This is a genomic window from Cupriavidus basilensis (genome assembly GCF_000876015.1).
In the GTDB taxonomy this organism is placed as follows: Bacteria; Pseudomonadota; Gammaproteobacteria; order Burkholderiales; family Burkholderiaceae; genus Cupriavidus; species Cupriavidus basilensis_B.
The window spans coordinates 1-55,926 of sequence record NZ_BBQM01000030.1 but is presented as its reverse complement, the minus strand read 5'-3'; the positions used below and the strand labels follow the sequence as shown (position 1 = coordinate 55,926).

Here is a 55,926-nt window from a genome sequence, read left to right as displayed (position 1 = left end):
CCGCCGTTTCCCCTGCCTGCACCGAGCCGCGTCCTCGCGCGCCCCGCGCACGTTTGCGCGCTCGCCTCGTGCTGGCGAGCCTGTCCGCCTGGGGCCTCGCTGCGCTGGCCTGGGCGTCCTTCGTGCATCCGCTGCCGCGCCTGATCTACAACCCGTCCGACAGCGTGGCGGTCGGCTGGTATCGCGTCGATCCGCTGGGCCGTAAGCCCGGCTCGCTGCCACGCCCCTTGTCCGTGGGCAGCATCGTCCTGACCACGCTGCCGCCAGACGCTGCCGCGCTGGCCGCGCAGCGCGGCTACCTGCCGGCGCGCGTCCCGCTGCTCAAGCGCGTGGGCGCCATCGCGCCGCAGGAGGTGTGCATCACTGGCCGCATCGTCCGCATCGACGGCGTGCCTTCGGCCGCCGCGCTGCCCGCCGACCGCTGGGGCCGGCCGCTGCCATCCTGGCAGCAGTGCCGTCGCCTTGAAGCTGGCGAACTGTTCCTGCTCAGTGTGACCAACCCGGCGTCGTTCGACAGCCGGTATTTCGGGCCGGTCAGCGCATCCGCCGTGATCGGCGTCGCGCATCCGGTCTGGCTGGAGTCTCGCCCATGATGGCCGCCGACTCGCTGCACGTTGCCGTGCATTTCATCGTGCCATCGGGCGTGTCGTTCTGCTGTCCGTCGCCATGCTGTCGCGCGTGCAGTGCGAGCGCATCCGCGCCGCACTTCGCGCTGCCTTCGGCGCAGCCGTCCCACGTGCAGGCGTCTTGCCTCGAACGCGCCCGGCCTGCGGCCCTCACCGCGCTGGTTCGCGCGTTCGCCGGCGCGCTGGCTGCTCGCGCAGCAGCGCCGCCGGGCCGCCGCGGCCCGGAGCGCCAGCGAGGGGCAAAGGCGGAAGGCAAGACAAAAGGACGCGGCACCGGGCCGCGTCGAAAGCCTGTCTGCACGTGGGGGTGGCGCGGCACGGAGCGGCTTTGCCGCCGTGCCGCTTGGGGCGCGAAGCCCGCGCCGATGCAGTCATGTCCACGTGCTTCGCACGCCCGGACACGCCAGAGCTTGCAGGGAGCCCAGCCATGACCAACCGCCGCGATGACGATTTCCGCATCCGCCCCAGCGCCCCGAAGAACCGGGGCCAGGGCTTCGTTTCCAAGGTACTCAAGCAGGCGGGCAAGGCCAGCAGCGGCAAGTCCACGGTGCGCCGTCCGGGATCGGCGCGGAGCACTGGCCAGCGCCCCGGCTCGCGCCTGGGGCGCGGCCACACGGCGGCGCGCTTCGCGGGCGCGAAGCTGACGCCCATGTCGCGGCGCGTGACCATCAAGACGCTGCTGGTGAATCACCAGCGGGCCAGCCCGCAGTCGCTCGCCAAGCACCTGCGCTACATCGAGCGAGATGGCGTGGGCCGCGACGGCGAGCCGGGCCAAGCCTACGGGCCGCAGACCGACACCGCCGACCTCGACGCCTTCAAGGAACGCTGCGCCGACGACCGGCACCATTTCCGCTTCATCCTTTCGCCCGAGGATGGCGCGGAGCTGGAAGACCTGCGCAACTATACCCGGCATCTGGTGAACCGCATGGAAGCCGACCTGGGCACGCGGCTGGATTGGGTGGCGGTGGATCACTGGAACACCGACAACCCGCATACCCACCTGATCGTGCGCGGGCGCGACGACACAGGCAAAGACCTCATCATCGCGGGCGACTACATCGCCGATGGCTTCCGCCACCGCGCCGCCGAGCTGGCGACCGAATGGCTTGGGCCGCGCACCGAGCTGGAGATCCAGCAGACCTTGCAGCGCGAGGTGGAGCAAGAGCGGTGGACGAGCCTGGATCGCACCTTGAAGCGCGAGGCCGGCGACGATGGCCTGGTGCATGTCGAACGGCTCAACGAACCCCGCTTGCAGCGCCAGCGCCTGCTGCTGATCGGCCGCCTGCAACGCTTGCAGCGCCTGGGCCTGGTCGACGAGACGCAGCCCGGCACCTGGGCTATCCACGCCGATGCCGACAAGACCCTGCGCGCCCTGGGCGAGCGCGGCGACGTCATCCGCACCATGCAGCGGGCCATGCGCGGCGAGCCGCGTGAACTGGCGGTGTTCGAGCCGGGCGACGATGGCCGAACCATCCTGGGGCGCGTGGCCGCGAAGGGGCTGGCCGACGAGCTGCGCGACCGGAGCTATCTGGTCATCGACGGGGTGGACGGCAAGGCCCACTACGTCGCGCTCAACGCCCGCGACGAGCTAGCGAACTATCCGACCTGCGCCGTGGTGGAGGTGAAGGGATCGGCCGACGTGCGTGCGGCCGACAGGAACATCGCCGCGCTGGCGAGCGATGGCCTGTACCGCACCGACCATCACTTGGCCGTGGCACAGGGTCAGGCCGTGCCCGGACGCGATCCGCAGGAGGTCGTGGCGGCCCATGTCCGCCGGCTGGAAGCCCTGCGCCGGGCGGGCATCGTGGAGCGCGTGGCCGAGGGACTATGGAAGGTGCCGGGCGACCTGGCCGAGCGTGGCCGCCAGTGCGACGCGCAGCGGCTGGGCGGCGTGGCCGTGGAGCTGAAATCGCACCTTCCAATTGAGCGGCAGGCCCGCGTGATCGGGGCCACCTGGCTTGACCAGCAACTGATCGGCGGCGGCCGCGGGCTGGGCGACATGGGCTTTGGCGGCGACGCCAAGCAGGCCATGCAGCAGCGCGCCGACTTCCTCGAAGGACAGGGGCTGGCGCAGCGGCGCGGGCAGCGCGTGATCCTCGCCCGCAACCTGCTGGGTACGCTGCGAAGCCGGGAACTGGTGCAGGCCGCGAAGGACATTACCGCCGAAACCGGCCTGGAGCATCGGCCCGTGTCCGACGGCCAGCGCGTGACTGGCATCTACCGGCGCTCCGTCATGCTCGCCAGCGGACGCTACGCCATGGTCGATGATGGCATGGGTTTCAGCCTGGTGCCCTGGAAGCCGGTGATCGAACAGCGGCTGGGGCAGCAAGTCGCGGCCACAGTGCGCGGTGGCGGGGTGTCTTGGGATATTGGGCGTACACGCGGGCCAGCTATCAGTTGAGGCGGTGACCTCCAGCGTCGCGAGTTGCTGAACCAGCTTTGGGTCCACCACCGAGGCGGTGAAGTCGAAGCCCATTAGGTCCCGGTGCATGGGGAAACGGGTCGAGGTCAGACCTTCCTCAGCAATCCATTTGCTCGAATCACATTCGCGGAGCGGCGAATATGCTGCGAGAGGGCCGAAACCGCCCGATCTACATCACGGGCCATCGCCGCGTCGAAGATTGTCTTGTGCTCCTCGTGCACTTCGGCAGGAAGTGGGCCTTGCGTGCCGGACAACCTGCGGTAGCGCTCAGAGTTTCGAAGCAGGATTTCTCTGAAGTTCGCGAGCCATTTGGACGGAGAGGCGGCCATGAGTGCGTTGTGGAACTCCAAGTTCCTCGCTTCCCACGCGTCGAAGGCCTCTGCCGGATTGGCCTCGACTCGTTCCTGCGCCCTCGTCAGTCGACGGAAACTGGTGACGAGTTGGTCTTCCCAGCCGTCCCCACCGAGGTTGATGCTTTCGACGAGGGCGGCGCTTTCCAACATGATGCGCGCACTCGTCAGGTCATCAAGATCGCAAAGCGACATTGGGGCCACCCTGAACCCCTTCTGTCCTTCAGCGACGACCAGACGGTCTCCAATCAGGCGCGTCAATGCTTCCCGCAGAGTGCTGCCGCTGACGCCCAGCGATGACTTGAGCGTCTCGAGGTGGAGCCTAGAGCTCTGTGGGTAGCTTCCCCTCAAGATTGCGTCACGGAGGGTTGCATAGGTGGATTCGATGGCGGTTACGGCTTTCTTCTCTTTCGGCCCGACATTGAATTCTGCCAGTGCCCCTTCGGGCAGTCTTGCTGACTCAATCAATCGAGGCAGAACTGCTTGATCTTGCTTTGTCATGGTCTTCGGTTTCATTGTTTGGTTGTAGACAGCATTGTGCGATCAAGGACTGACGTGACAGCCCGGTCCGCGTGACGCCGCTGGCCGCAGGCCCGCTCCACGTGCTCACCATAGTGTTGCATGCTCGTGCTGCAGGGCCAACGTAGCCCGCACCGGTGCGGAGCCGCGGCAACCGTCACACATCGTTGCACATCTAAGGATGGTGTTCAAAACACGTTTGGCCCCAGCCGATAGCGGGCGGGTTGCCACGACATGAAACAGCGCGGCCTGGAATCGGCGAATTCGACCCAGTTTCTGCGTTTTCACAGGCCATTTTCCGTTCGGCGGCGGCCCTTCGGCTGCTTGCGGACGCACTCACGCCTGCAGCCCTTGCAACAGTCGGCGTCGCACCATCCAAAGATTGCTCAGTGCAAACAGCGTGTGCAACTGTGCCGTGTTTTTGGCCAGTCCCCGATAGCGCACTTTCATGTGGCCGAACTGCCGTTTGATGACCCGAAACGGGTGTTCCACCTTGGCCCGGATTCGGGCCTTGACGTGTTCAAGCTGGTCGAGCACGGCGCCCATGGGACTGTTCTTGTCCATCGCGCGGCGCTTGCCCGGACGCATGGCCACATGCCAGTTGGCATCGATGCCTTGGACTTCTTCGCGCTTGGTCACGCCCTGGTAGCCGGCGTCAGCGAACACATCCGTTTCTTCGCCATGGACCAACGCACTGGCCTGTGTCACGTCGTTGACGTTGGCTGCTGTACCGACCACGGTGTGCACCAGTCCCGAGTCAGCGTCCACGCCGATGTGCGCTTTCATGCCGAAATGCCACTGGTTGCCCTTCTTGGTCTGGTGCATCTCGGGATCACGCTTGCCATCCTGGTTCTTGGTCGAACTGGGCGCAGCAATCAAGGTGGCGTCCACCACCGTGCCTTGTCTGAGCATCAAGCCTTTGTCGGCCAGGGTGGCGTTGACCACGGCCAGCATCTGCGGGGCCAACTGGTGTTCTTCGAGCAGGTGGCGAAAGCGCAGGATGCTGACCCGGTCAGGGATGCGCTCGGCGCTGGAGAGTCCCGCGAACTCGCGGTACAGCGTGGTCTCGAACAAGGCTTCTTCCATGGCCAGGTCACTCAGGCCGAACCACTGTTGCAAGAAATGAATGCGCAACATCGTCACCAGCTCAAACGGCGGGCGTCCGGTCTTGGCGCGAGGTACATGCGGCGCAATCAACGACAGCAACTCCGTCCACGGCACCACCAGGTTCATCTCGTCGAGGAACACGGTTTTGCGAGTACGCCGCGTGCTCAGGTTCAGGCCGAGGTCTTGTTGGGTCATGACGCCATTGTTCGTGTCGTAACTCGCTCACGCCATCCGGGCTTGACCGGAGTTTTGAACACCATCCCTAACGCGGTCGTCGTTGAGAGGTGCATCAATGTGTCAGCCCGGCGCAAGTGCGCGGAGTGAAGTGAGTGAAACATAGGGTTTTCACGAGTGTTTAAAAATTATGGCATGCATATAATCTATTTTATATAAAAATAACGTTATTTAAAATCAATGGCAACAATATGTTCAAAAAAAGATTGTTCGCGCAGGGGCAATCATGCGCCTTCGGTGCTCATCCATGCAATCACTTGGCGGTGTTCGGCAACAGTCCCTTTTCCCTGATGCGGTCGTGCGCAACGACCGCATCAGTATCTGGGGACACAAGTTTTTGGGTGCCTGCATGAGCGATCAGCCAAGCAGGGGCCAGGCTGACCTTCGCTTGCACACGCATATGCATGCGATCACAACCGACGGGCAGTGCGCACGGAAATCGCAGAAACCATGAACCAAGGAGAAATCTCGAATGAGCAAACCAGATACGGTTTCGACCAGCGCGGCAAGTAAAGCTGCCGACTTGTTGTATGAGGCCGCCCACACCAGGGTGGCCGTGGCGCCGGTACGTAACCTGATCGGCGAGAAGGATCTTGATGTGGCCTACGCGGTGCAGGAGATAAATACCGTGCGGGCGCTGACGGCGGGACGACGCCTGTCGGGCCGCAAGATCGGGCTGACCTCCGTGACCGTCCAAAAGCAGCTCGGGGTTGGGCAGCCGGACTACGGCATGCTGTTCGCTGACATGGCACGTACCGAGGGTGAAGAGGTCTCCCTCAAGGATGTGCTTCAGCCCAAGGTCGAGGCCGAGATAGCCTTTGTATTCGGCCGTGACCTTGAAGGCGATCAATTGACGGTGGCAGATCTCTTTCGCGCCATCGAGTTCGCGGTTCCCGCGATCGAGATCGTGGGATCGCGGATAGCCAACTGGGATATCCATATCACCGACACCATTGCCGATAACGCCTCGTCGGGCCTGTACGTGCTGGGCTCCACGCCGAAACGGCTGTGCGATTTCGATGCGCGTCAGGCGGGCATGGTGATGGAGCGGCAAGGTGTGCCGGTGTCTTCCGGCGTGGGTTCGGCCTGCCTGGGTTCGCCGCTCAACGCAACGCTCTGGCTGGCGAAGGTCATGGCTCGGGCCGGTCGTCCGCTGCGTGCTGGCGACACTGTGCTCTCCGGTGCGCTGGGGCCAATGGTGCCCGTGGCTGGAGGCGACGTATTCGATGTGCGCATCGCCGGACTTGGTTCGGTAACCGCAGTCTTCGCGAAGGAATGACAATGACCCGCAAACTCAAGGCTGCCATCATCGGTAGCGGCAACATCGGTACCGACCTGATGATCAAGATCATCAGGCACGGCCGATTCATCGAAATGGGCGCCATGGTCGGAATCGACCCAGCCTCCGACGGCCTAGCGCGCGCGCAGCGCTTGGGCGTCGCCACCACCCACGAGGGTGCTGAAGGCCTGACGCGACTGCCGGTATTCGCCGACATTGACATCGTGTTCGACGCCACCAGTGCGGGCGCGCACGTAAAGAATGATGCCCTGCTGCGCCATCACAAACCCGCGATGCGCGTGATCGACCTCACGCCCGCGGCCATCGGCCCCTACTGTATCCCGGTGGTCAACGGCGAAGACCACCTGGACGCGCTGAACGTGAACATGGTCACCTGCGGTGGCCAGGCCACCATTCCCATGGTGGCGGCCGTCTCGCGCGTGGCCAAGGTGCAGTACGGCGAAATCGTCGCCAGCATCTCCAGCAAGAGCGCCGGCCCGGGCACGCGCGCCAACATCGACGAGTTCACCGAAACCACCTCCAAGGCCATCGAAGTGGTGGGCGGCGCCGCCAAGGGCAAGGCCATCATCGTCCTGAACCCGGCCGAGCCGCCGCTGATCATGCGTGACACGGTCTACACCCTGAGCGATTTCGCCGACACCGCCAAGATCGAGGACTCGGTGCAGCGCATGGCCGCCGCAGTGCAGGCTTATGTGCCCGGCTACCGCCTGAAGCAGCGTGTGCAGTTTGACCGCATCGAGGCCGACCGGCCGATCCGCATCCCTGGCGTGGGCGATCGGCTCACCGGGCTGAAGACCTCGGTCTTCCTGGAGGTCGAGGGTGCCGCCCACTACCTGCCAGCCTACGCCGGCAACTTGGACATCATGACCAGCGCCGCGCTGCGCACCGCCGAGAAGATGGCCGAGCGCCTGCTCGCTACCCTGACCGCCTGAGGATGCCCCCATGACGACAAAGAAAATCTACATTTCTGATGTGACGCTGCGCGACGGCAGCCACGCCATCCGCCACCAGTACAGCGTGGAACAGGTCAGGACCATCGCGAAAGAGTTGGACGAAGCCAAGGTCGATTCCATTGAGGTCGCCCATGGCGACGGCCTGCAGGGCTCCAGCTTCAACTACGGCTTCGGCGCCCACACCGACTTGGAGTGGATCGAGGCGGTGGCCAGCGTGGTCAAGCACGCGAAGATCGCCACCCTGCTGCTGCCGGGCATAGGCACCATCCACGACCTGAAGGCGGCCTACGACGCCGGCGCGCGCATCGTGCGCGTGGCCACGCACTGCACCGAGGCGGACATCTCCAAACAGCACATCGAATACGCCCGCCACCTGGGCATGGAGGCGGTCGGCTTTCTGATGATGAGCCACATGAGCACGCCGCAAGGCCTGGCCCAGCAGGCCAAGCTGATGGAAAGCTACGGAGCCACCTGCTGCTACGTGGTAGATTCCGGCGGCGCCTTGAGCATGGATGACGTGCGGATGCGGTTTCGAGCCTTCAAGGACGTGCTCAAGCCCGAAACCGAAACCGGCATCCACGCCCACCACAACCTCAGCCTTGGCGTGGCCAACAGCATCGTGGCAATCGAGGAAGGCTGTGACCGCGTCGACGCCAGCTTGGCTGGCATGGGCGCTGGTGCAGGCAACGCGCCGCTGGAGGTGTTCATCGCCGCAGCCGAGCGCATGGGCTGGCACCACGGCACCGAGTTGTACAAGCTGATGGATGCGGCCGATGACATCGTGCGGCCGTTGCAGGATCGCCCCGTGCGCGTGGACCGCGAGACGCTGGCGCTGGGCTACGCCGGCGTGTACAGCAGCTTCCTGCGCCATTCGGAGGCGGCGGCACAGAAGTACGGACTGAAGACCATGGACATCTTGGTCGAACTGGGGAGACGCCGCATGGTCGGCGGCCAGGAAGACATGATCGTCGATGTCGCTCTTGACCTGCTCAAGTCGCTGGAACATGAGCGCATCCATGCCCAGCCGGTTTCCAGCGAAGCGGGATGACATCCTCAAGGAGCACGCATGAAGCAAGGACGCATCTTTCTGTGGGCGCTGGGTCTTTTTTACCTGGCGAACCTGCTGGGCACGCTGCCGTTTGCCTCGGCCTCGCTGTTCAGCCAGATGTACCCAGGCTTCGTGCCTGACGCGGCCACGCCCGGCTTTCGGTTGCTCAGCGACGCCTGGGCCGTTGTGGGCCTGCAGCTGGGCGCCATCGGCATCGTGGCCTTGTGGGGTGCGCGCGATCCGCTGCGCTACCTGGCGGTGTTCGACATCGTCATTGCCACCGAGGTGGTTGATGGCTTGTGGGACTTTTACAGCATCACCTGGAGCCACCTGGCCACGGCATTCGGGTTGACGACTTTGGTGATCCACCCTGTGTGGATCGTTTGGGCGCTGTACGCCAGGCGTGCAGTGTTGAAGTCGGCTCGGTGAGTACGCGCACTCGCCGGGCCTTTTAATGTTGGCAGTTTGGGTACTAGGAGACATGCATCATGGGTATATATTCGGAACGCGAAGTGCAAGCCGTGCCAATGACGTTCAAGCGTCGCTGGACGGATGAAGCCATCCGCGCACTGGTCGATCAAGACAAGGGTTTGATCGACCCGCGCATCTACGCAGACCAGGATCTCTACGAGATCGAACTCGAGCGCATCTTTGCACGCTCCTGGCTGCTGCTGGGGCATGAAGCCCACATCCCCAAGACCGGGGACTACCTGACCACCTACATGGGCGAAGACCCTGTGATCATGGTGCGCCAGAAAGACGGCAGCATCAAAGTCTTCCTGAACCAGTGCCGCCACCGTGGCATGCGCATTTGCCGATCCGATGCGGGCAATGCCAAGGCCTTCACCTGCACTTACCACGGCTGGGCGTATGACATTGCCGGTAACCTGGTCAATGTGCCCTACGAAAAAGAGGCTTTCTGTGACAAAAAAGAAGGCGATTGCGGCTTCGACAAGGCCGACTGGGGACCGCTGCAGGCGCGCGTGGAAACCTACAAGGGTCTGATCTTCGCGAACTGGGACGCCGAGGCCCCTGATCTCAAGACTTACCTGAGCGACGCCATGCCCTACATGGACGTGATGCTCGACCGCACCGAAGCCGGCACCACCGTCGTCGGCGGCATGCAAAAGTGGGTCATCCCCTGCAACTGGAAGTTCGCCGCCGAGCAGTTCTGCAGCGACATGTACCACGCAGGCACGATGGCGCACCTGTCGGGCGTTTTGTCCAGCCTGCCGCCCGAGATGGACCTGACGCAAGTGCAAATGTCCAAAAATGGCTCGCAGTTCCGGGCGGCCTGGGGTGGCCATGGCAGTGGCTGGTTCATCAACGACGCAGCTATCCTGATGGCCGTGATGGGCCCCAAGATCACGCAATACTGGACGCAGGGGCCCGCTGCCGAGAAGGCCGCCAAGCGCCTGAACCAGATGCCGACGCAAACCATGTTCGGCCAGCACATGACGGTGTTTCCGACCTGCTCCTTCCTGCCGGGCATCAACACCATTCGCAGCTGGCACCCGCGTGGCCCCAATGAGGTGGAAGTGTGGGCCTTCGTGGTCGTCGATGCCGATGCGCCCGAGGACATCAAGGAAGAGTTCCGCCGCCAGAACATCCGCACCTTCAACGCCGGCGGCACTTTCGAGCAGGACGACGGCGAGAACTGGGTCGAAATCCAGCGCGGGCTGCGCGGCCACAAGGCCAAGAGCGCGCCCCTGTGCGCACAAATGGGCCTGAACGTACCCAACAAGAGCAACCCGGATTTCCCCGGCAAGACCGCCTATGTCTATGCCGAAGAAGCCGCGCGGGGCATGTACCACCACTGGGCGCGCATGATGTCGGAGCCGAACTGGGAGACGCTCAAGCCCTGAGTTCTCATGGCTTCGAGACCAACTCTCAGCCTTTTCACGCTGTTTGGCCAAAAACAAGCAGCATCGTTTTGACTCCCCGCAGGCGCCCCTGCGCTCCAGGCATTCATCATCCAGATTGCATGGATGCCTTGAGCAGCGCCTGCACCCCAATCCATTCAAGGAGATATGGCATGACCGCTGTCGCCATGGCCCAGAAAACGGCCGAATTGATCCAGGAATTTGCCTGGCCCGCCCAGCCCGTGAGCCCGCAACTGCAACACGAAGTCGAGCAGTTTTATTACCGCGAAGCCCAGTTGCTGGACCACCACAACTACAACGCCTGGTTCGACCTACTCGAACAGGACATCCACTACTGGATGCCCATCCGCACCACGCGCATCAAGCGTGAAAACGACAAGGAATACATCCCAGCGGGCGCCAACGCCCACTTCGACGAAAACCATGAAACCATGCGTGGCCGCATCCGCCAGCGCACTTCCGAACTGAACTGGGCCGAAGACCCGCTGTCGCGCACGCGGCATATCGTCTCGAACGTGATCGTGCGCGAGACCGACACACCCGCCACACTCGAAGTGGCCTCGGCCTTTTTGGTCTATCGCAACCGCCTCGAGCGGCAAGTGGACATTTTTGCCGGCGAACGCCGTGACGTGCTGCGCCGCGCCAACAATGGCCTGGGCTTCAAAATTGCACGCCGCACCATCCTGATCGACCAGAGCACGATTCTGGCCAACAACCTCAGCGTGTTTTTCTAAGCGGAGGAACCAGCACGATGACGTTTACCAAAGCCTGCAGCGTGGACGAGGTTCCACCCGGAGAAGCCTTGCAAGTCAGCCATGACGCGCAAAAGGTGGCGATTTTCAATGTCGATGGGGAATTTTTTGCCACACAGGACCAGTGCACCCACGGAGAGTGGTCGCTGTCCGAAGGTGGCTACCTCGACGGCGATGTCGTGGAATGCTCCCTGCACATGGGAAAGTTTTGTGTGCGCACAGGCAAGGTCAAGTCGCCCCCGCCCTGCGAGCCTTTGAAGGTTTACCCGATTCGCATCGAGGGGCGGGACGTGCTGGTCGATTTTTCTGCAGCCGCGCTGCATGCCTGAAACCCAAGCGAGAACAACATGCAACTCAACAATGAAGTAGCCCTGGTCACCGGCGGTGGCTCGGGCCTGGGCCGGGCCATCGTGGACCGGTTCGTGGCCGAAGGCGCGCGCGTGGCCGTGCTCGACAAATCGGCCGCCAGGCTCCAGGAACTCCAGGCCGCGCACGGCGCCAAAGTGCTGGGCATCGAAGGTGACGTGCGCGTGCTGGCCGACCACCAGAAGGCCGCGCGCGAATGCGTGGCCGCCTTTGGCAAGATCGACTGCCTGATCCCCAACGCGGGCATCTGGGATTATTCGATGCCGCTCGTGGACATCCCTGACGACAGGATCGACGCCGCCTTCGACGAGGTCTTCCACATCAACGTCAAGGGCTATCTGCTTGCCGTCAAGGCCTGCCTGCCCGCGCTGGTGCAAAGCCGCGGCAGCGTGGTCTTCACGATCTCGAACGCGGGCTTCTACCCGAACGGCGGCGGCCCGCTCTATACAGGGGCCAAACATGCCGTGGTGGGCATGGTGCGCGAACTCGCCTACGAACTTGCGCCACACGTGCGCGTCAATGGCGTGGCGCCCGGCGGCATGAGCACTGACCTGCGCGGCCCGGCCTCGCTGGGCATGGCCAACCAGGCCATTTCGAGCGTGCCGCTGGGTGAAATGCTGACCTCTGTGCTTCCCGTGGGGCGCATGCCTGTGGCAGCGGAATACACCGGAGCCTACGTGTTCTTTGCCACGCGCGGCGACACCTTCCCCACGACAGGCGCGTTGCTCAACCACGATGGTGGCATGGGCGTGCGCGGCTTTTTCGAGGCTGCCGGGGGCAAAGACCTGCCGCAGAAACTGCGGCTTTCATAACCAAGGAGAAGACAATGAGTATCGAACGTTTGGGCTACCTCGGCTTCGCCGTCAAGGATGTACCCGCCTGGGACCACTTTCTGACCAAGAGCGTGGGTTTGATGGCTGCGGGTTCGGCTGGCGACGCTGCGCTGTACCGGGCCGATCAGCGTGCCTGGCGCATCGCCGTGCAGCCGGGCGAACTCGACGACCTGGCCTACGCAGGCTTGGAAGTGGATGACGCCGCCGCGCTCGAGCGCATGGCCGACAAGCTGCGCCAGGCAGGGGTGGCCTTCACCCGCGGTGACGAAGCGCTCATGCAGCAGCGCAAGGTCATGGGCCTGCTGTGTCTGCAAGATCCGTTCGGCCTGCCGCTCGAGATTTACTACGGCCCGGCAGAAATCTTTCATGAGCCCTTCCTGCCTAGCGCCCCCGTGTCGGGCTTCGTCACGGGCGACCAGGGCATCGGGCACTTCGTGCGCTGCGTGCCCGACACGGCGAAGGCGATGGCTTTCTACACCGAGGTGCTTGGCTTTGTGCTGTCGGACATCATTGACATCCAGATGGGGCCGGAAACGAGCGTGCCCGCGCACTTTCTGCACTGCAATGGCCGTCACCACACGATCGCCCTGGCTGCTTTCCCGATCCCGAAGCGCATCCACCACTTCATGCTGCAAGCCAACACCATCGACGATGTGGGCTACGCCTTCGATCGGCTGGACGCCGCCGGGCGCATCACCTCCCTGCTCGGGCGCCACACCAACGACCAGACGCTCTCCTTCTATGCCGACACGCCGTCGCCCATGATCGAGGTCGAGTTCGGCTGGGGGCCGCGCACAGTGGATTCCTCCTGGACGGTGGCGCGACACAGCCGCACGGCCATGTGGGGTCACAAGTCGGTACGCGGCCAGCGCTGAGCCGCGTCATTTATTTAACTTTTTCAGGACATTACCATGTCAGAACTCAACGAAAGCTCGACGAGCAAATTTGTCACCATCAACGAGAAGGGCCTCTCCAACTTCCGCATTCACCTCAACGATGCAGGCCAGGGCGAAGCGGTCATCATGCTGCACGGCGGAGGCCCGGGCGCGGGGGGCTGGAGCAACTATTACCGCAACATCGGCCCCTTCGTCGAGGCTGGCTACCGCGTGCTCCTCCCGGACGCACCGGGCTTCAACAAGTCCGACACCGTCGTGATGGACGAACAGCGCGGCCTGGTCAATGCGCGCTCGGTCAAGGGCATGATGGACGTGCTCGGCATCGAAAAAGCGCACCTCGTGGGCAACTCGATGGGCGGTGCAGGCGCGCTGAACTTTGCTCTGGAATACCCTGAGCGCACCGGCAAACTCATCCTCATGGGGCCGGGCGGATTGGGCAACAGCTTGTTCACCGCCATGCCCATGGAAGGCATCAAGCTGCTGTTCAAGCTTTACGCCGAGCCCTCGCTCGAAACGCTCAAGCAGATGCTCAACGTATTCCTGTTCGACCAGAGCGTGATCACCGACGAGCTGCTGCAAGGACGCTGGGCCAACATCCAGCGCAACCCCGAGCACCTGAAGAACTTCATCCTGAGCGCACAAAAAGTGCCGCTCTCGGCTTGGGACGTGTCGGCGCGTCTGGGCGAGATCAAGGCCAAGACCCTGGTCACCTGGGGGCGCGACGACCGCTTCGTGCCGCTGGACCATGGCCTCAAGCTGATCGCGAACATGCAGGATGCGCAGCTGCACGTCTTCCCGCGCTGCGGCCATTGGGCGCAGTGGGAGCACGCGGACGCCTTCAACCGGCTGACGCTGGACTTCCTGGCCAACGGCTGAGCGCCGTTTCCACTTTTCCCGCAGAGCAAACCAGTAGGCCACCTCCCCACAGGGGGAGGCGCGGCCCTGCTTTTCCATAAAACCGGCCTCTTGGTCCATTTCTTTAAAAAAACGCGAGGAGACTCCCATGAAACCCGTTTCCCGCACCCTGCTACCGCTGGCCTGCGTTGCGTTGTTTGGCAGTGCCCATGCCCAAACCACACCTAACGTCCAAACTTCGCCCTGGTCGCTGGCTGTGGGCGCCGTGCATTTAGGCTTCAACACCAAGGCCGACCTGTATGCCGGTGGGCCCGTCCCTGGTGCTGGTGTAGACGCCAGCAGCGACACCATAGCGGGCCTGGAAATCGCCTATTCCTTTAACCCTAACTGGACGGCTCGGCTGGACCTCGGCACACCCGTCAAGACAAATCTTTCCGGCACGGGCAACCTCGGGGCTCTAGGGCGTCTCGGTGGCGTGAAGGGCGGGCCGGCAATTCTGACACTCACCTATTCGCCTGGCATGTGGGGGCCAATCCGCCCATTCTTTGGCGGCGGCATGACCTACCTCAAGGTATTCAGCACCAGCAACGGTGCTCTGCAGAACCTCAAGGTGGACGACAACTTTGGCGGCGCCTTCATCGTCGGCGCCGACTGGCCTTTGGCTGACGGCTACAGCCTCACCTTCACGCTGCAGAAACTTTACCTCAAGACCACTGCCAGCGGCACCATGGGCGGCCAACCGGTCACGGCCAACGTGCGACTGGACCCGCTGGTAAGCTTCCTCGCCGTGCGCAAGCAATTCTGATTCTGGTCCGGAGAGCGATTTTTGTTGCGCCGCAACGCTTGCAGCTCGATGCTCCGCTGCAAGCGTTCGGCGCAAAGCGACAAACATGCAAAGTGATGCGTTAGTGCTATTTGCTGCTGAATTGGGCAGCCCTTTTTTCCATTGAGTCGTCGAGTAACCTCACTATGTCACAAGAAGCATTGAAAGCCCCCGTTGTAGTTCTCGGTGCAGGCTTGGCCTCCGTCTCCTTTGTGGCCGAACTGCGCCAGGCGGGCTACCAGGGGCTGATCACCGTAGTCGGCGATGAGGCCGAGCGACCTTACGACCGCCCGCCCTTGTCTAAGGACTTCATGGCCCATGGCGACGCCGAGAAGATCCGCCTTGACTGCAAGCGCGCGCCTGAGGTCGAATGGCTGCTGGGCGTCACGGCGCAGTCGTTCGATCCGCAGGCACACACGGTGGCGCTGTCGGACGGGCGCACCCTTCCCTATGGCACGCTGGTGCTGGCCACGGGTGCAGCGCCGCGCGCGCTACCGACCTTGCAGGGCGCCACCATGCCGGTACATACGCTGCGCACGCTGGAAGATGCGCGGCGCATCCAGGCCGGGCTGCGCCCGCAGTCGCGACTTTTGATCGTAGGCGGCGGTGTGATCGGGCTCGAACTCGCCGCCACGGCGCGCACTGCTGGTGTCCACGTGAGCCTTGTCGAAACTCAGCCGCGCCTCATGAGCCGCGCTGCACCGGCCACGCTGGCCGACTTCGTCGCGCGCTACCACGCGGCGCAAGGGGTCGATCTGCGCTTTGAGCGCAGCGTCACGGGCTCTGTCGATGGCGTGGTGCTGCTCGACGATGGCACGCGCATCGCGGCCGACATGGTGGTTGTGGGCATAGGCGTGTTGGCCAACGACGCGCTTGCGCGCGCAGCCGGGCTGGCCTGCGACGACGGCATCTTCGTCGATGCCTATGGGCGTACCACCTGTCCCGACGTCTATGCTCTTGGCGACGTAACGCGCCAGCGCAACCCTCTAAGCGGGCGTTTCGAGCGGATCGAAACCTGGTCGAACGCGCAGAACCAGGGCATCGCGGTGGCGCGCCACTTGGTCGATCCAACCGCGCCTGGATATGCCGAGTTGCCGTGGTATTGGTCCGACCAGGGTGCGCTGCGCATCCAGGTGGCGGGGCTTGCGAGCGGCGACGAGGAAATCGTGCGTGGCGAAGTCTCACTCGACGCCCCCAAGTTCACGCTCATCGAGCTGCAAAAGGGCCGCATTGTGGGCGCGACCTGCGTGAACAACGCGCGCGACTTCGCACCGCTGCGGCGCCTGCTCGCGGTCGGCGCCAAGCCCGACCGCGCCGCGCTCGCCGACCCGGCCACCGACTTGCGCAAGCTCGCTGCCGCCGTTGCCGCGTGAGTGCCTGCGTATGACGCGCGCATAGCTCAGAGAAAGGCCGTGCCCCTGCACGGCACGGCTCGGTGTGTCAAGAATGCGCATGCCCCGCAGTCGTAGTCGCAACCTCGTGTGTCCATGCGCGCATTGATAGTTGGCGATTTCAGTGGGGATCCGAACGGATCGAAAGGTGGGGCCAGATGGAGGACGGAGTGGCTGGTGGCAGTGCTCCGACAAAAGTTCGTGACCGGGTACGCGAGCAGGTGGTGTATCTCTGCCGCCGCCATTCCGTGTACCCCCAAACGGGAGCTCGATGCATGGAACTGCGACACCTGCGATACTTTTTGGCTGTTGCCGAAGAACTTCATTTCGCACGTGCGGCCGAGCGGCTGCATATCGAGCAGTCACCGTTGTCGCGAGCCATCAAAGAGCTTGAAGAAGAGCTGGGCGTGGTGCTATTTGCGCGCACCACGCGTAGCACGCGACTGACCTGTGCCGGCAAGCTGTTTTTGGAGCACGTGCGCCGAGTTTTTGCGGCCCTTGAACAAGCCCGTGAGAGCGTGAAAGCTGCGGCCAATGGCTTTCATGGCCAACTGCGCGTGGCCTTATCCGACGGCATTACGCCGTCGCGCCTTCCCGCTTTGCTTGCCCTCTGCCGACAAGAAGAACCCGAGGTCGAAATCCGCTTCTTCGAGGTGCCGCTGTCGCAGCAGATCAAGGGTCTGCATGACGATCTGTACGACGTGGGATTTGCGCAGTCCGAAGACGTAGGTGATGGCATCGTCACCATACCCGCCTGGAGCGATGCGCTCATGGTGGCGGTGCCCGCGCGACATACGTTGCTTGCCCAAAAGCGCATTTCCCTGGAAGAACTGCTGCGCTATCCCTTGGTGCTGTCTGATCCGCAAGTCTGCGAGGGCCATTCAAGACATGTGGAGCGCGTCTTGCGTCGCTTGGACATGGAGCCATTGGTTGCCGAGCGCGTAGCTTCCTGCGACCTCATGATGGTGTTGGTGTCGGCTGGGTATGCACTCGGCTTGGCAGGCGCTTCGCATATTGCCGCCAGCCGAGAATCGGGCGTGGTGGCCCGCCCGCTGGCATCGCGAGTGCCGCCACTGACGACCTACCTGCTGCACCTTGAGGGCGATCCATCTGATGAACTGGCGAGGTTTATTGAGCGAGTGCAGGCCATCGACTCACCTGAAACCCCCAGGCCCATGCGGGGCCACAACCCTGATCCCCCGCAGGAGCTGATGCAATGAAAATAAGCATCCTGCCCTTGCTGGTGGCCGCATTGACCGCATGCGGCCAATCCGAGACAGCCCAGAAAGCCGCCGACCCGGAGGCAAAAATCCCGACGGTGGAAGAACTGGCAGCCAACCCAGAACGACTCAAGGAACTGCGGCATCAATGCAAGACCGACCGCTCCAAGCTGGGCGACGTGCTGTGCAACCGGGCCGCCGAAGCCACACGCAAGCGGTTCTATGGCGATGGTCAAACGCCATACACACCACCGAAAGAATCGCCCAAGTTCTGATCGTTGGCAGCTCGCCTCATCGACTTCATTTTCTGCCCGACACACAGCAACGCGCCTGCGCTTGCGGCGTTTTTCTTTGGCTCGCCGCCGCACTAATTCTTTCTCTTTCCTCGACCTTTCTGCTCAAAACGGTCTTTGACCGGCACTGACGGGGCACCGATCCTGAGGCATGCGGCACGCATTTGTGCCGCTCCTTCCAAGAGGAAGCAGCGCAGGAGAAATCGGAGGCCAGGTCATGCAAGGGACGAACGTGCTGTTCGGGCAGATCGCCGTCGTGGTCGGCATCGTGATCGCCGGCGTGTGGGGCGCCACACAATGGACAGCTTCCGCCCTTGGCTATCAGCTACGCCTTGGCTTGCCCTGGTTCGATCTCCTTGGCACGCCGATCTACCACCCTTGGCGGCTGTTCGAGTGGTGGTTCTTCTTTGATGCCTACGCGCCGCGTGTCTTCGACACGGGCGGAGCCATCGCGGGCGGCAGCGGCTTGCTGGCGGTGGCGGTCGCCATCGGCATGTCGATCTGGCGATCGCGCCAATCGCGTTTGGTCACGACCTACGGCTCGGCCCGCTGGGCGAACGCGCAGGACATTCGCAAGGCGGGCCTCACGCAACCGGCCGGCGTGTTCCTCGGCCAGCACGACCGCCAGTACCTGCGACATGAAGGGCCGGAACACGTCCTGACCTTCGCGCCCACGCGCTCGGGCAAGGGTGTGGGCCTGGTGGTGCCCACCTTGTTGAGCTGGCCTGCCTCTGCGGTCATCCATGACATCAAGGGCGAGAACTGGCAGATCACCGCAGGCTGGCGCTCGCGCTTCTCGCATTGCTTGCTGTTCAACCCCACCGATGCGAAGTCGGCGGCCTACAACCCGCTGCTGGAGGTACGGCGCTGCGCGCATGAAGTGCGCGACGTGCAAAACATCGCGGACATTCTGGTTGATCCCGAAGGTGCGCTTGAGAAGCGTAACCACTGGGAAAAAACTTCGCATGCGCTGCTGGTCGGCGCCATCCTGCATGTGCTCTATGCCGGCGAGGACAAGACGCTGCGCGGCGTCGCCAATTTTCTGTCCGATCCGGTCAGCCCATTCGAGCTGACCTTGCACCGGATGATGACGACGAAGCACCTGGGTGATGCACCACACCCGGTTGTCGCATCCGCTGCGCGTGAAGTGCTCAACAAGTCGGACAACGAACGCTCAGGCGTGTTGAGCACCGCCATGTCGTTCCTCGGCCTGTACCGCGACCCCACGGTGGCCGAAGTCACCTCGCGTTGCGACTGGCGTATCGCCGACCTGATCGCATCCGAGCATCCGGTGTCGCTGTATCTGGTGGTGCCGCCGTCGGACATTTCGCGGACGAAGCCGCTCATCCGCCTGATCCTCAACCAGATTGGCCGGCGGCTGACTGAATCGCTCGACGGCAGTGACGGCATTGAGCGCCGCTACAAGCTGCTGCTGATGCTCGACGAGTTCCCAGCCCTGGGTCGGCTCGACTTCTTCGAGACAGCCTTGGCCTTCATGGCGGGCTACGGCATCCGCAGCTTCCTTATCGCCCAATCGCTCAACCAGATCGACAAAGCCTACGGCCAGAACCATTCGATTCTGGATAACTGCCATGTCCGCGTGACGTTCGCCACCAACGACGAACGCACTGCGAAACGGATCTCCGAAACGCTTGGCACCGCCACTGAACTGCGCGCGCAACGCAACTATGCCGGGCACAGATTGGCACCGTGGCTGGGGCACCTCATGGTGTCGCGGCAGGAAACGGCCCGCCCGCTACTGACGCCCGGTGAAGTGATGCAGCTTCCGAATGACGAAGCCGTGGTGATGGTGTCCAGCGTGGCACCGATCAAGGCCAAGAAGCTGCGCTACTACGCCGACGCGAATTTCAAGAACCGCGTTTTGCCGCCGCCCGCGCTCGCGGCCGGGCCAATCACAGGACGTTATGCCGATGCGCCACCGACCCGGTCTGACGACTGGAGCGGCCTAGCAATTCCCGCCGTTCCCACTGCGCCGACCAGTGCCGCAGCCAATGGCTTGGGCGGCACCGCCGATGACGGCGGCCCGCGCCGCCAGCCGGAGCTATCCGAAGTCACCGAATACAGCTCCGAGCCGCAACCCGCCGGCAATGACCTGGCGCTGCTCGATGACGACGACGACCTGCCGCTGCCTGGTTTTGCGTCTCTCACCGGCCAGCTCGACCCGGCCATGCAGCGCACGGCCCGGCTGGCTTCCCTCGACCCCAACGACGGAATCGACCTATGAGCCAGTACCGCCTCAATCTGTTCATCCAGCCCGAGCACGCCAAGCGCCTCGAAGAACTGGCCGCCAAGAAAGGCGTGTCCAAGTCATCCATCGTCGCGGCGGCGCTCGCATCGTGGCTGTCGCCCGATGCCGGCGACCAGCGTGAGGCGGCGATTGCGAAGCGTCTGGATCGCCTGTCGCGCCAGGCCGAACGCCTGGAGCGCGACCAGAACATCCAGATCGAAACGCTGGCGCTGTTCATCCGCTACTTCCTGACCGTCAGCACGCCGGTTCCCGAAGCCCATCAGGACGCAGCCCGCGCCCAGGGCAAGGCTCGTTTCGAGCAGTTCGTCGAACAGTTGGGTCGGCACCTGTTGCGCGGCCGAAGCCTGGTGCGCGACGTGGTGGAAGAACTACACCCCGACCCGGTGCGGATGGATGACGCAGCGGCGCTGGCCGAAGCCCACGAACGAACTGGGGAGCGTGCCCTATGAGCGCCATTCCGCAGACCCCGCCCGAACGCTCATCCACCGCGGCTTCGCTGGATCGCCGAATCCAGATGCTGCGCACGGCAATGGGACCAGTCATCGCCGCCGCGCTGGCCGACCCGGACGTGGTGGAAATCATGCTCAACCCCGACCGCACCCTATGGGTGGATCGGCTGTCCTCGGGCCGCATGCCGCTGGGAGTGGAACTGTCCGAAGACGATGGCGAACGCATCATCCGACTGGTGGCCGCGCACGTCGGCGCGGAGGTGCATCGCGGCCGACCGTTGCTGACCGCCGAGCTGCCCGAAACCGGCGAGCGGTTCGAGGGCATCTTGCCGCCGGCTGCGCCTGGCCCGGCCTTCGCGCTGCGCAAGCGCGCCGTGAGCATCATCGGCCTGGATCGCTACGTCGCCGACGGCATCCTGACCACAGGCCAAGCGGACTTCCTGCGCCGCGCCGTGCGCGAGCGCCAGAACATCCTGATCGCCGGGGCGACGAGCAGCGGTAAGACCACACTCGCCAATGCCTTGCTTGCGGAGATCGCTGCCACCGGCGACCGCGTGCTGGTGCTCGAAGACACCATTGAGCTGCAATGCGCGGCCCGCGACCATGTGCCGCTGCGCACCCGCGCGGGCGTGGTGTCGATGACCGAGCTGGTGCGCGCCACGATGCGCCTGCGCCCCGACCGCGTGATCGTCGGCGAAGTGCGCGGCGGCGAAGCCCTGGACTTGGTGAAGGTGTGGGGCACCGGCCATCCGGGCGGCATTTCCACCATCCATGCCGGTTCCGCGCTGGGCGCGCTGCTGCGCCTGGAGCAACTGATTCTCGAAGTGGCGGTGAACCCGCCGCGTGCGCTGATCGCCGAGGCGGTCAACGTGGTGATCCACATCGCCGGGCGCGGGCGCAAGCGCCGCATCGAGAGCATCGCCCGCGTCGTCGGCTTCGACGGCGTGGGCTACCAACTGGCGGACGCGCTGGAAACGCCGTTTCCCGAGCTGCCGCCACTTCCCGATGCCGCACCCGCTGCGGCGACTTCCCCATCCCCTCACTCACTTGGAGAACTGCCATGACGCAGATGTACGTTCCTGCTTTCCGTTTTTCTGCAAATCCGGCTTTGCGTCTTGCGCGGCTGCGCTGCCTGGCCCGCCCTGCGGGGCAAGGGCTGCTGCTGGCCGCGCTGCTGCTGTTCCTGGCCGGAACCGCGCAGGCCGCCGGTTCCTCGATGCCGTGGGAAGGCCCCTTGCAGTCGATCTTGGAGTCGATTCAAGGGCCGGTGGCGCGCATCGTCGCGGTCATCATCATCATCGCCACGGGCCTCGCGCTCGCCTTCGGCGACACGTCCGGCGGATTCCGCAAGCTGATCCAGATCGTCTTCGGTCTGTCCATCGCCTTCGCGGCTTCGAGCTTCTTCCTGTCGTTCTTCAGCTTCTCCGGCGGGGCCGTCGTATGAGTGCCCCCGACACCTTCGCGGACGGCTTCGAGGTACCGCTGCATCGCTCGCTGACCGAGCCGATTCTGCTGGGCGGTGCGCCGCGAACCGTGGCGATCGCCAACGGCACGCTGGCCGCCGCTGTCGGCCTGGGCCTGCAACTGTGGATTCCCGGCGTGGTGTTCTGGATCGTCGGCCATTCGCTGGCGGTGTGGGGTGCGCGCGTCGATCCGCAGTTCATGGCCGTGTTCGCCCGGCACATCAGGCACCGCCCGCTGCTGGACGTGTGAGGGGAGGACGCCGCGATGCTGAACCTCGCCGAATACCGCCAGCGGCCGGCCTTGCTTGCCGACTGGCTGCCCTGGGCCGGACTGGTCGCGCCGGGCGTCGTCTTGAACAAGGACGGCAGTTTCCAGCGCACGGCCCGGTTTCGCGGGCCTGACCTCGACAGCGCGACGCAAGGCGAGCTGATCGCCACGTCGGCACGGTTGAACAACGCGCTGCGCCGCATGGGATCGGGCTGGGCGCTGTTCATCGAAGCCGAGCGTCGGCCTGCGGCCGATTATCCGCACTCGGAGTTTCCCGAGCCGCTTTCCTGGGTGGTGGAGGAAGAACGCCGGGCCGCCTTCGAGGAATCGGGCAATCACTTCGAGAGCGGCTATCACCTGACGCTGCTTTACCTGCCGCCGGAAGAATCCCGCGCCCGTGCAGCCAAGATGCTCTACGAGAACACGCCGACGAATGGCGTGGACTGGCGCGAGCGGCTGCAAGCCTTCGTCGCGGAAACGGATCGCGTCTTTGACCTGCTCGACGGCGTGATGCCGGAGATTGACTGGCTCGATGACGCGCAGACGCTGACCTACCTGCACGCGACCATCTCGACGCGGCGCTATCGCGTCGGCGTGCCCGAAGTGCCGTTCCACATCGACGCGCTGCTGACCGACTCGCCGCTGGTCGGTGGCCTGGCGCCCATGCTGGGCGACCAGCACCTGCGCGTGGTGTCGGTGCGGGGCTTCCCGACCTCGACCTGGCCGGGGATTCTGGACGACCTCAACCGCCTGGGCTTTGCGTACCGCTGGAGCACGCGCTTTCTCTGCCTCGACAAAGCCGAGGCGGAAAGAGAACTCGCCCGCCTGCGCCGCCAGTGGTTCGCCAAGCGCAAGAACGTCATCGCGCTGCTACGCGAAACGATCTTCCAGCAGGAAAGCCCGCTGGTCGATACCGACGCCAACAACAAGGCCGCCGACGCCGATGCTGCCTTGCAGGAGCTGGGCAGCGATCAAGTCGCCTTCGGCTACCTGACGGCGACCGTCACCGTCATGGACGCGGACGCCGCCGTGGCCGACGAGAAGCTGCGCATGGTGGAGCGCGTCATACAGGGTCGGGGCTTCGTCACCATCCCCGAAACGCTCAACGCCGTGGATGCGTGGCTGTCCTCGCTCCCCGGCAATGCTTACGCCAACGTGCGCCAGCCCATCGTCTCGACGCTGAATCTGGCGCACATGATGCCGGTGTCGGCGGTATGGGCCGGCCAGGAGCGCAACGATCATTTGGACGGCCCACCGTTGATCGTGACACGTACCGATGGCGCTACGCCGTTCCGGCTGGTGACGCACATCGGCGACGTGGGCCACACGCTGGTCGCAGGCCCGACCGGCATGGGCAAGTCGGTCTTGCTCGCCACGCTGGCGATGCAGTTCCGCCGCTATCGCGGCTCGCGCATCTTCGCCTTCGACATGGGCCGTTCCATGCGGGCCGCCATCCTCGGCCTGGGCGGCGAGCACTACGACCTGGGCACGGATGGCGAAATCGCCTTCCAGCCGCTCGCGCGCATCGACAGTGAGGGCTACCGCACCTGGGCCGCCGAATGGATCGAAGGCCGCTTGCTGCACGAAGGCGTGGCAGTCGGCCCCGACGAGAAGGCGGCTATCTGGTCGGCGCTGGGAAGTCTCGCCGGTGCGCCGGTGGAGCAGCGCACGATGACGGGACTTTCCGTGCTGCTGCAATCGAACACGCTGCGGCAGGCGCTTTCGCCCTATGTGCTGGGTGGCGCCCACGGCAAGCTGCTGGACGCCGACCACGACCGGCTGGGCATGGCCGACGTGCAGTGCTTCGAGATGGAGGAGCTGATGCACAGCAAGGCCGCCGTCATGGCCGTGCTGCCTTACCTCTTTGCGCGTTTCGATGAACGCTTCGACGGGGCGCCCACGCTGCTGATCCTCGATGAAGCGTGGCTGTTCCTCGATGACCCGGTGTTCGCGGCGCGCATCCGGCAGTGGCTCAAGACGCTCAGGAAAAAGAACGTCAGCGTCATCTTCGCCACTCAGAGCCTTGCCGACATCAAGGATTCGAGCATCGCGCCCGCGATCATCGAGAGCTGTGCGAGTCGGATTTTCTTGCCCAACCCGCAGGCGACAGAGCCGCAGATTCGCACGATCTACGAGGGCTTCGGCCTCAACAGGCGGCAGATCGAAATCGTCGCCACCGCGCAGCCCAAGCGTGACTACTACTACCAATCCCGCCTCGGCAACCGCCTGTTCGACCTCGACCTGGGGCCGGCGGCCCTGGCCTTCGCGGGCGCGTCCACGCCGCAAGACCAGCGCGACATAGGCCGCGTGCTGCTGGACGCCGGCGTGCCCGGCTTCGCGGGCGCTTGGCTGCGCCATCGCGGCCTCGATTGGGCGGCCGACCTGCTGCCCTCGTTCCCCGGCCTCGCGCCGGGTTCCCTCGCTGACCAACCCCTGGAGAACCTGTCATGAAAAAGCGCCTTATCGCCGCCGCCATTGCGGCCATGCTTTGCACTGCCACCGCCCATGCGCAATGGGTCGTGGTCGATCCCACGAACCTCGTGCAGAACACGCTGACCGCGATCCGCACGCTGGAGCAGATCAACAACCAGATCCAGCAGCTTCAGAACGAAGCGCAGATGCTGATGAACCAGGCGCGCAACCTCGCCAGCCTGCCGTCCAGCGTGGTCGGCCAGTTGCGCGCGAATCTGGCAACGACCGAGCGGCTGATCGCCCAGGCCCGAGGCTTGGCCTACGACGTGACGAATCTGGATCGGGAGTTCGCGCGCCTGTATCCCGAGCAGTACGCCGCCACCGTCAGCGGCGACCAGATGTACCGCGACGCGCAGGAGCGTTGGCGGAACACGCTCAACGGCTTGCAGACCACGATGCAGATGCAGGCGCAGGTGTCGCAGAACCTGGGCGAAGACGAAAGCGTGCTGGCCGACCTCGTGGGCAAGAGCCAGTCGGCCGAAGGGGCGCTCCAAGCCATGCAGGCCATGAACCAGTTGCTCGCCTTGCAGGCCAAGCAGTCGATCCAGTCGCAGCGGCTCCAGATCACGCAGGATCGCGCTGCCGCGCTGGAGCTGGCGCGGCAGGCGGCGGCCACCGAGCGCGCGCGCGAAGTACGGCGGCGGTTCATGGGCGATGGCACGCCGTACACGCCGCAGCGCGTGGATTTCTACGGCAACTGACGGGAGGCCGCCATGCGATGCGTCCTCGTCCTGTGTGCCGCGCTGCTGGCCGCTTGCGGCGAGCAGCCGGCCGACCACCTTGCCGATGCCCTGGCCGCTGATCCCGTGCGGCTCAAGGCATTGCGCGCGCAATGCGCGGCCGACCGGCAGGCCACGGGCGAGGACGCTTGCCGCGCCGCCGCCGAAGCCTTCCGGCGGCGCTTCTTCTCCGGCCAAGCCGGGCCGGATGAATACCAGACCTTGGCCGAGCTGCCACCGATCCCGCCGAGTTTTGATGAGCCGGCCGATGGCGTGGCGCCGGTCGTTCCTGCCGAACCGGAGGACACGCCATGAATGACGTGACCATCATCGACCAATTCCTCAACACCTTTGCTGCCTACATCGACTCGGGTTTCGGGCTGCTGCGGGGCGAAGTGGCGTTCCTCACGGCCACGCTGATCGTCATCGACATGACGATCGCCGGCCTGTATTGGGCCATGAGCCACGCCACCGGCCAGGGCGAGGACGTGATCGCCAAGCTGCTGCGCAAGGTGCTGTACGTCGGCGCCTTCGCCTACATCATCAACAACTTCAACTGGCTGGCGAGCATCGTCTTCCGCTCGTTCGCGGGATTGGGCATCACCGCCACCGGCTCTGCCATCACGATGGAGAACTTCTTGCAGCCGGGCCGGCTGGCGAAAACCGGCCTTGACGCGGGCGGGCCGATCTTCCTCCAGCTCGACGACATGATGGGATTTCCCGAGGTGTTCTTGAACCTCGATGCCATCTTGGTGTTGTTCCTCGCCTGGCTGGTCGTGGTGCTCTGCTTCTTCGTGCTGGCGATCCAGCTATTCATCACGCTGATCGAGTTCAAGCTGACCACGCTCGCGGGCTTCGTGCTGGTGCCGTTCGCGCTTTGGAACAAGACCTCGTTCCTGGCCGAAAAGGTCTTGGGCAACGTGGTGGCCTCCGGCGTCAAGGTGCTGGTGCTGGCCGTGATCGTCGGTATCGGCTCGGGCCTGTTCACTCAGTTCCAAGTCCATCCCGATGAGCCGTCGCTCGACCACGCACTGGTCATCATGCTGGCCTCGCTCACCTTGCTGGCGCTGGGGATCTTCGGCCCTGGCATCGCCACGGGCCTTGTGTCCGGTGCGCCGCAGCTCGGCGCGGGTGCGATGGCAGGCGCTGCCATCGGCGCAGCCGGGACGGCGGTGGCTGTTGGTGCTGCCGCGACGGGCGTAGGCGGTGCCGTGGCCGCTGGCGCGCGCATGGCACCGGCTGCCGCCAAGCTGGCCGGCGCTGGTGCGCGTGCGGCCACGTCGGCGGCTGGCAGTGCGAAATCGGCGTTCCAGGCCGGCTCCGCCGCCGCTGGCGGCGGCGCAAAGGGCGCGATGGCGGGCTTGGGCAACGTCGCCAAGACCGGCGCGCAGTCCGCCGGACGTGCGGCTGCATCCCGTGCATCCGCTGCCGGGCAACGCATGGCCGCTCCCTTCCGCGCTGGCTGGAACGGCGCTGCCGCCGATGGCGGCGCGGGCGCGGCATCCGGTCAGGGTGCCGCAGGCGAGGCCGCATCCGGCGCCGCTACGGCGCAGACACAGGAACAGCCCGCTTGGGCCAAGCGCCTGCATCGCCGCCAGCAACTCACCCACGCCGCGACCACCACCGCCCACGCGCTGCGCGGTGGCGATGGCGGCGGCTCCGGCCAGGGGCCGAGCCTGCGCGATTCCGATTCATAAGGAGAACTGACCATGCGATTCAAGAAACCGCAGGTGCGCTACGCCGACACGCCGCAGCCTGCCACGCCGTACCAAGCTGCCGGCCAGGTGTGGGACGAGCGCATCGGCTCGCCGCGCGTCCAGGCGAAGAACTGGCGCCTGATGGCCTTCGGTTGCCTGACGCTTGCGCTGCTGATGGCCGGCGGGCTGGTGTGGCGCTCGGCGCAATCCATCGTGACGCCCTACGTCGTGGAGGTGGACAACGCGGGCCAGGTACGCGCCGTGGGCGAAGCCGCCACGCCATACCGGCCCAACGATGCGCAGACCGCGCACCACATCGCGCGCTTCGTGACGCTGGTGCGCTCGCTGTCCATCGACTCCATCGTCGTCCGCCAGAACTGGCTCGACGCCTACGACTACACGACCGACAAGGGCGCGGCCGTGCTCAACGACTACGCGCGGGTCAACGACCCGTTCGCGCGCATCGGCAAGGAGTCTGTGACGGTACAGATCACCAGCGTCGTGCGCGCCAGCGACACCTCTTTCAACGTGCGCTGGACGGAACGCCGTTACGTCAACGGCGCCGCGGCTGGGCTGGAGCGATGGACGGCCGTGGTGTCCATCGTGCTCCAGCCGCCGCGCACCGAAGAACGCCTGCGCAAGAACCCCCTGGGCATCTACGTCAACGGCCTGTCGTGGAGCCGCGAACTGGATTCTTCCGAAGGAGCCAAGCCATGAATGATCTTTTCCGTAAATCCGCTTTGCCGGCGATCCTGCTCGCCCTCGCGGGCTGCGCCTCGCAGGGCAAGCCACCGCCAACCATCTCGCTCGATGAGCCGGTGCAGGCGCAGCCGCTGCCGGAGCCGCCCGCGCCGGTGGAAGTGGTGGCCGTGCCCGAGGTGCTGCCAATGCCGGCGCAGTTGAAGCCGCTCGAGGACGCCAAACCCGCGCCGGAGCCGGCCGACGAGAAGGTGCGCGTCTCGCGCGCCAATGCCGAGGCCCGCGTCGCGCCCACGCGCGAGGGCTACGTCAATGCGATTCAGGTCTGGCCCTTCACCGATGGCGCGCTGTATCAGGTCTATGCGGCCGTCGGCCGTGTGACCGTGGTTTCGCTCCAGCCGGGCGAGGAACTGGTGACGGTGGCCGCCGGCGATACCGTGCGCTGGATCGTGGGCGACACGTCCAGCGGTAGCGGTGCCGACCTGCGCGTGAACGTGCTGGTCAAGCCGATCCGCTCGGGCCTCAAGACCAATCTCGTCATTACCACCAGCCGCAGGACGTACCTGCTGGAGCTGGCTTCGACGGAGAAGACGTGGATGGCGTCCGTGTCCTGGGAGTATCCGCGCGACCGGATGCTGGCGCTACAGCGTCAGGCGCAGGCGGCCAATGCCGCCGCGCCTGTCGATACCGGGCTGGCGCTGGAGAACCTGCGCTTCCGCTACGCGATCAGCGGCAGCAATCCGCCCTGGAAGCCGCTGCGTGCGTTCGATGACGGCGAAAAGGTCTATATCCAGTTTCCGGCGGGCATCGCGCAAGGCGAGCTGCCGCCGCTGTTTGTCATCGGCGCGCAGGGCGACGGGCAACTGGTGAACTACCGCTTCCGCTCGCCGTACTACATCGTGGATCGGCTGTTCGGCGCGGCCGAACTGCGCCTGGGCGGTGACAAGGGCGACGTGGTGCGGATCGAGCGCACGGATGGCGTGGCACGGAGGAACTGACCATGAGCCAGGACAACACCCCCGACCTCGCCACGCCGCAGGCGGGCAAGGTCGCGCCCGAGGCGGTGGCGCTGCGCGCCCAGCCGCGCCCGGTCACGGGCCTGAACCGGCGCACGCTGGCCATCCTCGTCGGCGGCCTGTCGGTCGCCGTGCTTGGGGCCACGATCTGGTCGCTGCAACCGCAGCGGCGCGGTACGGGCGAGCAAACCGAGCTTTACAACGTCGATCGCGTCTCGAAGTCCGAAGGACTGGATGCGCTGCCGACGGATTACTCGAAGCTGCCACCAGCCTTGCCGCCCGATGTGCCCGAGCTGGGGCCGCCGTTGCCCGGCGACCTTGGCCCGGCCATCGTCGCTTCGCAGCAGCCGGTGACGCCGGGCTATTCGCCGCCAGGCCATGATCCCGAAGATGCCTTGCGCAAGGAGGCGGACGCGGCGGCGGCCTCGTCGGTGTTCTTCCGCTCGGGCGCCCAGGGCCAGGCCGCCACCACGGTCGCGCAAGCTGCGCCGGGTGCGCCTGGTGTTGCAAACACACTCGCGGCCTTCGCTCCTCTCGCTGCCGGGCCTGCCTCGACGGCGGCCCAGCCCGCCGACCCGACGACCGTGCAGAACCGGCAAGACCAGAAAGAAGCGTTCCTGAAAGCCGGTTCTACGGAAACCCGCAACTCCGGCAACCTGGCGCTGCCGGCGTCTCCGTATCAGGTGATGGCCGGAACCGTGATCGCGGGCGCGCTGGTGACGGGCATCAAGTCGGACTTGCCGGGCGACGTGATCGCTACGGTGACGGAGCCTGTCTACGACACGGCTACGGGCCGGCATCTGCTGATTCCACAGGGGGCGCGCATCCTCGGGCGCTACAACAGCCAGGTCAGCTACGGCCAGAGCCGGGTGCAGGTGGTGTGGAACCGGATCATTCTGCCGGACACGTCCTCGTTGACGCTGGACAACCTGGCCGGCACCGACCCGGCCGGCTATGCCGGCCTGGAGGATGGTGTCGATTGGCATTGGGATCGCATCTTCGCCGGCGCCGCCCTGACGACGCTGCTGGGCGTCGGTGCCGAGTTGGCCTCGCCGGGGAACCGCCAGAACGGCGACCGCGTCATCATCGCCGGACGCGACAGCTTGCAGGACAGCGTGAACCAGGTCGGACAGGAAATGACCCGGCGCAACCTCAACATCCAGCCGACGCTGACCGAACGGCCGGGTTTGCCGGTGCGGATCATCGTCAACCGCGACCTGGTTCTCCGCCCCTATCAGCCGCTGTTCTTCAACCGGGGGAGTTCGAGATGAGCACGACCCGCAAGCTGCGACTCGGGCCGCTGCCCAAGACCGAGAGCGTCAAGCTGACCTTTGTTTGCTCGGGCAGCCTCAAGGCAGACCTCGATCGTTACGCCGCGCTGCACGCACAGACGTATGGCGAGACGGTCGACGCCATGACGCTGATCCCGCATATGCTGGAGGCGTTCATGGCGGGGGACCGGGGATTTAGACGCCACGCAAGGTAGACGCCCCTTCAGCGGTCGGCATCGTTTCGGCCGTTTCTGAGAATCTCCAGCGCTGCCTGTAGGTGTCGTTCTTCTGGCCCCAGGGCGGAAAGGGACGAGAACACCGCTGCGGTTTGGTGCCAATAGATGGCGTGACTGATGGCGGGGCGCAGCGCGTCAAGTTCTTCGCTCGTCAGGGACGCAGCAAACGCACGTAGCCGGATCTCTGATCTCTCGCGCCGGATGTGACACTCACGACACAAAGCACGCAGGGCACTGAGTGGGTATTCCCACGGCTCGAAGCCTTCTCGCATATTTGCGTAGTAGCAATGGTGGGCATCCAAAGGCTTCGTGGCTCCGCAGTCCTGACATTGATGTCCTGCCCGCTTCTTCACGGTTGCTGCCTTCTTACGCCACCTTTCATCTTGCAGCTTGGATGCATAGGTGCCTGAAAGCCGTGAGTAGTCATACCCCTCAATAGGGTAGAAGCCCATGTTCCAAGAGTGACCAAGCTCGTACCAGAATCCGAACGACTCAACCAGATCGTCGAACTCCATCGTGTCGCCACCGTAGTTCAACATGGTATGAAGCGTGCTGCTGTCGAACACCAAGACTAAGAGCGAGTCGTTCCCATAGGGCTCGTTTCGAGCTCTCCAAGCCTCGATATCGACGAAGAACGCATCCCCCAGGATTTCCTCTTTAATCATCCATTCGGTAAGAGCGGCACGCATGCGCTCCAAGTTTCTACTCATTGCAGTGAAATGCATCTCCTCCTCCAAAGGGCAAGGGGATCGCGGAGCTTACGAATCGGGGCGGCTAACGCCGCGACGCGTTCGATAGGCCGTTCCACCGATGCAGCACCAGTCGAAAGTGTCCTTGTGGATCGGCAGCAACCAGTGGCCGCCAAGTTCGTCGCCCTAAGGGAAACGCTATAGTTATAGTAATCTGCATAAAAATGCTGGCCTTTTGACCAGCCAGATGATCCGATAACCGGGGGAGGTTAGGATGCATTTGAAGAAGTTGGCCGTCCGGAATTTCAGGCGGCTGCGAAACGTTGTAATTGATCTTGCTTCCGACATCTCTATTTTTGTCGGTGCCAACAACAGCGGCAAGACATCAGTCGGGCACGCACTCCAGTTATTCACTGGCAGTGGCCGCTTCAACATTCACGACTTTAGTGCCGAACTTTGGGCCGACATCGTTGCGTTTGGTGAGGGCGATGGCGAGGCGAGCCTTCCCACGATGGAAATCGACGTTTGGTTCGAAATCGGTCCGGACGATGTTCACCGCGTCATCGATCTTCTTCCCAGCCTTGCTTGGGAAGGCAAGCTGGTGGGGATGCGTGTTGCCTACGCGCCCACCAATCCTGCGGCGACGCATGCACGCTATGTCGAAGTGCGCCAGCGCGTGCTCGATGCGGTCGCTAAGGGTGAAGACGGAGCACCCGCCTTCGATCCCTCGCCACGTAACCTGCGGGAGTTCCTTCGCGACAGGCTACATGACGAATATGAGCTGCGCTATTTCGTACTCGATCCCGCGCGGTTCGATGCGAAGATGGTCGCAGAGGCTGGCTATGACCCAGCCACTCTCACCGGACGCGACCGGAGCGGCCGTGAGATCTTGAACGGCCTTCTCCACATTGACTTCTTGAACGCACAGCGCCATCTCTCGGACGGCCCAGGTGGCTCTCGCGCCGAGGATCTCTCCCGTGTACTCAGTCGCTTCTACGGGCGCAACCTCGAACAGAAAGGCGAAGATATCGAAGCGTTGCGCGCCCTCGCAGCATCCGAAGTCTCGCTTAATGAGCATCTCGAACGAGTGTTCGAACCGACGCTCAAGAGCTTGTCGAAGCTCGGCTATCCGGGCCTCTCAAACCCGCGCATGATGATCCGCTCGGCCCTCGACCCTGCCCAGATCATGAGCGGTCGAGATGGCGCGATCGTTCACTATGCGTTGGGAGCCGATGACGGGAAGCCCGACCCGCCTACCTTGCCCGATCGGTATAACGGTCTTGGCTTCAAAAACCTCATCTTCATGGTCGTTGAGCTGCTCGACCTCCACGCTCAATGGCTGGCGATCGAGGAAAACCGTCCGCCGGTCCACCTGATCTTCATCGAGGAGCCCGAAGCGCACCTCCATGCCCAGCTTCAACAGGCCTTCATACGCAAGGTGATGGACATCCTAGCGCTCAAGGGCGAGGACCGCACGCACTATACGAGCCAGGTCGTCGTCACGACCCATTCGACTCATATCCTTTACGAACGAGGCTTCCGGCCGATCCGCTATTTTCGTCGAAGCCGTGCACAGAATGTGTCGACCTCCGATGTGCTCAACCTCTCGGTTTTCTACGACAGCACCGATCCGGACATCCGAAGCTTCCTCGAGCGCTATTTGAAACTCGCGCACTGCGATCTGTTCTTCGCCGATGGCGCCGTGCTGGTCGAAGGCAATGTCGAACGGCTGCTATTGCCGCAGATGATCGCCAATGCCGCGCCGCGGCTGCAATCGACCTATCTCACCGTCCTAGAGATCGGCGGAGCGTTCGGCTACCGATTCAAAACGCTGATCGAGTTTCTCGGACTGACAACGCTCATCATCACCGATCTCGACAGCGTGTTCGGTCCACTGGGGCAGGATGGCGAGGGTGCGGCACCCGCTGGTCAACCGGAAGCCGCGGAACCAGCCGCCGAGAACGCGCAGGCTGCCGGCGCTGACGCTGAGGACATTGACGATGACGAGGAGGATTTGCCTGTGGCTGCGGAGAAGCCCGGGAAGGCGTGCATAGCCGGTCATCCGGGCGCGGCGACGTCCAATCAGACTTTGCTCCAATGGCTACCGAAATGCGACACGGTCGCCGCCCTGTGGGAGGCGACGGCTGAGCAGAAGATCCAGGCGAGGACGGACGACAATGACGCTTTGGTACGCGTTGCCTATCAGTGCCGGACCGATGTCACTTGGGGCGGAGAAACCCTGGCGCTAGCCGGGCGCACGCTGGAGGAAGCATTCGCACTCGAAAATCTTGAATGGTGTCAGGACAAGAACCGTAAGCCGCTTCAGCTCCGCATCGCCAAGGCCGACGAGAAGAACCTGACCACGCTTGCGGAACGCATCCACAAGCGCGTGCAGGCTAAGAGCTTCAGCAAGACCGACTTCGCGCTCGCCTTGTTAGCCGAAGATCCGAGCAGTTGGTCTGTCCCAACCTATATCGCCGAGGGCCTGAGCTGGCTTGAGACCGAGATTGCGCCGCCGGAACCGGACGAGGACCAGCCGCATGAGGGCCAGCCGCATGAGGACGCGCCCCAGGGGGCACCAGTCGCCGCCGGCGACGAGGTAGCGGCATGACAAGCCGGATCGGCAGTCCTGACACACAAGCCGATCTAGATGTTCGAGCGTGTCTCGATCGGATGCCGCCACGCTCGTTTGTCATGGTCGCCGGTGCGGGGTCGGGGAAAACGACCTCGCTGATCAAGGCTATGGCGCACCTAGCCGAGACCCGCGGTCCTGCCCTGCGCCGCGCCGGGCAACAAATCGCCTGCATCACATATACCGAAGTCGCCGTCGGTGAGATTTCGGCCGATGTCGGGGCCTCGCCGCTATTCCACATCTCGACCATCCACAGTTTCCTGTGGTCAGTCATCCGGCCGTTCCATTCGGATATCGCGGCTTGGGTAGCCATCCGCATCGACGAGAAGATCGCGGAGCGACGCGCACACTACGACAAGCCTCGGACTCAGGCGAAAACGAAGGCCCGCCTCGAACAGGAGATCGCAGATCTCGAAGCCGATCTGGCTGCGATCAGTGAAGTAGAGAAGTTCGTCTACGGCACCGGCAGCAGCTACGCTGAAGGCATCCTTGGCCATGACGATATCCTCAAGCTCACCCCAGCCTGCGTCGCAGCGCATCCGCTGCTGAGACAACTCGTCGCTAAGCGCTTTCCCTACATCTTCGTCGATGAGAGCCAAGACACCAATCCGGAGGTCGTCGAGGCGTTACGGCACATTGCGGGCGAACATCCTGGCCTGTGTGTCGGGTTCTTCGGAGACCCGATGCAGAAGATCTATATGAGCGGAGCAGGCACTGTCCCGCTGAACGACGGCTGGGCGGAGATCACAAAGCCCGAGAACTTCCGGTGCCCGACATCGGTGCTCGGGGTCATCAATGCAATCCGCGCCCCTGGCGACGGTCTTGAGCAGGTGCGTGGTCGGACGATAACCGTTGATGGCATCGAGCAGCCGGTTGCCGGTACCTCCAATCTGTTCATCCTGCCGGCGGACGCGGAGCGGAGTGCGCGCCTCGCGGCCATTAGGCAGTGGCTGGCCGCCGAAACCGGCGACGGTCTGTGGCTAAGCGACGTGCGGGAAGGCGATGTCCGCCTGCTTGTACTGGTGCACCGCATGGCGGCCAACCGGCTCGGGTTCCCTAATCTGTATGCTGCGCTCAATGACCGAGCCCCCATGAGTCTGAGTGAAGGGCTGAGCGATGGCACAGCCTGGCCGCTCCGTCCACTTGTCCAGCACATACTTCCGCTCGTTGTCGCGGCGCAAGCGGGTGATCGGTTCACAGTGATATCGACCTTGCGCAGCGAATGCCCGAGGCTTGAACCAGCGCGGCTTCGAGGGCAAGCGACGGCCCCCGTTCTTACAGCGCTACAGCAAGCGCTCGACGGGCTTGTCGGTCTGTTGGCAGCAGGATCGCAGGCGACTATCCGGGACGTCTTGACGCATGTGCGAGATAACGAGTTGCTGCGCCTCGATGATCGCTTCGCCATGCATCTGGTTGCAGAGCCTGTGGATGACGGCAGCAGCGGCTTCGAGAACGTTCAAGCCTATCTGGCATGCGGTGTCGACGAACTCTGGGCCTACCGGCGCTACTTTACAGAGGAGTCACCGTTCGCGACGCATCATGGGGTGAAGGGTGCCCAATTTGAGCGCGTATTGGTCGTCATCGACGATGAGGAAGCGGGCTTCCGGCAGTATTCTTACGGGAAGTATCTCGGGTACGTCCCCCTCTCGGACAAGGACGAAGCCAACCTGGCGGCAGGTGAAGAGTCCGTACTCGATCGAACCCGCCGCCTCTTCTATGTGTGCTGCTCGCGTGCAACGAAGGACTTGGCAGTCGTGGCCTTTGTGCCCGATGTCGCAGCGGCTCGCACCGCGATCGTGGCGCAGAATCTATTCCCCGAGGCCGTAATCCGAGGTGCGGAGCATCTGGGCTGAGGTTTCAACACATCGGGCAGTCAATCGGTGAAGGCCGCTGGACCTTGCTCCTGGGCTTGTCGCGATCTAGCTGTAGTTTCCCAAGAGGTTGTTCACCCGAGGTGAAGGAAGATGGAGGTTCTCAAGCCGGCCAACTTTCTTCAGGACTCCCCGTGTGAACATCCACAAGAATGCCTCAATGACGCCCAGAGGTCGAGAGCATCTGGTGCGCGAGATCGATCGCATCGGGCTCAAGCCTGCGGCTGCAGCCGCAGGCTTGAGCGCACACACCGCACGCAAGTGGCAGCGTCGCTGGGCCAGCCAGGGCGCGCCCGGCCTGCTTGATCGCAGTTCCCGACCCGAGCGCAGTCCGCGACGCAGCGATGCCCTCAAGCTCGAGCGGGCGGTGGCGCTGCGCCGCAATCAGCGCCTGACCTACGCGTGCATTGCCGAGCGGGTGGGCCTGTCCATAAGCGTCGTGGCACGTGCTTGCAAGGCCGCTGCGGTGGCGCGCTTGCCCGCGTTGCAAGACACGGTGCCCGTGCGCCGTTACGAACGCCAAAGCGCGGGCGAATTGCTGCACCTGGACACCAAGAAGCTTGGGCGCTTCGACAAGCCTGGCCACCGTGTCACGGGCGATCGCACACAGAACACCCCGCGTGCCGGCTGGCAAGCGCTGCATGTGGCTATCGACGATCATTCGCGCGTGGGCTTCAGCCAGATGCTCGCCGACGAGACGGCCAAGTGCGCCTGCGCCTTCCTGCTGGCCGCACTGCGCTACTACAAGAGCCTGGGCGTGAACGTTGAGCGAGTGATGACCGACAACGGCTCGGCCTACAAGTCACGCCGCTTCACCAAATTGCTGCGTCGCCTGGGCATCAAGCACATCCGCACGCGCCCCTACACGCCAAGGACCAATGGCAAAGCCGAACGCTTCATCCAGACCTTGCTGCGCGAGTGGGCCTATGCCTTCGTCTACCCGTCCTCGGAACATCGAGCGCGGGAACTGCAGCCGTGGATGTACCACTACAACTTCCATCGGCCACACTCGGCAACTTCACATCGTCCTCCTATCACTCGCCTTGGCTTCGAGGGGAACAACGTGTTGAGAAACTACATCTAGCGCAGCGGAGTTAACCTTGACTGAACGCGCTTGGATGAGCCGTGTCATTGCCCCCTATGAAAAGGCCGCTTCTGCGCCAACAGAAGCGGCCCCTGAATTGGTGCCCGAGGCCGGAATCGAACCGGCACGCCTTTCGGCGAGGGATTTTCTTACCACTTCGGCTTTCGCCGCCAGCGCGTGCGCTGTTCGTGGTCTGGAGCACGCCTTCACCATAGCCTTGCAGCCGTAGGTGCCCGCCGTCTGCTCTCTACACCTTCCCAGGCATTGGGCCTGGGCTTGGCTCGGCGTTGGCTCGGATGCCGGGGCATCCAGGGCGTTCGCCGACTTTGACGGGCTTCACCTCTGGGGTTTCCCCCGGAGGGCTCAAATTGTTCAAGTCCCTTGTGTCTACCGATTTCACCACTCGGGCATTACATGATGCACTGGAGCCTACACCTCTCCCTGCTGGCTCCTAGTTGGCTCCTGACCATCAAGCCGAGCCGCGAAGCTACGCCTTGGATGCTCCCAAGTCCTTGCCACTATTGACCTTCCGGCTTGGTGGCGAAAGCAGAAAGGACTTGACAAAACAGATTTTAAGTCTGCTGAGTCTACCAATTTCTCCACGGCCGCACGGCAAGCCCGGTATTGTGGTCGGTTGGGCGCGGTGATGCAAGCTTGGCGCGGGACAGCCGCGATGCGGCGGGAGGCGCGCAGATGCCGCCCGGATGTGCCGGTTGTTACGCCCGGTAACAATGTAGAACCCCCGGTTTCACCTGGATTGGCGGCAGTCTCTACAATATGACTTATCGAATAACGACTTGCAGGGGCAAAGATCATGAAACGCTGGTTGCTCGCAGGACTTGCAGTGCTTGGAGTGCTTTCGTCGGGCGCGGCAATGGCGCATGTCAATGTCGGCCTGTCGATCGGCGTCCCCGGCGTGGTGGTTGGCGGCCCGGCATACTATCCGGCGCCCGCCTATGTCGCGCCGCCGGTGGTGATGGCGCCCGCTCCGGTCTACTATGGCCCGCCGCCGGTGGTGGTACGCCCGGCGCCGGTCTATTACGGCCCCGGCTACTATGGCCCGCGCTACTACGGCCGCGGCTACTACGGCCCGCCGGGACGCTGGGGGCATGAGCATCGCCACTGGCGATAAGCATGAACGATCTGCTTCGCGCAGTGTCACAAAAGGGCCCCTCGGGGCCCTTTGGCATTTGGGGCCGCGGCCGGCGGATGGCCGAATGACGCGGCAAAGCGGCAAGTGGTTCCCGCGAGATAATCGGGGTCAAAATATTTGAACAGACAAGTCAAACGGCAGGTTAGATCGTTATTAGGGTTTCCACCTACACTACTTGTGTTGCACCGCGATGAAATGATTTCGCAAAGTCCTGTCATCCGGTGCCCCTCCAGCACAGTACCTACCCAAAGGATCAGACCATGAAGATCAAGAACAGCCTGGTGACGATCGCCGCCTTGACCGCCCTCTCCGCCCTCTCCGCCCTCTCCGCTTCCGCATTCGCCGCTGGCACCGGCAAGGCCGATCCGTACACCGATGGCGCCAAGCTTGGCAAGGTCGATCCGTACACGGACGGCGCCAAGTTCGGCAAGGTGGACCCGTACACCGACGGTGCCAAGTTCGGCAAGGTCGACCCCTACACGGACGGCGCCAAGGTCAGCGACCGCCGCGACTCGTTCACCGACGGGGCCTGAGTCTTCCGCAGGTTCAAGCGCGCCAACACAGCAACGCAAGCAGCAAGCAAGAAACCCGCTCCGGCGGGTTTTTTGCTTTTTCGCGCGCGCGGGGCGGCCCGTGGCAATGCCGGCGGCCGGAGCGCTATACTTCCGGCTCGTTGAACTGATTCACCGAAATGAACTTCGAGGAGAGTGGTATGCAGCAAAAAACCGTGCTGACGGCAGACGATGTGAAGAAGGTACTGGCTGCAGCAGAGGTCGAAGCCAAGAATCACCAGTGGGCCGTGTCGATCGCCATCGTTGACGATGGCGGCCACCTGCTGGCCCTGCAGCGCCTGGACGGCGCCGCGCCGATCTCCAGCTACATCGCCACCGAAAAGGCGCGCACGGCGTCGCTGGGCCGCCGCGAGTCGAAGATCTACGAAGACATGATCAACAACGGCCGCCAGTCGTTCATGACCGCGCCGGTGCTGCAAGGCATGCTGGAGGGCGGCGTGCCCATCGTCGTCAACGACCAGGTGGTGGGCGCCGTCGGCGTGTCCGGCGTGAAGTCGACCGAAGACGCGCAGATCGCGCGTGCCGGCATCGCGGCCCTGGGCGTCTGAGCCCAGGCTTCCGAGCCGTAGACGCGCGCAGCAGAAGCGCGCAGTAGAGGCGCGCAGTAGAAGCGTTCACCGGCAGCGGGCATCCTCGCTGCCGGCATCAGGATGAGGGCCGCGGCGCGTTGCCGCCATGTCCCGTTCCTCGCCGCTCCCACCCGTGCCGTGGCCTGTCGATGGCCCGGCACGTGGCCTGCCGGTCCCGGCAGGCATCTCGCCCGTTCCCGTCCGTTCCCGTCCGCAAGCCGCGTAGCGGCGCGACCTGCCATGCTTGCGCAGGCGGGTGCTCGCGCCCATGCGCAAGCGCGGACGGCGCGCGGCTTACTTCGTCAGGATCAGCTTGCCGTAGCGCGTGATGCGCAGCGTGTAGACCTCGCCGTTATGCAGGATCGGCAGCACGTTGTTGCCGCGCATCAGCGTTTCCAGCGGCACCGCTTCGCTGGCCTGCGCCACCGGCAGGCTGTCGCGCACGAGGGCCTCGAGGCGGGCGGGCAGGGCGGCCACGGCGGACTTCATCGATTCGATCGCCGTGCTGGCCGCGGTCTCGCGCCGCGACGGCGTGCGCGAGCTCGGATTGACTTCGATCCGGCGCAGCGAGAGGCGGCGGCGAGTCACGGCGGGTTGCGACATCGGCAGGGTCAGGGTGCTCATCGGAGGGCTCCGGTGCGTTGGCTGGCGGCGGCGCGCGCTGCGCGCCATCACCAGCGGGGTTCAAGTTGTCCTTATCTTAAATGAGAACAGTTATCATTACAATAGTGTTTTTCGATGGAACCGCATGGAAACGCCGCGCCGGCGCCGGATGCGGCGAGGGCGGCGCGCCAAGCAAAAAGGGCACCCCTCGGGAGTGCCCTTTTGCTTGCCGATCGGTCCGGCCGCTCAGTGCTTCGGCTCGGTGATGAAGCCGATCTTGCCGAGCCCGCCGTGCTGCGCGGCGGCCATGACTTCGGCCACGCGCTCGTAGCGCACGTCGCGGTCGGCGCGCAGGTGCAGCTCCGGCTGGGGCTGCTGCTGCGCGGCTTCGGCGATGTTGGCGTCGAGCGTCTGCTCGTCGACCTCGGTCTGGTTCCAGAAGACCTTGCCGCTGGCATCGATCGACACGTTGATGCTCTGCGGCTTCGGATCGTTGGGCGTGTTGGTCGCGCGCGGCAGGTCGATCTTGACCGCGTGATTGATCACGGGAATGGTGATGATGAAGATGATCAGCAGCACCAGCATGACGTCGACCAGCGGCGTCATGTTGATCTCGCTCATTACCTCGTCATCGTCTGAGTCGAGGGTACCGAATGCCATGATGACTTCCTTCTTGCCTTGCTGCGGGCCTTACGGGTTCTTGACGGCGAGGCGCATACCGCTGTCGTCGGTAGCGCCACGGGCGTTGCTCGGACGCACGCGGGCGCCGGTCACGAAGTAGGCGTGCAGGTCGTGGGCGAAGCGGTTGAGCTTGGAGATCACGCCCTTGTTGCCGCGGCTCAGCGCGTTGTAGCCGAGCACCGCCGGAATCGCCACGGCCAGGCCGAAGGCGGTCATGATCAGCGATTCGCCGACCGGGCCGGCCACCTTGTCGATGGTCGGCACGCCCGAGGCGCCGATGTTGATCAGTGCGTGATAGATGCCCCACACGGTGCCGAACAGGCCGACGAACGGCGCGGTCGAGCCGACCGAGGCCAGCACGGCGAGGCCGGACTGCATGCGCGCCACGGCGTCGTCGATGGCGCTCTTGAGCGAGCGGGTCAGCCAGTCGGAGATGTCCATCACGTCATGCAGCTGGGGCTGGCTGGCGCGGTGGTGCTGGGCGGCTTCCTTGCCGGTCACGGCGAGCGAGCGGAACGGGTTGGCGTCGTTGCCGCCGAGCGTCTCGAGGGCGTGGTCGAAATCGTCGGAATGCCAGAAGCGCTTCTCCGCGCCGTGCGCCATCTTCTTCAGGCGGATCAGGTCCCACGCCTTGGTGAGGATGACGATCCACGAAGCCAGCGACATGATGAGCAGAATGATGGCGGTGGCGCGCATGACGAAATCGCCTTGCGTCCAGAGGTGCGAGAGTCCGAGGTCCTGCATGATGGTTCCTGGTGAGGTCGGTATTGAAATCAGTTGAGTTCGAAGCCGATCGGCTGCTGGGCGGTGACCGCCACGGCGCGACCGTTGTCCATGTATGGCTTGCAGCGCATGCGCTGGACCGCGTCCACGGCGGCCTGGTCCAGGCGCGACGAGCCGCTCGACGAGACGATGGCGGTCTTCACCACCTTGCCGCTTTCGTCGGTGGTCAGCCGGACCACGGCCTTGCCGGTTTCACCCATGCGGCGCGATTGCGACGGATAGGCCGGCTGCGGCGGCGTGCACTGGATCTCGCCGATGCCGACGGCGCGCGGCGCGGCCGATGCCGGCGCGGGCGGCTCGGGTGCCGGGGCGGGCGGAGCCGGAGGCGCGGGCGGTGCCGGCGGCGCCTCGATGGCGTTGGGCGTGGGCGGCAGCGACGGCACCGGCAGCGGCGTGGGCCGGGGCTGCGGCGGCGTCGGTTTCGGCGTAGTGACCTTGACCTGCTTGGGCGGCGTTTCGGGCTTGGGTTTGGGGGTCTCGACGGCAGGCTTCTGCGGCGGCTCGAGCGGAATGATGCGGGCGATGATCTCGGGCGCGATCACGGCTTCCGTGATTTTGCGCCCCAGCCCGCTCTGGATCAGGTAAAGCAGGCCGACGTGGAACAGCAGGACGGCTAGCGTGATCTTGAAAAAACGTTGATCGAACATGTGAAAACAACGGATGTCGGCGGTCTGGCGCGGCGCCGGCTTTATTAGCGATAGGGCCTATTTGCGATAGAACAGGATCAGCGAGATGCCACAACCGACCAGCAAGCTAAGCAGCAATTCCATGATAAACGCTCCTTCAACAGGTATGCCGGTGGGAGCGCCGCTCTAGGGGGCAGCGTGTCAGCTTGCAAGTATAAACGATAATGATTCTTATTTGTTAGTATTTTGTGCAATGCAGCCGGGCATTCCCGCCGGCTTGTTGCGCGCCGGCGCGGCAATCGGCGCGGCAGCCGGTTCCGGGTCGCATCGCGGCGCTGCACAAGTCGTCTTTATACGCCGATTTCGCCGCGATTTCGCGCCGCGCTCCCGCCCCGCGACCGGACGCCGCGACCGGACGCCGCGCCCGAATGCGCTCCGGCGCACGGCACAGGGTTGCCGGCAATGCCCGATCTGCCACAAAGCGCGCTAGCATAGGAAAAAGACGAGCAATTCGCCGCGCCGCCCACGGCGCCGGCGCCCCCGTGCGAGAGGATCAGGCTATGGACTTCACCCGTTGCGCCGATGATGACCGCTCCACGCTGCTGCGTGCCGCCGCTGTCTCGCCGGGTACCTCCGCGCTCGACTGGATGTGCGCCCAGTTCGCCCTGCGCGTGGTGTGCGCGCTGGGGCCGCGCTTCAACCTGCGCAGCAACATCAACGACATCCTGACCGTCAGCGCCCAGGACATGGTGTGGCCCTACGGCGTGGTGCTGCGCGTGCAGCGCTTCCTGGCCGCGCGCTGCGCCGACATGCCGGCCTGGAAGGGCGCCGCGCGCCTGACCCCGGAGGAATTCCTCGAGCGGCACGGCCAGTGGAACAGCGCCTTCGACGAAAGCGCGCTGTTCTATTACCTCGACGAATACGTCAAGCACCACGCCAAGGACATGTTCGCCGTGTTCGACGTCTCGGCCGCGGCGCTGGCCGCGCGGCTGGACGGCGAGCGCGTGCTGCTGGTGCGCAATATCGACATGCTCAGCCACGTGCTGGACCTGCCCGAGCACGAGCGCAAGCTGCTGCTGTACGCCGCGCTGGCCAAGTACAAGCGCGACCTGCGCGCCGTGATGGTGGACTGCAAGGTGGCGCACAGCCAGGAGGCCTTCCAGATCCTGGCCGGGCTGACCGGCGCCAGCCCCGCGGCGGTGGCCGCCTCGCTGCGGCCCGGCTCGCGCCTGGAGACGCTCAACCTGATCGAGCAGCCGCTGCCCGAGAACAGCGTGACCGACCTCGGCGACCTGATGCGCCTGTCCGACCGCCTGCTGCACGTGCTGCTCGGCAACTACGCCGACGAGGCGGAGATGATGGCGGTGTTCACGCGCCCCGCCGCGGCGCCCACGCTGGGCACCGGCGACTATCCGCACGTCGAGACCGACGCGCGCTATCTCTCGGCGCTGCTGGCCAACGCCACCAGCCAGCACGCCTGCGGGGTCAACGTGCTGATCTACGGCCCGCCCGGCACCGGCAAGACCGAGTTCGCCAGGCTGCTGGCGCGCGAGGCCGGCTGCGAGCTGTACGAGGTGGACTGCCTCGACCGCGACGGCAACAGCCTCTCGGGCAAGGACCGCTATCGCTCGCTGCAGGTGTCGCAGGCATTCCTGCGCGGCCGCCCGCACACGGCGCTGCTGTTCGACGAGGTGGAAGACGTGTTCCCCGGCAGCACGCGCGAGCTGACCAGCCTGTTCGGCCAGGAAGACCCGCGCGGCTCGGTCAACGGCAAGGCCTGGGTCAACCAGACGCTGGAGCAGAACCCGGTGCCGGTGATCTGGATTTCCAACTCGATCCGGCAGATCGATCCGGCCTACCTGCGCCGCTTCCAGTTCCACCTGGAGCTGAAGATCCCGCCGCCGCAGGTGCGCGAGAACATCATCCGCAAGCATCTCGGCGCGCTCGACGTGAGCGATGCCTTCATCGCCACGCTGGCCGCGCGCAAGACGCTCACGCCGGCGCAGGTGCAGTCGGCCGCGCGCTTCGTGCAGTTGGCGCGCACGGGCGTGGCCGAGCCGGTGGAGGCGCTGATCCTGCGCCAGCTCGACCATGCCGACCGCGCGATGGGCCTGCGCCCGGAGGTGGAAGGGCGGCCGCTGGTGACGCATTACCGGCTCGACTACCTCAACCTGGAGACGCGCTACGACGTGGGCAAGATCGTGCAGGCGCTCAAGGCGCGCGAGCGCGGCACGCTGTGCTTCTACGGGCCGCCCGGCACCGGCAAGACCGCGCTGGCCGAGCACATCGCCGCGGCGCTGGAGCAGCCGCTGATGATCCGCCGCGCGTCCGACCTGATGAGCAAGTACGTGGGCGAGACCGAGCAGCAGATCGCGGCGATGTTCGCGCGCGCCGAGGAGGAGGGCGCGGTGCTGCTGCTCGACGAGGCCGACAGCTTCATGCAGAGCCGCCAGAACGCCGTGCGCAACTACGAGGTGTCCGAGGTCAACGAGATGCTGCAGGGCATGGAGCGCTTCAACGGCATCTTCGTGTGCACCACCAACCTGTTCGAGCGCATCGACGAAGCCGCGCTGCGGCGTTTCTCGTTCAAGATCCGCTTCCTGCCGCTCAAGCCGGAGCAGCGCGCCGCGATGTTCGTGGAAGAAGCGCTCGACGGCGACGCCGCGCGTCTCGACAGCGCCATGCGCGAGGAACTGGCGCACCTGGACTGCCTGACGCCGGGCGACTTCGCCACGGTCAAGCGCCAGTGCGTGCTGCTGGGAGAGTCGCTGACGCCCGACGAATTCCTCGCGCAACTGCGCCAGGAGCATGCGGTCAAGCCCGACGTGCGGCAGCGCAGGCCGCTGGGCTTCCTGCAGTAGCGTGGGCGCGCGCCGGGGTCAGGCCAGCGCGGGAGCCGGCTCGATCGACACGGTTTGCGCGTCGGCCTCCACGTGCAGCAGCGCGGCGGCCATCGCGCGCAGGTGCGCGGCGTCCTTGGTGGACGCATAACGGTCGCGCGGCACCGCGCCGGCATCGGTGGCCAGGCCGTGCTCGCCAAGCTTGCGCTGCAACTGGCGCGCGATGGCGCTGCCGGTGTCGACCAGCGCCAGCCGGTCTCCCACCATGCCGTGGATCGCCTCCGCCAGGAACGGGTAGTGGGTGCAGCCCAGCACCAGCGTGTCGGCGCCGGCCGCGAGCATCGGCGTGAGATAGGCGTCGAGCTTCTCGCGCACGGCGGGGCCGGCCACGTCGCCTTCCTCGATCAGCGCGACCAGGCCGCTGCCGGCCTGGCAGAGAAAGCGGCTCTCGCCATCGAGCGAGGCCAGCAGCCGCGCGAACTTCGCGCTCCTGAGCGTGTTGCCGGTGGCCAGCACGCCGACCACCTTGCTGCGGCTCGCCGCGGCCGCCGGCTTGAGGCCGGGCTCGACGCCGATGATCGGCAGCGCCAGCCGCTCGCGCAGCGTGTGCACCGCGTGCATGGTGGCCGTGTTGCAGGCGATCACCAGCGCCTTGCAGCCTTGCGCCACCAGCCATTCGCAGGCCTGCAGCGTGCGCGCCTCGACGAAGCGCTCGGGCTTCTCGCCATACGGGTTGTACTTCGAGTCGGCGAGGTACAGCAGCGACTCATGCGGCAGCAGCGCGCGGACCTCGCGCAGCACGGACAGGCCGCCGAGGCCGGAGTCGAAGATGCCGATGGGTGCGTTGTTCACGGATGGCGTGTGGCGTATTGGGAAAAATTCAGGGCCTGCATGCAAAAAGCCGGGTCGGCGACCCGGCTCTCTACAGCGGCATGGCTGTCGCGGAAGCAGCCCGGATTATGCCGCGGCGACCGGGATCTTGCCGATCTTGGCCTGCCATTCGGCGGGGCCGGTCTTGTGCACCGAGGTGCCTTCGCTGTCCACGGCCACCGTCACCGGCATGTCCTTGACGTCGAACTCGTAGATGGCTTCCATGCCCAGGTCCGCGAAGCCGACCACCTTGGCTTCCTTGATCGCCTTGGCCACCAGGTAAGCCGCGCCGCCGACCGCCATCAGGTAGGCCGACTTGTGCTTCTTGATCGCCTCGATCGCCACCGGGCCGCGCTCGGCCTTGCCGATCATCGAGATCAGGCCGGTCTCGGCCAGCATCATCTCGGTGAACTTGTCCATGCGCGTGGCGGTGGTCGGGCCGGCCGGGCCGACCGCTTCGTCGCGCACCGGGTCGACCGGGCCGACGTAGTAGATCACGCGGTTCTTGAAGTCCACCGGCAGTTTCTCGCCCTTGGCCAGCATGTCGGCGATGCGCTTGTGCGCGGCGTCGCGGCCGGTCAGCATCTTGCCGTTGAGCAGCAGGGTCTGGCCCGGCTTCCACGACGCCACTTCCTCGGGCGTGAGCGTGTTCAGGTCGACGCGCTTGGAGGTTTCGGTGTTGGGCGCCCACTCGACCTTCGGCCATTGCGACAGGTCCGGCGCTTCCAGCCTGGCCGGGCCGCTGCCGTCCAGCGTGAAGTGCGCGTGGCGCGTGGCCGCGCAGTTCGGGATCATCGCCACCGGCTTCGAGGCCGCGTGGGTCGGGTAGCCCATGATCTTGACGTCGAGCACGGTGGCCAGGCCGCCCAGGCCCTGCGCGCCGATGCCCAGTGCGTTGACCTTCTCGTACAGCTCCACGCGCAGTTCCTCGATCCAGTCGCGCGGGCCGCGCGCGATCACGTCCTGGATGTCGATCGGGTCCATCAGCGATTCCTTGGCCATGACCATCGCCTTCTCCGCGGTGCCGCCGATGCCGATGCCCAGCATGCCGGGCGGGCACCAGCCGGCGCCCATCGTCGGCACGGTCTTGAGCACCCAGTCGACGATGGAGTCGGACGGGTTGAGCATGACGAACTTCGACTTGTTCTCCGAGCCGCCGCCCTTGGCCGCGACCTGGATGTCCACCGTGTTGCCGGGCACCACTTCATAGTGGATCACGGCCGGGGTGTTGTCGCGGGTGTTCTTGCGGCCGCCTTCGGGCGGGTTGACGATGGAGGCGCGCAGCACGTTGTCCGGATGGGTGTAGCCGCGGCGCACGCCTTCGTTGATCATGTCCGACAGCCCCATGGTGGCGCCGTCCCAGCGCACGTCCATGCCCACCTTGACGAAGATCGTGACGATGCCGGTGTCCTGGCAGATCGGGCGCTTGCCCTCCGCGCACATGCGGCTGTTGGTCAGGATCTGCGCGATCGCGTCCTTGGCGGCCGGACTCTGCTCCAGCTCATAGGCGCGGCCCAGGCTGGTGATGTAGTCCATCGGGTGGTAATAGCTGATGTACTGCAGGGAGTCGGCGACGCTCTGGATGAGGTCTTCTTGTTTGATGACGGTCATTTTTGTGGGGGACAGGCGAGGGGAAATTCAACTCGGAATGATACACCCGCGCGGCGGCGTCGCGGCACGCGCATGCGCATGCCGGCAACGCCGCGGGTGATGCCGGGGCCGCATCGCGCGGCCCGCCGGGCGTTCCGGCGGCAGGCCGAAAAAAAACCGCAGCCGGGGCCGCGGTCTGGTGGCCTCGCCGGGAGCGCCTTCAGTGCGCCTTGCCGGGCGCGGGGTGCGACACCAGCTTGTCGACGTAGGCCATCGCCACCGCCGAGAGCAGGAAGGCGAGGTGGATGATGACCTGCCACATGATGGTGTTCGGCGCGCGCTGGTCGGCGTCGATGAAGGTCTTGAGCAGGTGGATCGACGAGATGCTGATCAGCGCCATCGACAGCTTGACCTTGAGCACGCCGGCGTTGACGTGGTCGAGCCATTCCGGCTCGTCCGGATGGTTGTCCAGCCCCAGGCGCGAGACGAAGGTCTCGTAGCCGCCCACGATCACCATGATCAGCAGGTTGGAGATCATCACCACGTCGATCAGGCCCAGCACCACCAGCATGAACTTGGTCTCGTCGTATTCGGTGGCGTGCGCCACCAGGTGCCAGACTTCCACGCCGAAGTGATAGACGTAGACCGCCTGCGCGACGATCAGGCCGAGGTAAAGCGGCAGCTGCAGCCAGCGCGAGGAAAAGATCACGCTGGCCAGCGGGCCGAGCCGCCGGGGCTGGTTCGACATGGGATTCGATGCCATTGGGGTTGAAAGCGGAATGTAAGGGAAGGGTTGCAATTGTACATTGCGCATATTTCGCGAATCGCGCGTTTTGCACCCCGGCCGGCCTTCAACCTGTTCAGCCGCCGCGATCCCGCCTGGCGCCGGCCGCCGCACCGGCGCCGTCGCGCCACGTGCGCCGGGCGAGCGGGCCGGGCCAGCTCGCCAGCACGATGCCGGTCAGCACGCAGGCCAGCGCCACGCCATGCGCCCAGCCCGGCGTCTCGCCGAGGAAGACGATGCCGTAGGTGGCCGCCGCGACCGGCAGCACCGCGGTAAACACGCCGGCCAGTTGCGCGGGCACGTGGCGCACGCCCTTCATCCACAGCCAGAACGAGAAGATGCTGGCCGACAGCGCGTACCACAGCAGCATCAGCCAGATGCCGGGCGGGACCGAGGCCATGTCGAACGTGAGCAGCGGCACCAGCCCCAGCGGCAGCATCAGCAGGCCGCCGATCAGGTGCGTGTAGGCGCAGATCTCGATCGCCGCCAGCGTCTGCGCCAGCCGCCGCGACAGGATCACGTAGACCGATTCGCAGATCACCGCGCCCATGATCATCAGGTTGCCGAGCAGCGCCTGCCCGCCGTCGGTCCCGCCACCGGCGCCGTGCCCGGTGCCGCGCGCCACGTTCAGCACCGCGATGCCCGCCACCGCCAGCAGCACCGACAGCACGGTGCGGCGCGACAGCCGCTCGCGCAGGACCAGCCACGACAGCAGCGCCACCGTGGCCGGGATGGTGCTGGTGATCACGCCCGCGGCCATCGCGCTGGTCAGGCGCACGCCGCCCAGCATCAGCAGCGTGAACAGGAAGGTGCCGAAGAACGCCTGCAGGAACAGGTTGAGCCACTCGCCGCGCGACACCGCGCGCATGCGCGCGGGCCGGTACCACGGCGCCAGGCACACGATGGCGATGGCAAAGCGCAGCAGCGCGAACAGCAGGATCGGCACGTAGGCCACGATGGCCTTGCCCAGTCCGACATTGCTGCCGACCAGGGCCATCGCGGCGATCAGGAGGAGGGAGTGGACGGGCAAGTCGTGGACGGCCAAGTCGGCTCGGCGGGCGGCGTGCGGCGCGCGCAAACTCCGCGAATGTCGCAGCGCCGTGTTCGGAATAGGGCTCGCGGCATTATAGCTGTGCTAGCCTAATGGAGAAGGCTGCACATCGGCATGCGGGCGCCGCGATCGCGCCACCCGCGTTGCCGGCGCAACGCTCGCCGATGCTGCGCCGCACGCAAGCGGCATGCTGCATTGCAGCAGCCGGACCCGGCCCGGCGGGGGCCTGAAAACCCCCGGCGGCACGTCAGGTTTAAGTAAGCCGTCGGGCGTAAGTTTGCAGCCACGCAGCCACACCATATCAGGAGACAAACAAATGTCCGCCATCGAATCGGTGATGCAGGAGCATCGCGTTTTCAATCCCCCGGAGTCGTTCGCAAAGCAGGCCGCGGTGCCAAGCATGGAGGCCTACCGGGCGCTGTGCGATGAAGCGGAGCGTGACTACGAGGGCTTCTGGGCGCGGCATGCGCGCGAACAGCTGCACTGGAGCAAGCCTTTCACCAAGGTGCTCGACGAAAGCAACGCGCCGTTCTACAAATGGTTCGAGGACGGCGAGCTCAACGCCTCCTACAACTGCCTCGACCGCAACCTCGCCAACGGCAACGCCGACAAGGTGGCGATCGTGTTCGAGGCCGACGACGGCGCCGTCAGCAAAGTCACCTACCGCCAGCTTCACACCAAGGTCTGCCAGTTCGCCAACGGCCTCAAGGCGCTCGGCATCAGGAAGGGCGACCGCGTCGTCATCTACATGCCGATGTCGGTCGAAGGCGTGGTGGCCATGCAGGCCTGCGCGCGCATCGGCGCCACCCACTCGGTGGTGTTCGGCGGCTTCTCCGCCAAGTCGCTGCAGGAACGTCTGGTGGACGTCGGCGCGGTCGCGCTGATCACCGCCGACGAGCAGATGCGCGGCGGCAAGGCGCTGCCGCTCAAGGCCATCGCCGACGAAGCGCTCGCGCTGGGTGGCTGCGAAGCCGTCAAGAGCGTCATCGTGTATCGCCGCACCGGCGGCAAGGTCAACTGGACCGAAGGCCGCGACCGCGCGATGGACGACGTCGCCAAGGGCCAGCCCGAGACCTGCGAAGCCGAGCCGGTCAGCGCCGAGCACCCGCTGTTCGTGCTCTACACCTCCGGCTCCACCGGCAAGCCCAAGGGCGTGCAGCACAGCACCGGCGGCTACCTGCTGTGGGCGCTGATGACGATGAAGTGGACTTTCGACATCAAGCCCGACGACCTGTTCTGGTGCACCGCCGACATCGGCTGGGTCACGGGCCACACCTACATCGCCTACGGCCCGCTCGCCGCCGGCGCCACCCAGGTGGTGTTCGAAGGCGTGCCCACGTATCCCAACGCCGGCCGCTTCTGGGACATGATCGCGCGCCACAAGGTCAGCATCTTCTACACCGCGCCGACCGCGATCCGCTCGCTGATCAAGGCCGCCGACGCCGACGAGAAGGTCCATCCGAAGCAGTACGACCTGTCCAGCCTGCGCCTGCTCGGCACCGTGGGCGAACCGATCAACCCGGAAGCCTGGATGTGGTACCACCACAATATCGGCAACGAGCGCTGCCCGATCGTGGACACCTTCTGGCAGACCGAGACCGGCGGCCACATGATCACGCCGCTGCCGGGCGCCACGCCGCTGGTGCCGGGCTCGTGCACCTTGCCGCTGCCCGGCATCATCGCCGCCATCGTCGACGAGACCGGCCAGGACGTGCCCAACGGCAGCGGCGGCATCCTGGTCGTCAAGCGCCCGTGGCCGTCGATGATCCGCACCATCTGGGGCGATCCGGACCGCTTCAAGAAGAGCTACTTCCCGGAGGAACTCGGCGGCAAGCTCTACCTTGCCGGCGACGGCTCGATCCGCGACAAGGAAACCGGCTACTTCACCATCATGGGCCGCATCGACGACGTGCTCAACGTCTCGGGCCACCGCATGGGCACGATGGAGATCGAGTCGGCGCTGGTGTCCAACCCGATCGTGGCCGAGGCCGCCGTGGTGGGCCGCCCCGACGACATGACCGGCGAGGCCATCTGCGCCTTCGTGGTGCTCAAGCGCTCGCGCCCGACCGAGGAAGAAGCCAAGCAGATCGCCACCGAGCTGCGCAACTGGGTCGGCAAGGAGATCGGCCCGATCGCCAAGCCCAAGGACATCCGCTTCGGCGACAACCTGCCCAAGACCCGCTCCGGCAAGATCATGCGGCGCCTGTTGCGCTCGCTGGCCAAGAACGAGGAAATCACCCAGGACACCTCGACCCTGGAAAACCCCGCCATCCTGGACCAGCTCAAGCAGGTCCAGTAAGCAGGGCACGCACCGGCCGGCCGGTACGCCACGCGCGTGCCGGCCGGCCGTTTCCGCATCCGCGGCGCCAGTCCAACCACGCATCCCATGCCCGACGAACAGTCGCGCTTCCGCCGCCGGCTGCTGCTCTACTACGGCTTGTTCACCGTCGGCCTCTTCACGTTCATCGGCATGATGGGCCTGCTGGAGCATTCCAGCGGCGACGCGCTCTGGCTCGGCTACGTCTTCCTGTTCGTCACCATCGCCATCTATGCGTGCATCGGGCTGATCTGCCGCACCTCCGACCTCAATGAATACTACGTGGCGGGGCGCCGCGTGCCCGCCATGTTCAACGGCATGGCCATCGCCGCCGACTGGATGAGCGCCGCGTCCTTCATCGGCCTGGCCGGCATTCTGTTCGCCTCGGGCTACGAAGGGCTCGCCTACGTGATGGGCTGGACCGGCGGCTACTGCCTGGTCGCCTTCCTGCTCGCGCCCTACCTGCGCAAGTACGGCGGCTACACCATCCCCGACTTCCTCGCCGCGCGCTACGGCAACGGCAAGCCCGGCGGCAACCTGCCGGTGCGCGCGATCGCCGTGCTGGCCGCCTCGCTCTGCTCCTTCGTCTACCTGGTGGCGCAGATCCAGGGCGTAGGGCTGATCGTCACGCGCTTCATCGGCGTGGAGTTCGCCGTCGGCGTGTTCTTCGGCCTGGCCGGCATCCTGGTCTGCTCGTTCCTCGGCGGCATGCGCGCGGTCACGTGGACCCAGGTCGCGCAATACATCATGCTGATCGTCGCCTTCCTGGTCACGGTGTCGATGATCGCGTGGAAACATCATCACGACGCGCTGCCCCAGCTCAGCTATGGCAAGCTGCTCTCGCAGCTCGACACGCGCGAGCGCGAGATAGAGCGCGACCCGGCCGAGCAGGTCGTGCGCGAGTTCTACCGCCAGCAGGCCATCCGCATGCAGGAACGCATCGCCCGGCTGCCGCAGTCGTTCGCCGAGGAACGCGACGCGCTGTCCGCGCGGCTGCAGGAACTGCGCCTGCGCAACGCGCCGCTGCGCGAGATCAAGACCGTCGAGCGCGAGCGCATCGAATTCCCGCGCGACGTCGCCGCGGCGCAGCTGCAATGGAGCCAGCAGCGCGAAGAAGCGCTCGCGCGCAGCCAGCCGTCCACGCCCTCCACCGAACCCTATCCCTCCGCCTCCGAGCAGGAGCGCAAGACCAAGCGCCTCAACTTCGTGCTGCTCGTGTTCTGCCTGATGCTCGGCACCGCCAGCCTGCCGCACATCCTCACGCGCCTCTACACCACGCCGTCGGTCAAGGAAACGCGCAGCTCCGTGGCCTGGGCCGTGTTCTGCATCGCGCTGCTCTACGTCTCCGCGCCCACGCTCGCCGCGCTGGTGAAATACGAATTCTTCCAGCACCTGGTCGGCACTCCCTACGCCGAACTGCCGCAGTGGGTAGTGCAATGGCGCAAGGTCGACCCGCCCGTGTTCGGCATCCGCGACGTCAACGGCGACGGCATCGTGCAGTGGGCCGAGATCCTGATCCAGCCCGACATGATCGTGCTCGCCGCGCCCGAGATCGCCGGCCTGCCCTACGTCATCTCCGGCCTCGTCGCCGCCGGCGCGCTCGCCGCGGCGCTCTCCACTGCCGACGGCCTGCTGCTCACCATCGCCAACGCGCTCTCGCACGACGTCTTCTATCACATGATCGACCGCACCGCGAGCCACCAGCGGCGCGTCACCACCGCCAAGATCGTCCTGCTCGGCGTCGCGCTGTTCGCCTCGTACGTCACCTCGCTGCGGCCCGGCAACATCCTCTTCCTGGTCGGCGCCGCCTTCTCGCTGGCCGCCTCCAGCTTCTTCCCGGTACTCGTGCTCGCCATCTTCTGGCGCCGCACCACCGCCGCCGGCGCGGTCGCCGGCATGACCGCCGGCCTCGGCGTGGCGGTCTACTACATCTTCGTCAACTACCCGTTCTTCACCCGCATGACCGGCATCTTCGGCAACCGCTGGTTCGGCGTCGACCCCATCGCGTCAGGCGCCTTCGGCGTCCCCGCCGGCTTCGCCGTCGCCATCCTCGTCAGCCTGCTGACCCCGCGCAACGCGCCCGTGATCGACCGCCTCGTGACCTACCTGCGACGTGGCTGACGGACCGCTTCACGAAACACTGGAATTGCCGGACAAGTCTGTTATAATCGCCGACTTCCCGGAGAGATGGATGAGTGGTTTAAGTCGCACGCCTGGAAAGCGTGTATAGGTTAATAGCCTATCGGGGGTTCGAATCCCCCTCTCTCCGCCACTGATTCCATATGGCTTTGCGGGTTAGTTGTTGCTGATGGCGCCCTATAGATTTGGCGGTGTCCTATTCAGCCACTACCGCAGAGGCTGCACCAACTCAGGTTTGCGCCGATACACCCGGTCCGTGATCCTGCTGTCAGCGTGGGCCATCAGCGCCCGCGCATGCTCCAATGTAGCTGCATCGCTTGCGCATTTCGCGCGCAGGTCGTGCTCGTTGAAGCGCACTTTTATCCCCGTCTCCTTCAGCGCGCGCTCCATGAAGCCGCGCCACATCGAATCCCACCCGCCGGCCCGGCCCGTTTCCTCATTGAGATAGGACTGCCCGTCGCGATTGCAGAAGAGCCAGGGTGAGATACGCACCGGCCGCGCCTGTTTGGCCATTTCGACGCTGGCACGCAGCTCGTCCGTCCAGGCCAGGATAATCCGCTTTGCGGTGCTGCCGGCCGTCTTCGCCGGTGTGACGTGAATGCCGTCCTCCTGCAGGTCGGACATGGTCAGGCGCAGCAGATCCCCGCGGCGTAGGCCGGTGATCAGCTTGATCCGGATGTAGGCCTGCACCGCGAGAACGCTGCCCGCTTTGCGTTTCGACTCCAGCGACAGGCATTCGACGATCTCCCAGTCCTCCACGTAGCGCGTGCGCGCCTTCTCGCCGGCCAGGCGCACCTCGCCCTTGAACGGGTGCCTGTCGATGATTCCCCACTCGACCGCCTTGGTGAAAGCATGCGACAGGATCTCAATCTCGCGGCGCGCTGCGACCTTCGATTGCCGGTGCTCGATGTACTGGTAGATCACCTGGGGCCGGACCCAAGAGATGGGGGCGTTGCCGAGCACGGCGCGCAGGCGCTTGATCGCCACCTGGTTCTGCACTCGCGTGCTGGGGGCCTTCGTGGGCACGACCTGGAGCGAGTACCGGTCCAGCAGTTGAGCGATCGTGCGCGTGTCCTCGGGGCTGGCCAGGCGTTCGGCCCAGACCTTGTACGCTTCTGGCAGCGACGCGCCGAGCCGGAATTCCTTCTTCCCATCCCACATTGCTTCCAGGCCTGGCGGGACCTGATAGTAGTAGGCGCCACGGCGCTGCCGCCAGCGCGTCGGCAGGCCCTGGTTCTCGGGGTTACGCTTACGTGGCATTCTTGCTCCACTTGTACGGAAGCGGATCCGCGAAGATCCAGAGGTGCCGCATGTTCGCCACGTTCACGACATCGCTATCGTTCGGATAGACCTCGACGGCATCCATGTGGCCGCGCCCAATCTCCCGCTTGATGCGCTGCAATTCGTCCCATGAGATCGAATCGTGCCAGCGACCAGACGAAGCATCAATCGTCGTTCGATTGACGGATGCGCGGACGATGCCTTCGCCTTCACGGAAGATCTGCACGAGGAATTCTCGCGAGCGCCAGACTTCGATAAGGCCATCAGGAATATGGCTGCTGTACTGCCATCCCTCAACTGGCACCAGGTACTTCGGCTGCTTCGAATTCTCACGCAGCAGTGCGCGTCGTTCTTCTCGCGTAGTATTCACGCCGCCCCCCAATTCGGTTCCCACGATGCCACCTTTGCGCGTTCCTTCGGAGCCCCCATCTGCCCCTCAACGTGCGACCGCAATACGGCCACGCTGCCGTCTGGTCTCACCTTGTGCTCGATACCCATAGCCCGAAGCGCACGCGCCTGCGCACCGGGACGGCACCTATGCGTCAGTTCTTTCAATTCATCTGGCGATAGTGTCATGTTGCTCATCTCGTTCCCCTAGATCCACGCCGCAGCTGGGTCGCGGCGGATCAAAGTCCCGGCACGCTCGGCATATCGCAAGCGCCTGCGTGCGTTCTTAGCATCGATCATTTCCGGCCGTTCATTCAGTATCTTCTTGCGCCATTTCGCCGATGCCGCACTATGCGAGATCGGCGCCGGCTTCGGCGTATCTTCGCCAGGGCCAAGTATCCACCGCGGCATCTTCATGCGGTGCCCAACCCATCCAACGATATGCAGATGTTCTGGATGGTGACGCTTTAGTTGAAGTGAGATATAGGCACTGTGGAAGCCGGTGAGGATAGAGATTTCTTTGGCTGACCTCGCCACTCCATCGGAAAGCACGCGCTGAATCATGCGCCATGTCACGCATTCATCGCGCTTTACTGTTTTGTTGCGTGCGGGAAGGCCAAGAGCATGCGCCCGGCAGAAGATCGAGGATTGGCTTCTGCCCGGGAAGTCGGTGAACCACTTTCGCACAGGGATGCCATTCGCCCAATGCTCGCGCAGTTTGGCGTCGTCTTCTTCTGTCCAATGTGTCCAGGCTTTCATCTTTGCCCCTTATCTCCTGCCGTTGTCGCGCGTCACTAGGCGCTCCAATGCGCTCGCTTTGATCTCTGCGGCTTCGGCGCGACCTTTGGCGTTGTCGAGCGCGTATCGGAGCCTCCGAATCTCATCAGCGGCGTCCTTTCTTAGCTGCCGGGCTTCGGCGCTTTCAGTGAACTCGTTGTGCGAGTCGAGGCGGGATAGGAGGTTCATGATGTGCG

General features: G+C 64.9%; 55 protein-coding genes and 1 tRNA gene (1 of these 56 only partly in view). 40 read left to right on the top strand and 16 right to left on the bottom strand.

The features are described from left to right. On the top strand, window positions 1-593 hold the 3' portion of the coding sequence (locus KF708C_RS30840; RefSeq protein WP_043565518.1) for a S26 family signal peptidase. The gene continues 4 nt to the left of window position 1, outside the view; only the last 593 of its 597 coding nucleotides appear in the window; its start codon lies off the left edge, out of view; its stop codon occupies window positions 591-593. Between the two features lie 460 nt (window positions 594-1,053). Further along, a complete protein-coding gene (locus tag KF708C_RS30835) occupies window positions 1,054-3,027 on the top strand; it encodes a relaxase/mobilization nuclease and DUF3363 domain-containing protein (RefSeq protein WP_015014855.1) in 1,974 nt (657 codons plus the stop codon). 107 nt (window positions 3,028-3,134) lie between these two features. Here KF708C_RS30835 and KF708C_RS30830 read toward each other — a convergent pair whose 3' ends face one another. Together KF708C_RS30830 and KF708C_RS30825 are read right to left on the bottom strand one after the other, a co-directional pair. Continuing rightward, the gene (locus KF708C_RS30830; RefSeq protein WP_015014856.1) at window positions 3,135-3,899 is read right to left on the bottom strand and encodes a GntR family transcriptional regulator; all 765 of its coding nucleotides are present in this window, start codon (window positions 3,897-3,899) and stop codon (window positions 3,135-3,137) included. A gap of 354 nt (window positions 3,900-4,253) precedes the next feature. Further along, a complete protein-coding gene (locus KF708C_RS30825; protein ID WP_015014857.1) occupies window positions 4,254-5,219 on the bottom strand; it encodes an IS5-like element ISPsp3 family transposase in 966 nt (321 codons plus the stop codon). A 511-nt stretch (window positions 5,220-5,730) separates the two neighbouring features. On the opposite strand from KF708C_RS30825, the gene todJ reads away from it, so the two are divergent. The 27 genes from todJ (at window position 5,731) to KF708C_RS30695 (ending at window position 30,409) form a co-directional block, all read left to right on the top strand. After that, window positions 5,731-6,537 (top strand): toluene degradation hydratase TodJ, encoded by an 807-nt coding sequence (gene todJ / locus KF708C_RS30820; protein ID WP_015014858.1) that lies wholly within the window; start codon window positions 5,731-5,733, stop codon window positions 6,535-6,537. A gap of 2 nt (window positions 6,538-6,539) precedes the next feature. Beyond that, window positions 6,540-7,490 carry an acetaldehyde dehydrogenase (acetylating) gene (locus tag KF708C_RS30815; RefSeq protein ID WP_015014859.1) on the top strand — a complete coding sequence of 317 codons (951 nt, stop codon included), beginning with the start codon at window positions 6,540-6,542 and terminating at the stop codon, window positions 7,488-7,490. 10 nt (window positions 7,491-7,500) lie between these two features. Next, entirely contained in the window at window positions 7,501-8,559 is a 1,059-nt protein-coding gene (gene dmpG / locus KF708C_RS30810; protein WP_015014860.1) for a 4-hydroxy-2-oxovalerate aldolase, read from the top strand. Between the two features lie 18 nt (window positions 8,560-8,577). Next, window positions 8,578-8,988, top strand: coding sequence for a BphX family protein (locus KF708C_RS30805; protein ID WP_015014861.1), 411 nt, complete (start codon window positions 8,578-8,580; stop codon window positions 8,986-8,988). Window positions 8,989-9,047: 59 nt separating this feature from the next. Next, complete coding sequence (locus tag KF708C_RS30800) at window positions 9,048-10,424, top strand: SRPBCC family protein (RefSeq protein WP_015014862.1); 1,377 nt, start codon at window positions 9,048-9,050, stop codon at window positions 10,422-10,424. A gap of 170 nt (window positions 10,425-10,594) precedes the next feature. Continuing rightward, complete coding sequence (locus KF708C_RS30795) at window positions 10,595-11,176, top strand: aromatic-ring-hydroxylating dioxygenase subunit beta (protein WP_015014863.1); 582 nt, start codon at window positions 10,595-10,597, stop codon at window positions 11,174-11,176. A gap of 17 nt (window positions 11,177-11,193) precedes the next feature. Continuing rightward, the gene (locus tag KF708C_RS30790; protein WP_015014864.1) at window positions 11,194-11,523 is read left to right on the top strand and encodes a non-heme iron oxygenase ferredoxin subunit; all 330 of its coding nucleotides are present in this window, start codon (window positions 11,194-11,196) and stop codon (window positions 11,521-11,523) included. A gap of 18 nt (window positions 11,524-11,541) precedes the next feature. Further along, entirely contained in the window at window positions 11,542-12,372 is an 831-nt protein-coding gene (bphB, locus tag KF708C_RS30785) for a cis-2,3-dihydrobiphenyl-2,3-diol dehydrogenase (RefSeq protein ID WP_015014865.1), read from the top strand. Between the two features lie 14 nt (window positions 12,373-12,386). After that, window positions 12,387-13,268: a biphenyl-2,3-diol 1,2-dioxygenase gene (gene bphC / locus KF708C_RS30780; protein ID WP_015014866.1), complete on the top strand. Its 882-nt coding sequence runs from the start codon at window positions 12,387-12,389 to the stop codon at window positions 13,266-13,268. Between the two features lie 36 nt (window positions 13,269-13,304). Continuing rightward, on the top strand, window positions 13,305-14,165 hold the full coding sequence (bphD, locus tag KF708C_RS30775) for a 2-hydroxy-6-oxo-6-phenylhexa-2,4-dienoate hydrolase (protein WP_015014867.1): 861 nt from the start codon (window positions 13,305-13,307) through the stop codon (window positions 14,163-14,165). Between the two features lie 127 nt (window positions 14,166-14,292). Then, complete coding sequence (locus KF708C_RS35175; RefSeq protein WP_082080143.1) at window positions 14,293-14,949, top strand: OmpW/AlkL family protein; 657 nt, start codon at window positions 14,293-14,295, stop codon at window positions 14,947-14,949. A 164-nt stretch (window positions 14,950-15,113) separates the two neighbouring features. After that, the gene (locus KF708C_RS30765; protein WP_043565528.1) at window positions 15,114-16,340 is read left to right on the top strand and encodes an NAD(P)/FAD-dependent oxidoreductase; all 1,227 of its coding nucleotides are present in this window, start codon (window positions 15,114-15,116) and stop codon (window positions 16,338-16,340) included. Window positions 16,341-16,633: 293 nt separating this feature from the next. Next, on the top strand, window positions 16,634-17,578 hold the full coding sequence (locus KF708C_RS30760) for a LysR family transcriptional regulator (RefSeq protein WP_015014870.1): 945 nt from the start codon (window positions 16,634-16,636) through the stop codon (window positions 17,576-17,578). After that, the gene (locus KF708C_RS35170; protein ID WP_015014871.1) at window positions 17,575-17,853 is read left to right on the top strand and encodes an EexN family lipoprotein; all 279 of its coding nucleotides are present in this window, start codon (window positions 17,575-17,577) and stop codon (window positions 17,851-17,853) included. The genes KF708C_RS30760 and KF708C_RS35170 overlap by 4 nt, the downstream gene beginning before the upstream one ends. Window positions 17,854-18,088: 235 nt before the next feature. Beyond that, entirely contained in the window at window positions 18,089-20,116 is a 2,028-nt protein-coding gene (locus KF708C_RS30755; RefSeq protein ID WP_015014872.1) for a conjugal transfer protein TraG, read from the top strand. Further along, window positions 20,113-20,589: a ribbon-helix-helix protein, CopG family gene (locus KF708C_RS30750; RefSeq protein WP_015014873.1), complete on the top strand. Its 477-nt coding sequence runs from the start codon at window positions 20,113-20,115 to the stop codon at window positions 20,587-20,589. Before KF708C_RS30755 ends, KF708C_RS30750 begins: the two co-directional genes overlap by 4 nt. Continuing rightward, complete coding sequence (gene trbB, locus KF708C_RS30745; RefSeq protein ID WP_015014874.1) at window positions 20,586-21,653, top strand: P-type conjugative transfer ATPase TrbB; 1,068 nt, start codon at window positions 20,586-20,588, stop codon at window positions 21,651-21,653. Before KF708C_RS30750 ends, trbB begins: the two co-directional genes overlap by 4 nt. Then, the gene (locus tag KF708C_RS30740) at window positions 21,650-22,033 is read left to right on the top strand and encodes a TrbC/VirB2 family protein (protein ID WP_013721751.1); all 384 of its coding nucleotides are present in this window, start codon (window positions 21,650-21,652) and stop codon (window positions 22,031-22,033) included. The genes trbB and KF708C_RS30740 overlap by 4 nt, the downstream gene beginning before the upstream one ends. Further along, on the top strand, window positions 22,030-22,302 hold the full coding sequence (locus KF708C_RS30735) for a VirB3 family type IV secretion system protein (protein ID WP_013721750.1): 273 nt from the start codon (window positions 22,030-22,032) through the stop codon (window positions 22,300-22,302). The genes KF708C_RS30740 and KF708C_RS30735 overlap by 4 nt, the downstream gene beginning before the upstream one ends. 15 nt (window positions 22,303-22,317) lie before the next feature. Beyond that, window positions 22,318-24,771 (top strand): conjugal transfer protein TrbE, encoded by a 2,454-nt coding sequence (trbE, locus tag KF708C_RS30730; protein ID WP_015014875.1) that lies wholly within the window; start codon window positions 22,318-22,320, stop codon window positions 24,769-24,771. Then, window positions 24,768-25,493 carry a P-type conjugative transfer protein TrbJ gene (trbJ, locus tag KF708C_RS30725; protein ID WP_013721748.1) on the top strand — a complete coding sequence of 242 codons (726 nt, stop codon included), beginning with the start codon at window positions 24,768-24,770 and terminating at the stop codon, window positions 25,491-25,493. The genes trbE and trbJ overlap by 4 nt, the downstream gene beginning before the upstream one ends. Window positions 25,494-25,505: 12 nt before the next feature. Beyond that, window positions 25,506-25,826 carry a hypothetical protein gene (locus KF708C_RS30720; RefSeq protein WP_013721747.1) on the top strand — a complete coding sequence of 107 codons (321 nt, stop codon included), beginning with the start codon at window positions 25,506-25,508 and terminating at the stop codon, window positions 25,824-25,826. After that, window positions 25,823-27,208 (top strand): P-type conjugative transfer protein TrbL, encoded by a 1,386-nt coding sequence (gene trbL / locus KF708C_RS30715; RefSeq protein ID WP_015014876.1) that lies wholly within the window; start codon window positions 25,823-25,825, stop codon window positions 27,206-27,208. The genes KF708C_RS30720 and trbL overlap by 4 nt, the downstream gene beginning before the upstream one ends. Window positions 27,209-27,220: 12 nt before the next feature. Next, complete coding sequence (trbF, locus tag KF708C_RS30710) at window positions 27,221-27,925, top strand: conjugal transfer protein TrbF (RefSeq protein ID WP_013721745.1); 705 nt, start codon at window positions 27,221-27,223, stop codon at window positions 27,923-27,925. Next, window positions 27,922-28,905, top strand: coding sequence for a P-type conjugative transfer protein TrbG (gene trbG, locus KF708C_RS30705; RefSeq protein ID WP_015014877.1), 984 nt, complete (start codon window positions 27,922-27,924; stop codon window positions 28,903-28,905). Before trbF ends, trbG begins: the two co-directional genes overlap by 4 nt. A 2-nt stretch (window positions 28,906-28,907) precedes the next feature. Next, window positions 28,908-30,194 carry a TrbI/VirB10 family protein gene (locus KF708C_RS30700; protein WP_015014878.1) on the top strand — a complete coding sequence of 429 codons (1,287 nt, stop codon included), beginning with the start codon at window positions 28,908-28,910 and terminating at the stop codon, window positions 30,192-30,194. After that, window positions 30,191-30,409: a DUF2274 domain-containing protein gene (locus KF708C_RS30695; protein ID WP_013721742.1), complete on the top strand. Its 219-nt coding sequence runs from the start codon at window positions 30,191-30,193 to the stop codon at window positions 30,407-30,409. Before KF708C_RS30700 ends, KF708C_RS30695 begins: the two co-directional genes overlap by 4 nt. A gap of 8 nt (window positions 30,410-30,417) precedes the next feature. On the opposite strand, the gene KF708C_RS30690 is transcribed toward KF708C_RS30695, so the two are convergent. Next, window positions 30,418-31,140 carry an HNH endonuclease gene (locus tag KF708C_RS30690; protein WP_148280067.1) on the bottom strand — a complete coding sequence of 241 codons (723 nt, stop codon included), beginning with the start codon at window positions 31,138-31,140 and terminating at the stop codon, window positions 30,418-30,420. Window positions 31,141-31,393: 253 nt separating this feature from the next. Between KF708C_RS30690 and KF708C_RS30685 the strand changes: the two genes are divergently transcribed. The 7 genes from KF708C_RS30685 to KF708C_RS30660 all read left to right on the top strand — a co-directional run bounded on the left by KF708C_RS30685 (window position 31,394) and on the right by KF708C_RS30660 (window position 38,979). Beyond that, complete coding sequence (locus KF708C_RS30685; protein WP_015014880.1) at window positions 31,394-33,730, top strand: ATP-dependent nuclease; 2,337 nt, start codon at window positions 31,394-31,396, stop codon at window positions 33,728-33,730. Beyond that, window positions 33,727-35,604: a UvrD-helicase domain-containing protein gene (locus tag KF708C_RS30680; protein ID WP_043088344.1), complete on the top strand. Its 1,878-nt coding sequence runs from the start codon at window positions 33,727-33,729 to the stop codon at window positions 35,602-35,604. The genes KF708C_RS30685 and KF708C_RS30680 overlap by 4 nt, the downstream gene beginning before the upstream one ends. Window positions 35,605-35,758: 154 nt before the next feature. Then, complete coding sequence (locus KF708C_RS30675) at window positions 35,759-36,706, top strand: IS481 family transposase (protein ID WP_015014882.1); 948 nt, start codon at window positions 35,759-35,761, stop codon at window positions 36,704-36,706. Between the two features lie 16 nt (window positions 36,707-36,722). After that, window positions 36,723-36,935: a hypothetical protein gene (locus tag KF708C_RS36170; RefSeq protein WP_144244908.1), complete on the top strand. Its 213-nt coding sequence runs from the start codon at window positions 36,723-36,725 to the stop codon at window positions 36,933-36,935. Window positions 36,936-37,520: 585 nt separating this feature from the next. Then, window positions 37,521-37,838 (top strand): hypothetical protein, encoded by a 318-nt coding sequence (locus KF708C_RS30670; RefSeq protein ID WP_029043434.1) that lies wholly within the window; start codon window positions 37,521-37,523, stop codon window positions 37,836-37,838. Window positions 37,839-38,119: 281 nt separating this feature from the next. Next, entirely contained in the window at window positions 38,120-38,392 is a 273-nt protein-coding gene (locus tag KF708C_RS30665; RefSeq protein ID WP_059415453.1) for a hypothetical protein, read from the top strand. A 179-nt stretch (window positions 38,393-38,571) separates the two neighbouring features. Then, complete coding sequence (locus KF708C_RS30660; protein WP_020202260.1) at window positions 38,572-38,979, top strand: heme-binding protein; 408 nt, start codon at window positions 38,572-38,574, stop codon at window positions 38,977-38,979. 315 nt (window positions 38,980-39,294) lie between these two features. On the opposite strand, the gene KF708C_RS30655 is transcribed toward KF708C_RS30660, so the two are convergent. The 4 genes from KF708C_RS30655 to KF708C_RS30640 form a co-directional block, all read right to left on the bottom strand. Continuing rightward, window positions 39,295-39,624 carry a hemin uptake protein HemP gene (locus tag KF708C_RS30655; RefSeq protein WP_020202261.1) on the bottom strand — a complete coding sequence of 110 codons (330 nt, stop codon included), beginning with the start codon at window positions 39,622-39,624 and terminating at the stop codon, window positions 39,295-39,297. Between the two features lie 225 nt (window positions 39,625-39,849). Then, window positions 39,850-40,263, bottom strand: a complete 414-nt coding sequence (locus KF708C_RS30650) for an ExbD/TolR family protein (RefSeq protein WP_059415448.1) — start codon at window positions 40,261-40,263, stop codon at window positions 39,850-39,852. Between the two features lie 30 nt (window positions 40,264-40,293). After that, on the bottom strand, window positions 40,294-41,028 hold the full coding sequence (locus tag KF708C_RS30645; protein WP_020202263.1) for a MotA/TolQ/ExbB proton channel family protein: 735 nt from the start codon (window positions 41,026-41,028) through the stop codon (window positions 40,294-40,296). A 29-nt stretch (window positions 41,029-41,057) separates the two neighbouring features. After that, complete coding sequence (locus tag KF708C_RS30640; protein ID WP_020202264.1) at window positions 41,058-41,714, bottom strand: energy transducer TonB; 657 nt, start codon at window positions 41,712-41,714, stop codon at window positions 41,058-41,060. A gap of 539 nt (window positions 41,715-42,253) precedes the next feature. Between KF708C_RS30640 and KF708C_RS30635 the strand changes: the two genes are divergently transcribed. Continuing rightward, window positions 42,254-44,554, top strand: coding sequence for an AAA family ATPase (locus KF708C_RS30635; protein ID WP_020202265.1), 2,301 nt, complete (start codon window positions 42,254-42,256; stop codon window positions 44,552-44,554). An 18-nt stretch (window positions 44,555-44,572) separates the two neighbouring features. Here KF708C_RS30635 and murI read toward each other — a convergent pair whose 3' ends face one another. From murI to KF708C_RS30615, 4 genes are all read right to left on the bottom strand, one after another. After that, on the bottom strand, window positions 44,573-45,385 hold the full coding sequence (murI, locus tag KF708C_RS30630; RefSeq protein ID WP_059415441.1) for a glutamate racemase: 813 nt from the start codon (window positions 45,383-45,385) through the stop codon (window positions 44,573-44,575). Window positions 45,386-45,490: 105 nt separating this feature from the next. Further along, complete coding sequence (locus KF708C_RS30625) at window positions 45,491-47,014, bottom strand: fumarate hydratase (protein ID WP_020202267.1); 1,524 nt, start codon at window positions 47,012-47,014, stop codon at window positions 45,491-45,493. 199 nt (window positions 47,015-47,213) lie between these two features. Further along, window positions 47,214-47,741 (bottom strand): TIGR00645 family protein, encoded by a 528-nt coding sequence (locus KF708C_RS30620; protein ID WP_020202268.1) that lies wholly within the window; start codon window positions 47,739-47,741, stop codon window positions 47,214-47,216. Between the two features lie 112 nt (window positions 47,742-47,853). Then, window positions 47,854-48,822 carry a DMT family transporter gene (locus tag KF708C_RS30615; RefSeq protein ID WP_370552884.1) on the bottom strand — a complete coding sequence of 323 codons (969 nt, stop codon included), beginning with the start codon at window positions 48,820-48,822 and terminating at the stop codon, window positions 47,854-47,856. A 322-nt stretch (window positions 48,823-49,144) separates the two neighbouring features. On the opposite strand from KF708C_RS30615, the gene acs reads away from it, so the two are divergent. The 3 genes from acs to KF708C_RS30600 all read left to right on the top strand — a co-directional run bounded on the left by acs (window position 49,145) and on the right by KF708C_RS30600 (window position 53,417). Next, window positions 49,145-51,127 carry an acetate--CoA ligase gene (acs, locus tag KF708C_RS30610; RefSeq protein ID WP_020202270.1) on the top strand — a complete coding sequence of 661 codons (1,983 nt, stop codon included), beginning with the start codon at window positions 49,145-49,147 and terminating at the stop codon, window positions 51,125-51,127. Between the two features lie 87 nt (window positions 51,128-51,214). Next, complete coding sequence (locus KF708C_RS30605) at window positions 51,215-53,266, top strand: VC_2705 family sodium/solute symporter (RefSeq protein WP_020423735.1); 2,052 nt, start codon at window positions 51,215-51,217, stop codon at window positions 53,264-53,266. A 60-nt stretch (window positions 53,267-53,326) separates the two neighbouring features. Continuing rightward, a tRNA-Ser gene (locus tag KF708C_RS30600) sits at window positions 53,327-53,417 on the top strand. 74 nt (window positions 53,418-53,491) lie between these two features. Here KF708C_RS30600 and KF708C_RS30595 read toward each other — a convergent pair. The 5 genes from KF708C_RS30595 to KF708C_RS36815 all read right to left on the bottom strand — a co-directional run. After that, window positions 53,492-54,544 (bottom strand): tyrosine-type recombinase/integrase, encoded by a 1,053-nt coding sequence (locus KF708C_RS30595; protein ID WP_082080140.1) that lies wholly within the window; start codon window positions 54,542-54,544, stop codon window positions 53,492-53,494. Beyond that, window positions 54,534-54,959 carry a DUF7694 domain-containing protein gene (locus tag KF708C_RS30590; RefSeq protein WP_197090454.1) on the bottom strand — a complete coding sequence of 142 codons (426 nt, stop codon included), beginning with the start codon at window positions 54,957-54,959 and terminating at the stop codon, window positions 54,534-54,536. The genes KF708C_RS30595 and KF708C_RS30590 overlap by 11 nt, the downstream gene beginning before the upstream one ends. Then, the gene (locus KF708C_RS35165) at window positions 54,932-55,141 is read right to left on the bottom strand and encodes a DUF4224 domain-containing protein (protein WP_231586646.1); all 210 of its coding nucleotides are present in this window, start codon (window positions 55,139-55,141) and stop codon (window positions 54,932-54,934) included. The genes KF708C_RS30590 and KF708C_RS35165 overlap by 28 nt, the downstream gene beginning before the upstream one ends. A gap of 18 nt (window positions 55,142-55,159) precedes the next feature. Further along, a complete protein-coding gene (locus KF708C_RS36165) occupies window positions 55,160-55,711 on the bottom strand; it encodes a hypothetical protein (RefSeq protein ID WP_156174030.1) in 552 nt (183 codons plus the stop codon). 9 nt (window positions 55,712-55,720) lie between these two features. Then, window positions 55,721-55,926: hypothetical protein (locus tag KF708C_RS36815; protein WP_231586645.1), on the bottom strand; the 206-nt coding region annotated here is incomplete at its 5' end.

Bases quoted from the DNA above. Each gene is read 5' to 3' on its own strand.
- KF708C_RS30835 (WP_015014855.1), top strand. From the start codon at position 1,054: ATGACCAACCGCCGCGATGACGATTTCCGCATCCGCCCCAGCGCCCCG.
- KF708C_RS30830 (WP_015014856.1), bottom strand. From the start codon at position 3,899: ATGACAAAGCAAGATCAAGCAGTTCTGCCTCGATTGATTGAGTCAGCA.
- KF708C_RS30825 (WP_015014857.1), bottom strand. From the start codon at position 5,219: ATGACCCAACAAGACCTCGGCCTGAACCTGAGCACGCGGCGTACTCGC.
- todJ (WP_015014858.1), top strand. From the start codon at position 5,731: ATGAGCAAACCAGATACGGTTTCGACCAGCGCGGCAAGTAAAGCTGCC.
- KF708C_RS30815 (WP_015014859.1), top strand. From the start codon at position 6,540: ATGACCCGCAAACTCAAGGCTGCCATCATCGGTAGCGGCAACATCGGT.
- dmpG (WP_015014860.1), top strand. From the start codon at position 7,501: ATGACGACAAAGAAAATCTACATTTCTGATGTGACGCTGCGCGACGGC.
- KF708C_RS30805 (WP_015014861.1), top strand. From the start codon at position 8,578: ATGAAGCAAGGACGCATCTTTCTGTGGGCGCTGGGTCTTTTTTACCTG.
- KF708C_RS30800 (WP_015014862.1), top strand. From the start codon at position 9,048: ATGGGTATATATTCGGAACGCGAAGTGCAAGCCGTGCCAATGACGTTC.
- KF708C_RS30795 (WP_015014863.1), top strand. From the start codon at position 10,595: ATGACCGCTGTCGCCATGGCCCAGAAAACGGCCGAATTGATCCAGGAA.
- KF708C_RS30790 (WP_015014864.1), top strand. From the start codon at position 11,194: ATGACGTTTACCAAAGCCTGCAGCGTGGACGAGGTTCCACCCGGAGAA.
- bphB (WP_015014865.1), top strand. From the start codon at position 11,542: ATGCAACTCAACAATGAAGTAGCCCTGGTCACCGGCGGTGGCTCGGGC.
- bphC (WP_015014866.1), top strand. From the start codon at position 12,387: ATGAGTATCGAACGTTTGGGCTACCTCGGCTTCGCCGTCAAGGATGTA.
- bphD (WP_015014867.1), top strand. From the start codon at position 13,305: ATGTCAGAACTCAACGAAAGCTCGACGAGCAAATTTGTCACCATCAAC.
- KF708C_RS35175 (WP_082080143.1), top strand. From the start codon at position 14,293: ATGAAACCCGTTTCCCGCACCCTGCTACCGCTGGCCTGCGTTGCGTTG.
- KF708C_RS30765 (WP_043565528.1), top strand. From the start codon at position 15,114: ATGTCACAAGAAGCATTGAAAGCCCCCGTTGTAGTTCTCGGTGCAGGC.
- KF708C_RS30760 (WP_015014870.1), top strand. From the start codon at position 16,634: ATGGAACTGCGACACCTGCGATACTTTTTGGCTGTTGCCGAAGAACTT.
- KF708C_RS35170 (WP_015014871.1), top strand. From the start codon at position 17,575: ATGAAAATAAGCATCCTGCCCTTGCTGGTGGCCGCATTGACCGCATGC.
- KF708C_RS30755 (WP_015014872.1), top strand. From the start codon at position 18,089: ATGCAAGGGACGAACGTGCTGTTCGGGCAGATCGCCGTCGTGGTCGGC.
- KF708C_RS30750 (WP_015014873.1), top strand. From the start codon at position 20,113: ATGAGCCAGTACCGCCTCAATCTGTTCATCCAGCCCGAGCACGCCAAG.
- trbB (WP_015014874.1), top strand. From the start codon at position 20,586: ATGAGCGCCATTCCGCAGACCCCGCCCGAACGCTCATCCACCGCGGCT.
- KF708C_RS30740 (WP_013721751.1), top strand. From the start codon at position 21,650: ATGACGCAGATGTACGTTCCTGCTTTCCGTTTTTCTGCAAATCCGGCT.
- KF708C_RS30735 (WP_013721750.1), top strand. From the start codon at position 22,030: ATGAGTGCCCCCGACACCTTCGCGGACGGCTTCGAGGTACCGCTGCAT.
- trbE (WP_015014875.1), top strand. From the start codon at position 22,318: ATGCTGAACCTCGCCGAATACCGCCAGCGGCCGGCCTTGCTTGCCGAC.
- trbJ (WP_013721748.1), top strand. From the start codon at position 24,768: ATGAAAAAGCGCCTTATCGCCGCCGCCATTGCGGCCATGCTTTGCACT.
- KF708C_RS30720 (WP_013721747.1), top strand. From the start codon at position 25,506: ATGCGATGCGTCCTCGTCCTGTGTGCCGCGCTGCTGGCCGCTTGCGGC.
- trbL (WP_015014876.1), top strand. From the start codon at position 25,823: ATGAATGACGTGACCATCATCGACCAATTCCTCAACACCTTTGCTGCC.
- trbF (WP_013721745.1), top strand. From the start codon at position 27,221: ATGCGATTCAAGAAACCGCAGGTGCGCTACGCCGACACGCCGCAGCCT.
- trbG (WP_015014877.1), top strand. From the start codon at position 27,922: ATGAATGATCTTTTCCGTAAATCCGCTTTGCCGGCGATCCTGCTCGCC.
- KF708C_RS30700 (WP_015014878.1), top strand. From the start codon at position 28,908: ATGAGCCAGGACAACACCCCCGACCTCGCCACGCCGCAGGCGGGCAAG.
- KF708C_RS30695 (WP_013721742.1), top strand. From the start codon at position 30,191: ATGAGCACGACCCGCAAGCTGCGACTCGGGCCGCTGCCCAAGACCGAG.
- KF708C_RS30690 (WP_148280067.1), bottom strand. From the start codon at position 31,140: ATGAGTAGAAACTTGGAGCGCATGCGTGCCGCTCTTACCGAATGGATG.
- KF708C_RS30685 (WP_015014880.1), top strand. From the start codon at position 31,394: ATGCATTTGAAGAAGTTGGCCGTCCGGAATTTCAGGCGGCTGCGAAAC.
- KF708C_RS30680 (WP_043088344.1), top strand. From the start codon at position 33,727: ATGACAAGCCGGATCGGCAGTCCTGACACACAAGCCGATCTAGATGTT.
- KF708C_RS30670 (WP_029043434.1), top strand. From the start codon at position 37,521: ATGAAACGCTGGTTGCTCGCAGGACTTGCAGTGCTTGGAGTGCTTTCG.
- KF708C_RS30665 (WP_059415453.1), top strand. From the start codon at position 38,120: ATGAAGATCAAGAACAGCCTGGTGACGATCGCCGCCTTGACCGCCCTC.
- KF708C_RS30660 (WP_020202260.1), top strand. From the start codon at position 38,572: ATGCAGCAAAAAACCGTGCTGACGGCAGACGATGTGAAGAAGGTACTG.
- KF708C_RS30655 (WP_020202261.1), bottom strand. From the start codon at position 39,624: ATGAGCACCCTGACCCTGCCGATGTCGCAACCCGCCGTGACTCGCCGC.
- KF708C_RS30650 (WP_059415448.1), bottom strand. From the start codon at position 40,263: ATGGCATTCGGTACCCTCGACTCAGACGATGACGAGGTAATGAGCGAG.
- KF708C_RS30645 (WP_020202263.1), bottom strand. From the start codon at position 41,028: ATGCAGGACCTCGGACTCTCGCACCTCTGGACGCAAGGCGATTTCGTC.
- KF708C_RS30640 (WP_020202264.1), bottom strand. From the start codon at position 41,714: ATGTTCGATCAACGTTTTTTCAAGATCACGCTAGCCGTCCTGCTGTTC.
- KF708C_RS30635 (WP_020202265.1), top strand. From the start codon at position 42,254: ATGGACTTCACCCGTTGCGCCGATGATGACCGCTCCACGCTGCTGCGT.
- KF708C_RS30625 (WP_020202267.1), bottom strand. From the start codon at position 47,014: ATGACCGTCATCAAACAAGAAGACCTCATCCAGAGCGTCGCCGACTCC.
- KF708C_RS30620 (WP_020202268.1), bottom strand. From the start codon at position 47,741: ATGTCGAACCAGCCCCGGCGGCTCGGCCCGCTGGCCAGCGTGATCTTT.
- acs (WP_020202270.1), top strand. From the start codon at position 49,145: ATGTCCGCCATCGAATCGGTGATGCAGGAGCATCGCGTTTTCAATCCC.
- KF708C_RS30605 (WP_020423735.1), top strand. From the start codon at position 51,215: ATGCCCGACGAACAGTCGCGCTTCCGCCGCCGGCTGCTGCTCTACTAC.
- KF708C_RS30595 (WP_082080140.1), bottom strand. From the start codon at position 54,544: ATGCCACGTAAGCGTAACCCCGAGAACCAGGGCCTGCCGACGCGCTGG.
- KF708C_RS35165 (WP_231586646.1), bottom strand. From the start codon at position 55,141: ATGACACTATCGCCAGATGAATTGAAAGAACTGACGCATAGGTGCCGT.
- KF708C_RS36165 (WP_156174030.1), bottom strand. From the start codon at position 55,711: ATGAAAGCCTGGACACATTGGACAGAAGAAGACGACGCCAAACTGCGC.